Source organism: Pedobacter jamesrossensis (assembly GCF_042650905.1).
GTDB lineage: Bacteria > Bacteroidota > Bacteroidia > Sphingobacteriales > Sphingobacteriaceae > Pedobacter > Pedobacter jamesrossensis.
This window is the reverse complement of record NZ_JBHSBY010000144.1, coordinates 57,672-115,342: the sequence shown is the minus strand read 5'-3', so window position 1 is coordinate 115,342 and position 57,671 is coordinate 57,672. Positions and strand designations below refer to the sequence as shown.

Below are 57,671 nucleotides of genomic sequence, written 5' to 3'. Positions count from 1 at the left end.
ATACCTAGATATCTTTTAGGAAACCAGTTGTTTGTTTCAGAGAAAGCATCATAAAAACCATATTTTCCCCAAACTTTATCTCCTAAATCTTCATAGAGATGTCTGATAACTTTAATCGATTCTTTTGGCGTATATGGAATTGAGGAAATGGCGGCTGTTGGAGAAATTACGCCAAAATCTTCCTGAGGATTATGCGCTGCATAACCCTTAACAGAGTAACTTGCTGTTAAGCCCCAACTATTTTCGCCATAACCCTTAAAGTTTTTTGGGTTAGCTACACAATAATCATGAATGGCTAAAGTTTGATTTACGTTATTCTCCCAATAATTTGCATAACGATCGGTTAATCCTTTGGGATTTAAGCCTAAATAAGAATAATGCGCCCAAAATAATGGGCCAACAGAATTTTTTTGACCTTGATAGTCTAATGTGAATGGATGACCAAATAATTCGAATTTTGTATTTATCTCTCCATTTCTAGCCCAACCTTCGTGATAAACGGCTGCGGGAACTGTATGAGTAGGAGAGGAGGCTGCCATAACGTACATAATTAGGCATTCGTTATACCCTTTTACAGGAAAATTCATTTCCCAGGCATATTCTGGTGACCAATGCCAGTAAAGTACATTTTGATCACCATTTCTATACCAGTTGAAATCTATCCCTCGCCAAAGAGAATCGGCTTTTTTTGAAAGTAATTTCTCTTCCGAACTTCCGTTTTTGTAATATTCATTAATACAAATTAGCGCTTGAGCCACAAAAGAGGTTTCAACTAAATCTCCACCATTATCTTTTTTGCCAAAGGGGCGAACTTTTCCTGTTTCCCCATTTATCCAGTGTGACCATGCACCATGAAAACGGTCGGCTTTTTCAAGAAAGGTTAGGATTTTATTAAGCCTGTTCAGTCCTTCTTTTTTGGTTACGTAGCCTCTATCTATTCCACTTAAAATGGCCATTAAACCAAAACCGGTTGCTCCTGTAGCAACAGTGCTTTTATCATTATCAGGGTATATATTATCTGCGTGATATCGCTCTCTTCCAGCTCCAGAATTTGGTTCGGCACCATCCCAAAAATATTGAAAAGTTTGTTTTTGCACAACATCAAGTAGTTCATCGTCTGATAAACCTTTTTTTATAGGGGGAGCTGATTTTATAGACTCAAAAGTTTGCGCATCACTTGTGCATTGAATGCAAGAGGTTATTAAAATGACGAAAAGAATTCGGGATGTAAATTTCATTGTATCAGGATATGGTTTTTTAAAGATTGGGGCTACTAAAACCCAGGCTGCGCATTCCGGTTTTAACTTCGGGAGCGCTCATAAATAAGTTCCAAATTAAATTTGAACGGTAATTTTCTATCATAACGATAATCGGTCCTTGATCTATTGCTAAAGTTGAAGAAGCAAACCATTGATCTTGTAGCGAAAACGCATCGTAAAAGCCATATTCTCCCCAGGTTTTATTTCCTAATTTGTAATAGAAATATTTTAGCGCCTGCATAGATTCGGTTGGGGTGTAAGCAAAAGATGAAAGGGCAGCCGTTGGTACAATTACCCCAACATCGTTTCCTGGAGCACTTGCAGTGTATCCATTTTTAATATCACTGGCAGTTAGTCCCCAACAGTTTTCTCCATAACCATAATAACTCATTGGATTAGCCTTACAATAGTTATAATTAATTAGCGTATGTGCTTTTGTTTGCGTTTCGTAGTTAGCGTAGGCATCTGTTAAGCCCTTCGGGTTAATACCCATAAATGAATAATGAGCAAAAAATAATGGACCACCATTGGCAACACCTAATGGAAGTTGAACGCCGTAATAAGAATTCCCGTTTTTCATAGCACCGTTTTGTGCCCAACCATTATCGTAAACTGTTTTTGGAATAGAGTAGGTTGGCGATGCTGCAGCCATAACGTAAGTTACCAAACATTCGTTCCAGCCTTTAATTGGCAAGTTCATATCCCAGTTATAATTCGGACTCCAATGCCAATAAAGTGTATTACTATTATCTTTTCGATACCAGCTCCACTCTACGCCATTATAAATGGTGTTAATGTCTGCTCGTAAAGCCGTTTCAGAAGCATCGGCGGAATTAAAATATTGACGGGCCGTAATTAAGCCAGCCATTAAATAAGATGTTTCTACTAAATCGCCACCATTATCTTTTGTGCTAAAAGGAATCACTTTTCCAGTATTTCCATCTAACCAGTGTGGATAAGCACCATGAAAACGCTCCGCAGTTTTAAGGAAGGCAACTATTTTCTGTATCCTAGCCAGGCCATCTGCTCTGCTTATAAAATTACGACTGATACCTGTAACCAAAGCCATAATGCCAAATCCAGAACCACCAGAGGTAACGGTGTTGCCTGATGTATTTCTTTCTCTTGCTAAACCGCTAGTTGGGTGACCAAAATCCCAGAAATATTTGAAGGTTTGTTTTTGCACTAATGTTAAAAGTTCTTCTTCGCTAATGCGGGCGAATTTATCGATATCATCTACAGCAGTAATTAGATTGACCACTACGCTGCTCTGTAATTTGCTGCCAGTTTTTGAAAGCAAACCTGTGTTTGCTATTAAAATATATTTTGTAATTGGCTGTAATGATGCTGAAGGCGTTATTACAAGCGTATTATCGTTGTTCTCTAAAGTTGGGGTAAATGCAGTACTGTTTCCAGTTGCATCGGTAAGGGTAACATTTCCGCTAACGGAAGTTAAATTAACTGGTGATGAAAAAGTGATTTTAATAACTGGGGTATTGTTTAGCCCATAATAGGTGAAACCAGCAAAACTGCCGTTAACTTTTAAATCAGAAAATTGAAATGAAGTAGGGGTAATAACAGGGGGATCTGTTGGTGTTGGTGAATTACCTTTTTTGCAGGAAAACACAAAAAGAAAGATGATAATTATGATTGGGAATTTTTTAATCATTGCAGAAGATTAAAAAAGGGTTGCCATTTACAGCAACCCTTTAATTGTTTATTGCTTATAAGATTTGAAAACAGAAAAATTACTTTCCTCTTCCTTCTAGTTTTGTCAGATAACCAACTTCATCATCTGATAATGCTTTGTTGAAAATTTTCACTTCATCTAGTTGTCCTGTTAAGTAGCTAGCCCATGGTTCTTTCGAATGACTTGTAGTCTGACTTGGAGTGGTCATGAATTGGGTTGTGCCGAAAACTAAATTGCCAGAATCAATAAAATTTAGTGGACCTGTTATTCCATCTAATTTACCTGAACTTACTCTAGAACCATTAACATATACTTTCACAGTCGATGTGGTTTCATCATAAGAAACAGAAAATGCATTCCATTTACCAAAAAAGTTAACAACATTACTAGCCGTATAGGTTTTATCACCAACTCCATTATTTATAAACACAATTTTTATTGTGGCATTATCGTTGGTGCTGCCATTTTCTATAAAAACTTCTAAATTTCCCCAAAACTGAGATTTGTTAGAAAGACTAAATAGACCAATAATTCCGTTGGATGGAGGTGGAGTATTAACCCACTCAGTTAATGTAAAGCTCTTTAGACCCGTTATTTTGGATGAAGGTGCACTTAGGAAATAACTGTTATTTGCACCTTGTAAAGATTTCCCTTTGATACCAGTACCAAAACTTGTTCCACTGTTTATTCCAGCAGTATTCGATACACTATCGACTAAACTACCATCAAATGACCAATGGGCAACTAAGTTTGAACTAGCGATTTGTTTCGAATTAGTAAAGCCACCAATGTTTAATGCTGGGGCATAGCTAGTTGGGTCAAATTCTTTTTGACATGATGACAACCCTAAGCTCGTAACTGCCATCAATAATAAATATTTTGTTTTCATTCCTATTAATTTAAGCGGTTAATAACCTGGATTTTGAGTTAGGGTGCCTGCACTTTTGTCGATTTCGTTTGATGGAACTGGCCAAACTTCATTTTTACCAGCTTTCCATCCTTTTGGACCAAAAACTGTAGCTCCGCGACCTTGGCGAATTACATCGAAATAACGGTCATATTCCATAGCCAATTCAACAAATCTTTCTTTCCAGATGGCCTGGCGTAAAGCATCTTTATCAGATGTTGTAACATCAGGTAAAACGCCTGCAACACCACCTCTAGCACGAGCACGTACAAGATTCAGTGAAGTTTTCGCTAAGGTTGAATTTCCAAGCTCATTTGCAGCTTCAGCATTCATTAGCAAAACATCAGCATAGCGAATAACTCTTACATTTTGTTGAGCACCTTGATTAAAACTGGTGTTGATTAGATTAAAAGGAACGTATGGTTTTTGACTGTACATTGGATTTGGTACGGTAACTGGAATTGGATCACCTTGTGGTGTAGTTTCTCCTCTGAAAATAATTGTAGCGTCTCTTCTAACGTCTCCAACTTCGTAAGCTGCTGCCAAAGCTGCCGTAGGAACATTTAAGCCATAGCCGGCTACTGTTCCTCTAACACCTTGAATTTGGCTATATTGTGAAGTTGCTGAACCTTCAATAGTTGGAATAATTTCGCATTGAATTTCGAATATTGACTCTACATTGTTTTCATTATTTAAACGGAAACTTTGCTCGTAATTTGGGAATAGGCTGTAGCCCATTGTCATCACTGTGTTGGTTAATGATAGAACATCTGCCCATTTTTGTTGATACATTGCAACTTTTGCGTGTAAAGCTAATGCAGCACCTTTTGTTGCCCGACCTAAATCTATCGCAGGATAGGTTTGAGGTAATACAGCAGCTGCATCATCTAAATCTTTTTCTATAGCAGCCCAAACTTGCGCCTTAGGTGTACGAGGGATATTGAATTCTGACGCATCTTTAGGTACATTTAGGCGTAGTGGAACATCACCATATGCACGAACTAATCTGAAATAAGAATAAGCACGAACAAATTTTGCTTCAGCTATATATCGGGCTTTAAGAGTAGCATCCATGCTTATAGCTGGGATATTATCTAAAACCTGATTGCAAAGATTAATGTTTTTATATTGACCATTCCAAAATGCTTGTAGTTGACCTTCTGTTGAAGAAACACTAAAGTCATCATAATTGTTATAGTAACTTGCATCATTTGGATCGCTACCTTTTTCTGCGTCGTCTCCACCAACGCTTTCAACAGCTATTGCTGGAAAACCTGTGTTATCATTGCTTCGTAATATTCCATAAATGGAATTAACCGCTTTTGTAGCATCGTCCTGAGTTTTCCAAAAAGTAACTGCAGGTTGCTGTGCTTGTGGATCTACATCTAAAAAACTTTTTTTACATGCAGGTAATACCAATAGACCAGAACACAAAGCAATAAGTCCTATCTTTTGTATATAATTATTTTTATAATTTAATTTCATTGCTTTATTTATTAGAAAGTAACTTGAAGACCTAATCTATAAGTAGCTGATAATGGATAAACGCTTGCATCTATACCAGCATTTGTTGGTGTACCACCAATCTCTGGAGTAAAGCCTTTATAACCGAAAAGGTTAATTGCATTCTGTGCATCAACAAAAACCCTAACTCTTTGCATTTTCCATTTGCTCATTAACATTGAAGGCAAAGCATAACCTAACTGAATGTTTCTTAAACGGATGTAAGAACCATCTTCAACATAGAATGAATTGGGTGCTGCATTGGCTGTTGAGCCAACTGCTGCAGAAGGATAAGTTGTTGATGTACCAGCACCATGCCATCTGTTATCATAAAAATCCTTACTAAAGTTTTCATTGCCAAAACGATAAGCGATGTTAGCATTATATACATCTACGCCAGCAACACCTTGAATATCAACTGATAAATCGAAGTTTTTGTAATTGAAAGAAGTATTTAATCCATAGCTGAATTTAGGATTTGGATTACCTAAAACAATACGATCTTTACCATCAATAATACCATCTCCGTTTTGATCAACATATTTAAAATCTCCTGGCTTAGCAGTTTTTTGAGCCGAACTAGAAACTTCTGCCGGTGTTTGGAAAATACCAGCTACATCGTAACCGTAAAACTCTCCAATAGCACCACCTTGTATTGTACGGGTAGATAGTGCTCCATTAGCAATACCTGCACCGCCCGCATAAATCGGGTTTAAACCAGTAACTACCGATAGTACTTTGTTGTTATTGATACCAATATTACCACTAATTGAATAACCGAAGCCATTTTTTGATTTGTCAGCATAAGTTGCCAAGAATTCAAAACCACGATTTTGGAAATCTGCCTGGTTGCCAATTTGTGAACCAGAAGCAGTACCAATAGAGCTTAAAATTGGAATTTCGAAAATTGCCTGTTCAGTTCGCTTATTATAAACTCCAGTTTCAATACTTAATCGATTATCTAAGAACCTAGCCTCAATACCAATATCGGTACCTGTAGTGCGCTCCCAATTTAAGAAAGATGGCACTAGAGAATTAATATTTGCACCTGTATAACCTATACCGTTAAAGAATGCTACTAAATCCCCACCTTGCGATACAGTTAAAGTCGTTGGATTGATTGGAACACCTGCATTACCTACTTTACCCCAAGATCCTTTTAGTTTTAAATAGTTCACTACTTTTTGGTCTTTCATAAAGTTTTCATTGGTAATTACCCAACCTGCACCAACTGCAGGGAAATTACCCCATAAATCACCCCCTCCAAAAAATTGAGAAGCAGCATCTCTACGTATTGTAGCGTTTAATAAGTATTTATCTTTGTAAGAATAGTTTACACGACCAAAGTAAGAAGCCGAGGTAGATAAACTTCCACCATCAACAACAGTACGTGTAGCAGCAGTACCTAAAGAAAGGTACAAATCTCCATCACTTGAGTAAGGAACATCGAATGCCTTAGAGTTTATAAAGTAAGATTTTCTTCTTTGTGCTGTAGTACCAACTAATGCAGTTATGCTATGGTCTCCGAAAGTGTTTTTGTAAGTTAAAGTATTTTCTAAAATCCAATTTCTGGTTTCCGATCTCTTTACTTCTAAAGTGCTCTGTGTTGTTCTTTGCCCTTGAGTAGCTGAAAAAAGTGGTGTATATGCTCTAACTTCGTTTTGTCCAAAATCACCACCAGCACTAGTTTTAAAAGTAAAGTTTTTAGCTACGGTTAATTCTGCATAAACGTTACCATTAATACGATAGTTTTTAGATTGCTGATTAAAGAAATCTAAAGTAACTTGTGGGTTAAAGTTGTTACCACCTCCTAAACTGAAATCATTAGCATCTCCATAAGTTCCATCTGCATAATAAACTGGTACAACTGGACCCGCTGTATATAACTGACGAAAAATACCATCATTTATATCATTTGAATTGATTGATGTACCTGAAACAGTATAACCGATTTTCAATGGTTTAAGAACCTGAAAATCATTCGAAAGTTTAGCCGTATATCTTTTGTAATTCTGGGTTTTAACGATACCATCTTCATTTGTGTAACCTAATGAAAAATTGTATGTAGTTTTTTCAGTACCACCATTAACCGAAATTTGGTGATTGGTTTGCAATGCGTTTCTAAATGCCTGGTTATACCAATTAGTACCTGTTCCAAAAGATGATGGATTAGCAAATAACGGGTTTGCTCCGTTCGATGCAGATAATTCATTGATGATCGTTGCATATTCAGTTGCATTTGCCATTTCAACCTGATTAGTCACTGCTTTAAAACCTACCGAACCATTGTAACTTATTACTGGTTCACCAGTTTTACCTTTTTTTGTAGTGACTAAAACAACACCATTTGCTGCACGAATACCATAAATAGATTGAGAAGATGCATCTTTCAAAATACTTAAACTTTCGATGTCAGCAGGATTTAAGAAACTAATCTCGTCATACCAAACACCATCAACTACGTATAGCACTCCAGTATTACCATAAACAGTACCTGTACCACGAATGGTGATTTGAGGTGACGAACCTGGTGCGCCATTATTGGTAATCGAAACACCAGCAACTTTACCTTGTAAAGCACTTACTGGGTTAACTGATGCTTGTTTAGAAATATCTTCTCCTTTTACAGTTGCTACAGAACCTGTAACATCAATTTTTCTTTGTGTACCATAACCCACAACCACAACTTGCTCTAATTGTTGGTCTTCTGATGCTAATGATACATTAATTGTAGTTCGGTTAGATACTGCCTGCTCTTGTGCAGTATAACCGATAAAGTTGAATACTAAAGTTGCGTTTGATGGCGCACTTATGGAGTAGTTGCCGTTTGCATCTGTTTGCGTACCGTTTTGTGTACCTTTAACTAATACAGTTACGCCAGGTAAAGATGTTTTATCACCTCCATCAATTACCTTACCTTTTATGGTAATGTTTTGCGCAAATGCTACATTAATTGTTAGTAGACAAAAAGCAGCTAGAACAGAAAGTCTTGTAAAGATTCTTTTCATGCTTTATTATAAATTTAGTTTAATTGTTAATCTAAATGTGAGGTTGTTTTTGTTCTTGTGCAAGTGATATTACCTCTACATTAATACATCATTAATAAAAGTGTACTATCTCATGGATGCATACCAAATAGGAAATTGGCCTGAAAATGCAGTTTTTTGAATTGTAACTTGATGATTACACGTACACAAAGTGTATAAAATACACCAAGCTTTTTGAAACTCTTAATAATTGCTTATGAGAGGTAATGATGTAGTAGCTAAAAGTTAGTGAGTAGTAATAAACCATTAAAAGCTAGTTTTATGCAAACGTTCCCGATAATCTTAAAGAGTTATAATTTATAGTTCCATTAAAAATTCTGTAAGATTTTTGTCGTGTGGAATATTCAGTTTTTTGCGTAAACGGTAGCGACGAATTTCTACTCCTCTCAAGGTAATGTTAAGTAATGAAGACATTTCCTTACTGCTCATATTCATTCTTAAATAAGCACACAGCTTTAAATCATTTGGTACCAAATCCGGATGACCGGCTTTAAGTTTTTTAAAGAAACTCTCGTGTGCCTCATTAAAACTATTTTCAAATAAATGCCAGTCGCGTTCGTCATTCATTCCGTCGTTTATTACTTTTTGGATTTTTCGAATCTGATCATCAGCAAGTTTTTTTCCATTCTCGTCTTTAAGTTTTAAAATATCGTCGCTTAATTTTTGAAGTAATTCATTTTTGTAAACTAAAGTCATAGCAGAGTTTGCAAGCTCACGATTTTTTGACGCTAGTTCTGCTTGTAGCTTTTCGGTTTGTAGCTTATGGATTTGCTTTTCGTTAGCTTCTGATTCTTGCTTTAAAATCTCATCTTGTTCCGCCTGCAAGCGGTCGGTTATTTTCTGACTATCTTTTTGAAGTTTACCCTCATATATTTTTTTACCTATTATCAAAATAATCACAAAAATTATAGAGTATAATATTATCGCCCAATTACTCAAATACCATGGTCTAAGCACAACAAATTCGAAGGTTGTAATTTCGCTGATTTTTGAATCGTCTATTCTCGCTCTAACTTTAAAATGATATTTACCACTGCTTAAGTTGGTGAAATCTTTTTGGGTAGCATAACTCCAATCTGACCAGTCTTTCGAGTAACCTTCCAGATAGTATTGGAACTTAATTTTAGCTTGCCTGTAATAAGGTAAGGAGAAAGATATCCGAATATTGTTTCGGCTATTTCTAACTTCTATTTCTGAGCCATCATTTCCATTTTCGCTAATAATGGAGTACTTATCTGTTATATCCTCAATTCTGCGAATTAAAACTCTTTGTTGAATTTTGTTTGCTGCAGATTGTATTATCTGGCTTGAATTGTAAAAAACGAAACCATCATCAACACTAATTAAATAAATAGAATCGCTAATTCTACTGATATTTTCATAGTATTGAACCATCTTACCATCCAAAATACTGAAACGATTTGAATCTATAGATATTTTTCCAGCTTCGCTGAAGTTAGCCAAAGCTGTTTTACCATGATTGATAAACCAATACTTTTTAGAACCAGCATTAATAATTTTATTCGATGAGGCAAAGGAACCAAGTGCTTTGTTTAATATATTATATTTCGAAAATCTATCGCTAATATTATCGTAAGTAAAGAAACCCGACGAGCTTGCGAAAACAATTTTATCTTCTAAATTAAATAGGTTGAGGTTATAGTTATTGGACAGCCCACTTTTTTCATCGTAATATTTATTCGAAATGACTGTACTGTAATCACTGCTTAGTTTTAATTTATAAAGTCCTTTATAAGCATGGCTAACCCATATTTCACCCTTGTTATCTTGCTCAACACATCGTGATGGCTCGTTAAAATTTGCAATCTTTTTAAAAAATTGCCATTTGCCTTGACTGTTTTTGTTAAAGAGCAATAAACCTGTGTAGGTACCTTGAATTAACAAGTTAGGGTTGCTGTTTAATTTTTTAATCGTCCAGCCGCCACTATAACCTGTTAATTTTTCGATTTTATCGCCTGTTACGTTAAATGTTCCGTTATTGTGCCCGCATAAAAGTTGCCCGTCAATTATGGTTAATTCCCAAACCTGTCCCTGAGAATTTGGTATAAGTCGAAAATTTAGGTTAGAAAACTGATCATTTTCTTTCCATTCGCTGTAAAAAAGACCTTGATTTGTTCCTAAATAGATTTTATTCTGAAAAATTACACTAGAATATACTGTTCCAAAAACACCCATTTTATCCAGGTAGAAATATAACGGCGAATTAAGTTCAATCCTGTCGATTCCATTGTCTAAACCAGCCCACAGGTTTTGTTCATCATCGCTATACAAGCTTAGAACAGTGTTATTCTGCAATCCGCTTGATTTATTAACTCTTTGAATAATTTTGCCACTCTCATCAATAATAATAACGCCATTTAGTATTGTTCCGTAAGCATAATACTTATCTAGAATTTTGGCGCCATTGTTTAATTGAAATGCAGATAAAAAAGAATTTGCTGGCGTGTTGAAGGCTGTAAATGTCTTACCATCGAATAAAAATAATCCATTTTTACCAGTTCCAATTAGCAAAACATCACCTTTAAAGGGTAGAATAGATAGTACCCCAGTTTTGCAAATAACATCGCTACCAGGAATGAACATTAACTTATTACCTTTAAGTTCGTATAGTCCCTTATCTTCTACAATAAATCTATTCCCTATTTTGTAAGAAAACAAGAAATTACTGGCATTTTTTAAAATTGTAATTTTACCATTAATGTAGATATATATGGTGCTAAAAGATTGAAAGATAACCTTGTTGCCATAAATATGAATCTTCCAGATTTCATCTTTGAGTTTATCCGATTTTGGAATTAAATTAGTTAAGGAAGTGTATTTTAATTTGTTTTGTTTGAACGACCAATAACCAAAATCTCCAAATCCGCCAGTGTAAATTTTGCCATTGTTATCTGTTGCCACAGAGCGAACAATTTGATTATTTGGCATTTTGTATTGCTGCCAATATTTTCCATCGTAGGTAAGTAAGCCTTCGGTATTGCCAAAGTACATTACGCCATCCTTATCTTTTGCTATGCTCCAGTTTTGATTGCCAGAAGCATAAATAGCTTTAGAATAATTTTCAATATATGGTACGCCAATACTTTTAATATCAGCAGCATATAAATTTAATGAGGTGCAGATTAAAATTAAGAAAATGCAGCGTAAGAATTTTTGCATGTGTAAAATTGGTAATCGGATTATTACACAAAGTAAATAAAAATAAAGAGAAGATGTAAAACTGAATTATTTCTTGATAAAAGCAAAGAACACTGCAAGTAAAATTAAGCAGAAAGCAATAATATGATTCCAGGCAATTTTTTCCGTTTTAAAGAAAAGGATTGGGAAAATTGAAAATACGGTTATGGCTTCGTGTGTAACTTTTAGTTGCATTAAACTAAAAGCTCCGCCATTTTCCTTAAGGCCAAATTTATTAGCAGGTACCTGAAAAATATATCCATTCCATATCCTTAAACTTTAAATGGCCATACCAAGCCAATGTCATAAAGGCATTATGATATAAATAGAAAGGCAATAGGGAAGAATACGCGCATAGAATGTTGTTGTTTATTTGTCTAAACAACAGCATTAGTTACTTGTTTTTTATTACTAACCGGCTGCGGAACTTTAACATAATAACCTGTGCCATCATAAGGACGTTTTCGAGGGTTTGTTGTGCAATCCACAGAGCAACAGCCTTGTAATTCTTCTCCGCAATTATCACACTGTGTAATGTGCTCATTACACTCAGGGTTTGCGCAGTTAATCATTTTTGGGGTTGTTGTGCCACAATTATAACAAACTGAAACTATGGTTGGGTTTACCTCATTTACATCTACAGCAATACGATTATCAAAAACATAGCATTTTCCTTCAAAATCTTTGCCTCCTGCTTCTTTTCCGTATTTTATAATGCCACCGTGTAATTGGTAAACATCGTTAAAACCATGATGTAAAAGTAGGGCAGATGCTTTTTCGCATTTAATACCACCTGTGCAATAGGTTAAAATTTTCTTGTCTTTGTATTTAGCCAGTTCATTGATTTGCTCTGGAAAATCGCGGAAATTTTCGATATCTAAAGTTAATGCATTTTTAAATTTCCCTAAATTGTGCTCGTAGTTAGAGCGAACATCCAGAATAATAACATCTTCATCATCCTTCATTTTCATAAAATCAACAGGCTCTAAATGTTTACCTGTTTTTTCATTTGGATTGATGATTGAAGTATCTCTTAAACCTGAATGAACAATTTCTGATTTATATCTGCAATGCATTTTAATAAAAGAAGGCTCTTCTACATCGTCGATCTTAAATTCGGTTTTTGTAAATCTTTCATCGGCATGGATAGCTTCCATGTAGGCTTTACAAGATTCTATTGAGCCTGAAACAGTACCATTTAAACCTTCATCAGCTACGATTATTCTGCCTACTAAATCTAACGATTTACAAAATTTTAGGTGATCGGCAGCAAACTGTTCTGCCTCTGCTATGTAACTATAGCAATAGTAAAGTAGTGTTTGATATTTTTTCATAACGCTGTTGATACCGTTGCAAACGGCGTTTAAAGCGAGGCAAAGATAAGAAAAAAGGTGGAAGGTTAAAAGGTTTAAGGTAGAAGGTCACCCTCAACCTTTAAGCCCTCAACCTTCAGCCTAACTAAAACCCATAGCTAATTCTAAAGCCTTGTGTTAGTTTTTTACCACCATCATAAGCAAAACCATAACTTACTCTTAAAACTAAGCGCTGTAAACCGAAGTAAAACTCTTTATAGTTTCTTTTTTCTGGAGATGATAAATAGCCACCACCAATAAACTCTTCAAGCTTTGCTTTACGTAATAACGGGACTTTATTTAAGAAGAAGCCTGCAAAATTATGTTCTGCATGAGCCTCGAAATATTGTTGATTTGTGCTGAACTGATAAAAATCCAGAAATTGGAATTTTCTTAAGTTAGGTGGAAAAATTGTAGAGATGTTACCCGCAAAATGTTTGAAATCAGGGTAATACAAGCTGTTATTATTGATGAATTTTCCGGCGCCAACCAAAAATGAAGAGTAACCCCACAAACCAAGGCTAATTCTATCCTGAGATATTTCGGCTTTTACAAAATCGTAGTCTACATCGCTACCCAAAGCATTTTTTATTCCTTTTTTATAAAGAACGGTTATTTTAGGATACTTAGATTCTGTATAAAATTTACCATCGGGGCGGGTAATGTATTTCTGACCTATTGTATAAGTTAAACTTGCTGTTGCACTAACTGATGTATAAGTTGGAAAAAGAGGTGTTTCAGTTGTTGGGTTAAAAGGGTTATTTGAGGTAAATTCCCTGTCTTTATTATCAAAAAACTTAAAATCAGTTGAGTTTGTTAAAGTATGGTTTCTTGCATAATCTAAGCTGACTGAACCCTGTAATCCACTTGCTAATTCGCGTGTGGTATTTAAATTAACGAAAGTTTTTGAATAAAATTTAGGGAAATTCTTTTCGTAAAGTAGAGAATTGATTGTGTTTCCCAGGTCTGTCATTGAGCCTAAATTATTTAAATCGAAAATTCCGTTTCCAAATGATGCACCAATACTTGCCCGTTTAAGTGGGTTGTAATAATAGCTTCCTGTTAAACTTCCTGTAAGTTTTTGATTGGCAAAACCATATCTTAATTCGGGGCGAATGCTGTAGCTTCTTCGATTTTCGAATACTTTTCTGTAAGTAACCCCATATTTTATTGCAAAACCCTCTACTGTATTATAAAATACCGACCGTAAAATTGGATCGAAAGAAATGTATTCTTTGTCAAATCTATCGTTAATACTATAGCCCCTCAATAATAGTTTTCCAATACCAAATTTATTATTATCCTTTTCTAGAGAGTCTAGATAAGTTTTAGATTCTTTTCGTTTGGCAATGCTATCTTTTACTACATAATTAATTTTTTCATCTGGTGTTAAAGGAATTGGACGATTATTAGTCCAGTATATCGAATCCTTTTTGTTAACCATTTCTGTAACCTTTAAAATCTCTCCGCTGAAAAAGTTTTTAGGGAAAATAGGAGAAATATCGTAATTACTATACACACCAACAAAGTAGCCTGCAAACTTAAAACCTAGTACATTACCATTAAATTGAAAATTTATACTTGTTGGCATGTAAACTTCTTTAACTTTTGTGAATTGTTGATTTATACTCAACGTATCTATAAAATTAATTCCGGCACTTTTTGTTAAGAATAAATCGGTGTTATATATCCTCCAGCTATCTTCCAATATATAAATTATCCCCCTAAATACAGGGTCGTTTGGACGACGTGGAATTACCTCTATTTTATTTACAACTTCGCCATTTTCACGTGTTTCGCCCAAATATTTATATTTATAGTAAAAAAGTGCGTTATCTGCAATTGGAGAAATAAAGCCTCTTGAACTTAGTTTATTTTCAAGCAGGTAGTTATCGTAAAAGTTTATAACCAAATCAGAAGCTTTGTTAAAACTAAAGGCATTATTTCTGCCTGCAACTTTCGATGAAATCATTTCTTCATGTACATCGTTTGGTCTTCTAAAACTGAACTTACTTTGCGATTCTGAAAGATAAATAATGCCTTGTCGGTTTGTATCGAGCTCCATTACTTTTCTAATGTCTTGTCCCATAAATTTTTTAGGAGCACTTCTTAAACGTTGCACACCTTTTATATAAACATCACAGGTAAATGAATTTACTTCTTCCAGATGTATTTTTCTTTGCTTTATGGCTTTGCGAATAATCGCATATGCCGGATCTTCCGCATTACCTTTTATGGTAACGTTATTTAGCGTATAACTTTCTGATGTTAAAGAAATATTTAATGATGTTGAGGCAACCAAGTTTAAAATATGCTCTTGTGGTTTATAGCCAATGGCCCTAAAACTTAAAGTTGTTTCACCTCGGTTTAGCTTAATCTCATACTTGCCATCTACATTTGCCGATGTACCTTTAGTTGTACCTTTTATAGAAACTGAAGCAAAAGGAACAGCTTGTCCGCTAATATCTTTTATAATTCCTGTTACGGTAAATTGTTGTGCAAAAGCAAAATTGTAAAAAAATAAACAAAAGATTACGAGTGCGCAGTTTCTTATCATGTGTAAAGACTAGTTAAGGTATAAATATCGAATAAGTTTTAACACTATACGTATAGCTATGTGTTAAAGTTTGTTAAGTTGATTAAAAAATATTTTTTTGGGAGCCACTTTTAAAAAAAATGTCTGAATATAATTGGGTTCAACAGAAATATCAAACGTTTGTTATTTTAAATAATAGTATTGTAGAGCGTATTTTATATCTGAGAGCCGTTTTTTTTATAACTTTGAAAGCAAAATCAACCAATAAATGCCATGTATAAAACTTTACAACCTGTTCTTCAAAAAGAATTAGAAGAAATTGAAAACGCAGGATTATTTAAACGCGAACGCATAATTATTACCCCTCAAGGTGCAGATATTAAAGTGAGCGGTGGTGCTGAAGTCATTAACTTTTGTGCAAATAATTATTTAGGCCTTTCATCTCATCCAAAGGTGATTGAGGCAGCTAAAAAAGCAATAGACGATCATGGTTATGGAATGTCTTCTGTTCGTTTTATTTGTGGTACCCAAGATGTGCACAAAGAACTGGAAGCTAAAATTTCTACTTTTTTAGGTACCGAAGATACAATTTTATATGCTGCAGCTTTTGATGCAAATGGTGGCGTTTTCGAGCCGTTGTTTAATGCAGAAGATGCAATTATTTCTGATGAGTTAAACCATGCATCGATTATTGATGGCGTTCGTTTGTGTAAAGCACAGCGTTTCCGTTATAAAAATGCTGATATGGAAGATTTGGAAAAGCAATTAATCGCAGCTAAAGATTGTCGCCATAGAATTATCGTTACTGATGGTGCTTTTTCAATGGATGGTTCTGTAGCACCTTTGGATAAAATTGCCGATTTGGCCGATAAATATGAAGCATTAATTATGATTGATGAGTCGCACTGTTCTGGTTTTATTGGTAAAACAGGTCGTGGTACACATGAGCATTTTAATGTTATGGATCGCATTGATATCATTACTGGAACCTTGGGTAAAGCATTAGGTGGTGCCTCGGGCGGTTTTACATCAGGTAAAAAAGAAATCATCGATATGTTGCGTCAACGTTCTCGCCCATATTTATTCTCGAACACTTTAGCTCCGGCAATTGCTGGCGCATCTATAGCTGTTTTAGATATGTTAAGCGAAACCACATCTTTAAGAGATAAATTGGAAAATAATACCAAATATTTCCGTGAGAAGATGACGGAAGCTGGTTTCGATATTAAACCTGGTTTTCATCCAATAGTGCCTGTAATGCTTTATGATGCAAAAATTGCGCAAAATTTTGCTGCAAAAATGTTAGAGGAAGGCATTTACGTTATCGGATTTTTCTATCCGGTTGTTCCTCAGGGAAAAGCAAGAATTAGAGTACAACTTTCTGCCGGACATGAGCAACATCATTTAGATAAAGCCATTGCGGCTTTTACTAAAGTTGGAAAAGAACTTGGCGTAATTTAATTCCTAATAACTCTATAATATTTTCAAAGCCGCATGAAGTTGCGGCTTTTTTGTTTCGGGTTCATTTTCTTTTATAATGATATTGTAAACAGATTTTTTGAACCGATGCACATTTAAATTTTAAGATAATTTCCTGTATATTTGAAGCCATGTTACAGGACAAAATAACACAATATACTGAGAAAATTAATGCTTTCGTAACAGAGAAAGCAGATGAGTTAGAGCAGTTTCGCATAAAATATTTAGGAAGTAAAGGTATTATCAAAGAAATTTTTGAAGAATTTAAAACCGTTTCTGTTGAAGAGAAAAAATCTTTAGGTAAAGTTCTTAACGAATTTAAGCAACTCGCAGAGGCTAAGTATTTAGCATTAAAAGAGGTTACTGAATCAACACAGTCTCAATCTGGAGTAAATGAGGAAGATTTAACATTACCTGGAGAAGGTTTTGAAATTGGTTCACGCCATCCACTAGCTTTGGTTCGAAGAGAGATTGTAGAGATTTTCGCAAAACTTGGTTTTACAGTAGCCGAAGGCCCTGAAATTGAAGATGACTGGCATAACTTCTCTGCTTTAAACTTCCCTGAAGAACACCCTGCGAGAGATATGCAGGATACTTTCTTCATTAAGAAAGGTGGCGAAAAAGGCGATATTGCTTTGCGTACACATACTTCATCGGTGCAAGTACGCATGATGGAGCAAGGCCAACCACCTTTCAGAGCAATTATGCCAGGTCGTGTTTACCGTAACGAAGCTATTTCTGCAAGAGCACATTGTTTTTTTCACCAAATCGAAGGTTTGTATGTTGATGAAAATGTGTCGTTTGCAGATTTGAAACAAACATTATTTTATTTCGTTCAAGAGTTATATGGCGAAGGAACCCAAGTTCGTTTCCGCCCCTCTTATTTCCCTTTTACAGAACCTTCTGCAGAGATGGATATTTCTTGTACCATCTGTAAGGGTGCCGGTTGTAATATGTGTAAATATAGCGGTTGGGTAGAAATTTTGGGTTGTGGCATGGTTGACCCGAATGTTTTAGAGAATTGCGGTATAGATTCAAAGAAATACAGCGGTTTTGCCTTTGGTATGGGGATAGAAAGAATTACAAATCTTAAATATGTGATTAAAGATTTAAGGCTATTCTCCGAAAACGATGTTCGTTTTTTAAAGCAGTATAAATCTGCTTTAATATAATGATGAAGCTTTTATACAGCATATTATTCATCCTCGTATTGTTTACAACAGGCTGTGGAAAAGATGAAGGTTACATACCTGAAGTTGGAGTAAATTTCAGCATGCCTGTAACAGATCCTCGGTTAAGCAGATTGAGTAGTCCGGGAGGGGCAGTTGTTATTAATGGGTATGGTATTGCAGGTTTGGTGCTTTATCGTAGAACAGATAATAGTTATGTAGCATTTGACCGTTGTAGCAGTGTAAATCCTGAACAAAAATGTGCTGTAAATCTTGATGATCCAACAATTACAGTTACCGACCCTTGTTCTGGTGCAAAGTTTTTGCTCGAAGATGGAAGTCCGGTTAAAGCACCTGCAGTTAGAGGTTTAAAACAATACACAGTGGCTATATCTGGCCAAAATTTACAAGTAACCAATTAAAATGGAAGCCGAAAAAATTAAGGAAACTGTAAAAAAGGCAGCTAAAGAACTTTTTAGAAAGTACGGGTATCACAAAACAAGTGTAAACGAGATAGCCAAAAAAGCACGTATTGCGAAGGCAACTATCTATAAATATTTCGAAAGTAAAGAGCAGGTTCTAGATAGTATTTTAATGGACTATTTAGATCAGAATTTATATGAGATATTAAATAATAAAGTTAGTTACGCTTCAGAAGAAGAACATTTAAAGGCCTTGGTAATGAAAACCAGTCGACTTTCCTTTACCGCTTGTAATGAGTTTATTGGTTGGGATTTTGTTCGAGAGAATGCGAATTCTCAAGAGTTTTTAAAGCACCTGTCTGATCAGCTCGAGGCGCTGTTGCTTGCAGCTTATCTTCAATTGGATAATTTTAAAAATAATCCAGCAAGAAGAGAAGGTCTGGCTTTTTTACTTAAAGCAAGCAAGAGTATTGTTTTCTCTTTTGCATTTACTTCGGTTAGTGATTCTGATGTGCGTAAGAACTTTGTAAGTTTCCAAAAAGAGATTCTTCCATTTTTGGTAAAAGCAGCGTTGTAATTAAAGAAATTATAATTTAATAGAAATGGGATATTGTTATTGGCAATATCCCATTTTTTGTTGCATCTATTTTTCAAACTATTCCCACTTAAATACTTTCACGGCTACGGCATAAATCCCAATACCCCAGATTACCAAAATCATAATCTGAAATTTCACATCCCACAAACCCAGACCTTCAAAAGCTACTTTGCGCATCGCATCATTTAAATAGGTAAGGGGCAAAGCCCGGCTTATTGGTTGTAACCATGTTGGAAAAGCTTCTATTGAAAAGAAAGTTCCTGATAATAAAAACTGTGGTAAGGTTACAATATTTGATATTGGCGGAACCATACTTTCGTTTTTTGCAATTCCTGATATAATAAAGCCAAAACCCATAAATACAATTACTCCGAGCGTGGCTAAAACAAGCATGTTGAGAACGGTGAGCGCCCCATGAACGAGTGTAAAGCCAAAGAAAAAATGACCGATTAAAATGATGAATAATGCCCCGATTAAAGCAAAACCTATTCTGGCAATACCTTCGCCAATTACAATGCTGGAGCGTTTTACAGGCGTTGCAAAAAAACGTTTTATAACCAAGGTTTGGCGTAAGCTTAAAAAAACAAACGCCGTTCCAAAAACACCTGTACTCAATAATGAAAAACCTAATTGACCTGGTAAAATAAAATCTATTGTTTTATATTCTCGACCATGAACGGTACTTTCTTTAATTTCGGCAACCGATGGTTTTAATTCTTTATCATAAAAAAGATTATTTAAAACCGATTTTAATATATTCCCTTTATCCATTGACGCTGAAGTATAAACTACGTTAACAGAATAAGCTACGGAATTAACTTCTTTGCGAATATCAATCATTGCATCAACATTGCCTTTTTCCAGTAACTTATCGAAATCGGCTTTTGATTTGTCTTTGACTAAACGAATCATTCTTGTTTTTTCCAGCATCACAATTACAGGGTTGTTAATATCCGAACCTGGCGTAATTCCAACATCGATATGCGTACCGCCGCCTCCTAAAAAGCCAAAAACCAATATGAAAATTAAAGGGAAAGCAAGTGTGAAAACCACGGCTGAAGGGCTTCGCATTATAGATCGAAAGCTTGCCTTGGCTAATGCCAGTGTTGCTTTTGTATTGCTGTAACCCCCATTCCCTAAAGGGGAAGTTGAATTTCTATCGTTAATATCTTTTTGCATATATAATTTGCTATAATTCTATACAGTATTTTGATTTTTTTACTCCCATATCGCTTGTTCTCTCTTCAAGATGGTAGGATGCACTATTCTCGCCACTCTTTACCTGTAAGATTGATAAAAACATCTTCCAAGTTGGCTTTTTTAACTTCTTTTTTGCGTTCAAAGCCACTGCTAACTAATTTGTCAATCAAATTATCAGGCGTATCTAAAGCGATAATTTGCCCTCGTTCTACAAAGGCTACACGGTCGCAAAGTTGCTCTGCTTCGTCCATATAATGTGTGGTAATTACAACTGTAGTTCCGTTACTGCGAATTCCTTTAATCAAATCCCATAAATTTCTTCTGGCTTGAGGATCTAAGCCTGTGGTTGGCTCGTCTAAGAAGATAATTTTAGGTTGATTAATTAAGGTAGTTGCAATGGAGAAGCGTTGCTTTTGCCCACCAGAAAGTGCTTTGTATTTTGCTTTGGCTTTATCTTGAAGATTAACTTTCTCCAGCATTTCCATTGGTTTAATATTTGCACCATAAAGACCGGAAAAAAGCTCCAAAAGCTCAACTAAATTTAAATTAGGATAATAACCTGCAGCCTGTAACTGTACACCAATAATTTGTTTGATTTCGTGTGCCTGCTTATCAACCGAAAATCCATCTACAATTATTTCTCCAGATGTTTTTTCTCTTAACGTTTCGATAATTTCTAACGTTGTGGTTTTGCCAGCTCCGTTGGGTCCAAGTAAGCCAAAAATTTCATTTTCGTAAACTTCAAAACTTAAATCTTGAACGGCGATAAAATCATCGTACTTTTTTACCAGATTTTTAACGCTGATAATGGCTTTGTTTGTTTCCATATTACGAATGTAAGGAGCTTTAAATGAATAGAAAATGAATTTAATCAGTTGTAGCCAAAAATGTCGGTAAAATGATGTTTTTAGTAGGTGTATTAAATTAAAAATGCGAATCGACCAGATTCGCATTTTTATTATTAGTTGACAGTTATCTGTTGCGAGGCATGATGAATAGACTGTCAACCATAACAGATAACCTTTCTACTACCAAGTCAATTTACCAGTCATCACATCAACGAAATCGTCGAATAAGTAACGAGAATCGTGTGGCCCTGGAGAAGATTCTGGGTGATATTGCACTGAAAATGCTTTTTTGCCTTTAACACGAATCCCTTCGATAGATTTATCGTTTAAGTTTATGTGAGTAATTTCAACCTTGTCTGAGTTTTTAACCTCTTCAGGAACAACACCGAAACCATGATTTTGAGAAGTAACCTCACAATGGTTTTTAATGATGTTTTTAACTGGATGGTTTAATCCGCGGTGACCATTAAACATTTTCATGGTACCTATATTATTTGCTTCCGCCAACAATTGGTGCCCTAAACAAATTCCAAATAATGGTTTATCCTCCGCTAAAATTTCTTTAATAGTTTCTACGGCATAAGGCATTACCGATGGGTCGCCAGGGCCATTAGAAATAAAGTAACCGTCTGGATTGAATTTCTCCATTTCGGCAAATTTAGTTTTTGCGGGGAAAACCTGAACGTAAATGTCGCGGTTTTCGAAACTGCGTAAAATATTTTTCTTGATGCCTAAATCTAAAGCCGCAACTTTTAAAGTAGCTTCTGGGTTTCCATAAAAATAAGGCTCTTTTGTACTTACTTTAGATGAAAGCTCTAAACCTTCCATTGATGGAACTTCTGCTAACTTTTGTTTTAATTCATCTAAATCAGTAATTTCTGAAGAAATAATTGCGTTCATTGCGCCTTTATCTCTAATGTGACGTACTAAAGCACGTGTATCAATATCAGAAATCGCAACCAAGTTATCGTTCTGGAAATAATCCTGAATAGATTCTGTTGCTTGTTTACGGCTGTAAACAATGTTATAGTTTTTACAAACTAAGCCAGCAATTTTTATCGAATCAGATTCAATTTCTTCCTTTTGGATACCATAATTCCCGATATGAGAATTAGTTGTAACCATTATCTGTCCGAAGTAACTCGGGTCGGTAAAAATTTCCTGGTAACCTGTCATCCCGGTATTAAAACAAATTTCGCCAGTAGTGGTGCCAATTTTTCCGGCAGCTTTGCCGTAAAAAACCGTGCCATCGGCAAGTAATAAAATCGCAGGTAACTTGGTGTAGTTAGTCATGGTAATTACAATATGGATTTTGATTTAAAAAAGAGTCGAAAAAAGAATGGCTTTCGGCATTAAAGCCGTTTTTGCGGGGTGCAAAAAAAGATGAATATATCCCTTCCATTTCGGGGTACAAAGATAGGGTTTATGATTGGGAATGTAAAGAAAAATATAAAATAAAGATGCGATTATAAAGAGGAAAGAGTAAAGCTCAATTCGAAAACGTAAGTATGGCTTTAGTCTTTAAGCTTTCTTCTTTCAGCCTTAATTTAAAGAAAAAACAATACTTTTGGGCTACAAAACAAAAACCATGTCGGTACATAAAGAAATAAAAAGAATAACCACACACATTTTGCAAGAAATGAAACAACGTGGTGAAAAAATATCAATGCTCACAGCCTATGATTATTCTATGGCTACCATTTTGGATGATGCAGGTTTAGATGTTTTACTAGTTGGAGATTCTGCATCGAATGTTATGGCTGGTCATGAAACTACTCTTCCTATTACATTAGACCAAATGATTTATCATGCTGCTTCGGTAATTAGGGCTGTTAAACGTGCTTTTGTTGTGGTAGATTTACCTTTCGGTTCGTACCAAGGCAATTCTAAAGAAGCTTTAAATTCTGCAATCAGAATAATGAAAGAATCTGGTGCTCACGGTGTAAAACTAGAGGGTGGTGAAGAGATTATTGAGTCAGTTCAGCGTATTATTACTGCAGGTATTCCGGTAATGGGGCATTTAGGCTTAACACCCCAGTCGATTTATAAATTTGGTACTTATACCGTTCGTGCTAAAGAAGAAGAAGAAGCTAATAAATTAAAAAGCGATGTTTTAGCTTTACAGGCTGCAGGTTGTTTTGCAATTGTTTTAGAAAAAATACCCGCAACTTTAGGTAGAGAAGTTTCAGAAAGCCTACAAATTCCTACCATTGGTATTGGCGCTGGTAACGGATGTGATGGACAGGTTTTAGTAGTTAACGATATGATTGGCTTAACAAAAGGCTTTAAACCTCGTTTTTTACGTCAGTACATTAACTTATACGATGATATTTTAGGTGCTGCGCAATCTTACATTCGTGATGTAAAAGCTAACGATTTCCCTAACGAGAAAGAGCAATACTAAGATTGGGGTTACTGAAATAATTAAACAATTAATCATTTAAAACAATTGACCATTCTGTGCCAATTACCGATAAAGACATACTTTTTGAAGATAACCACCTTATTGCGATAAGTAAAAGGGCGGGGGATATTGTACAAGTTGATGAAACAGGTGATGAACCTTTGGATGAGCAGGTAAAAAAGTACATTGCCAAAAAATATAATAAGCCTAATGGTGCTTTTTTAGGTGTTGTACATCGTTTAGACAGGCCTGTTAGTGGTGTAATTCTATTTGCTAAGACAAGTAAGGCACTGGAGCGGATGAATGCGGTTTTTAAAAATCGTGAAGTAAAAAAAACATATTGGGCGGTTGTAAAAAACAAACCTGAAAAGGAATCGGGAACTTTAATTCATTGGTTGGTTAAAAACCCTCAAAAAAACGTAGTTACGTATTATAATACAGAAGTTCAGGGTTCGCAAAGGGCTGAGCTTTCTTATCGTTTAATTGCCCAAGTAGGCGATTATTTTTTAATTGAAGTAGATCCGCTTACTGGTCGTTCTCATCAAATCAGGGTTCAACTCTCTTCAATGGGTTGCCCAATTGTTGGCGATAATAAATACGGTTATCCCCGTGGAAGTAGAAAAGGAAGCATCTGTTTGCATGCCAGAAGGTTACAGTTTTTACATCCTGTTAAAAAGGAGCCTGTTAATATTTTCGCGAAACTACCAGTAGATGGGTTTTGGGAAAGATTTGAAAATTTATAACTAAAAAGCTCGCCTAATATTTTGAAGCGAGCTTTTTAATTTATTTACAATCTGTTTTCTCTAAAATTATTGATTTTCCAAATGTTAGCTTGCTAATATCTTTAAATTTAACATCACCATTAACCTGATAAATATCGCCTATACCTTCCAGAAGTTTATCCCCTTGTTTTAGCCAAACAATTTGTCTTTTAGAATAAACACCTTCCGATTCAAATTTATAATCTACAATAATAGTATCGCCTTTTTCTACTCCATAAATGGGACCAGAATTCTTATCCTTTTCAAATAAATTATAATTCAATTGTCCCAATAAAATATTGTTTCCGGTACCCCACATTCTTAGTTTAACCGAATCTTTATTTTTACTATAAACAAAACATTCATCGGGATTTGGTTTTGAAATTTGCTGCTCACTCATTATACTAGAATCAACAGTCGTATACTTTTTACTATCGCTTTCACAAGATGCTAGAAATATTGATGAGGCGGCAAAAATCAGGAATAATTTTTTCATTGAGATGGAATTGATTTTAATATGAGACTTTATAAATCTAAAACTAGCAAATCAAATTAATATGAGCAATATTTTACCAAACATAAGTTGCAACCGCACCTTTTTCTAGTGTACTATTTACCGTTTTTCCATTATACTTAATGTTAAATGAAGTATCGGAGTTGTTATTATTACAAACAATTAATACTGTTTTACCATCAGGGGTTTTGAAGGCTACGTTTTGCAGATTACTAATGATGTTAGATGCAATACGAGTTGAACCAGGTTTAACAAATTTAGATGCATGTGCAATAACGTAATATGCCACATTTCTACTAACAGCGGGAGCAATTGTTATTGCACCTAAGCAACTTGTACAGCCACCTTTATCTGTATGAGGTTGGTAATTAGAATCTGCAGCTAAATTCCATTCTAAAACATTGCGGCTCCAGTTTCTGGTAGCGCCAATAATTAAGGTAGATACATGCCATTTTAAATCTTCGCCAAAGTTTGATGGTCCACCAACCCATTGTTCAGTGAAATACACATTTTTATCTGGATGAGCGTTATGTACTTGAGTTAATGCAGAAATATTACCTGCATAAAGGTGAAAGGCAGAGCCATCAACATATTTTTTTGCTTCAGCATCATTTAAAATTGTAATTGGATATTCTGGTTTATCTGCATTGTGATCATAAACGATGATTTTTGTGCTTAAACCTGCAGCTTGAAAAATCGGCCCTAAAACTTTCACAAACTTAGCCTGATCTAAAGCTTCCATATACATGCTTGGGTTGTTACCCGGATGTAAAGGCTCATTTTGTGGCGTAATAGCATCGATTATTATACCAAGCGATTTCATTTCCTGGATATATTTGACCAGGTATTTAGCATAAGTGGAATAATATTCCGGTTTTAAACTTCCACCAATAAAACTTTTATTTGTTTTCATCCAGGCTGGTGCAGTCCATGGAGAACCTAGTATTTTAATAGAAGGGTTTACGGCTACAATTTTTTTAAGTATTGGAATTAAATCAGCTTGTTCCTTTGATAAGGAGAACTTAACTAAATTCTCATCAGTTTCCCCATCTGGTAAATCATTATAAGTAAATGGTGTGGCACTTAAATCGGATGCACCAATACTAATTCTTAAATAACTTATTCCAATCGCATCTTCGGTTGTTCCAAACAATTCGTTTATTAATTTATCCTTTTCAGCAATAGGAAGGGCATTTATTAAACTTGCACTTCCACCTGTTAAAGTATAACCAAAACCATCAATACTTTGAAAGGTTGTTGCGGGATCAACTTCTATGGTAGGATTTGTATTCGTTGCTTCAGCAAAATTTAAAGCTATATTTTGCTTTTGTAATAATTGAGATTGATCGCCTTTGGTTAACCAAAATCCAACTTCAGTTTTTACAGGCTCGGTAGAATCCGTTTTACTTGAGGTGTCAGCCGTTGTTGCTTTTCTGCAGGCGCAGGCAGAAAAAAGAAGACTACTGGCTAAGCATATATTATAAATTAATTTCATGAAGAATTCGGTTTAATAAATTGAGGATTTATTATTTAAAAGAATAAAACAAAGAGGCTGTCTCAAAATTAATTTAGAAGGTTTTTTAGCAGTTCGTCATTCCCGTGAAAACGGGAATCGTAATGCGATGGAAGGGTCAAAAATAGGTCCCTACTAAAGCATTATGATGCTCAGTTAAGCTGAGCATGACGACAGCGCCAAATTCAATTCTTTTACTATTTCTGAATGAGTTATTCTGAGATAGCCTCTTGTTTTAAAATATTATCTTACGTTAGGATTTTTGTCTAACTCATCCTGCGGAATAGGAAAATATAATTTTGCCGGTGTAAGGTTATAATTAAGATTTGCTCCAGCGCCATCAACCTGCGCATTCATTACAGGAATAATTCTGTTGGTTCTTAATAAATCGAACCAGCGATGACCTTCGAAAGCTAACTCTAAACGACGCTCGTTTTCGATTGCTAAACGCATTGAAGCTTGATCTGAAGCTGTTGTTGCAGCTAAACCAACACGATTGCGAACTTGGTTAATTAATGGTGCTGCTGCCGACCAACCTGAAGAACTTAATTCATTCAAAGCCTCAGCTTTTAATAAAATAATATCTGCTAGTCTTAAAATATAGTTATCAGATTTATCATCAGCACGATATTTATTAATGTATGGATAACTTGTTTTAGCCCAATAAGAATCGCTCCAGCCTTCTGAAACTACGTTATTAAACTTAATGCTTGATGCCTTGCGTACAGCATCGCCAGCATCATCAAATGCTTTAGATAAACTATTTGTTGGGGTATTAAAACGTTTCCAACCCGTTCCTACTAAAACGCTTGGCATCCAGTTACCATGTAAGCCACCGTAACCATCGTATTGCATTTCCCAAATGGCTTCAGTATTGTTTTTGTGGTTAGAATCCCAAAGGAAATCATAGTTGGTAACCATTGAATAGCCACCATTTATAACTGCGTCAGCGTAAGTACTTACTTTAGTCCAGTCGGGTGTCGCTTTTGAAGCATAAACTTTCGCTAATAGCGCATTAGCAACACCTTTGGTCATAATACCTTTATTTGGTGCGGTTGTACGGGCATTTGCTGCACCATATTCTAAATCGGTAATTATCTGCGCATAAATAGCCTCAACAGTTGCTTTGGCTGGATAAAATTCAGCATCTGTTATAGGTACTTTTACAACAAGAGGAACCGAACCCCAGGTTCTAACCAAATTGAAGTACATGTACGCACGAAGAATGCTCGCCTCTGCTAATATTTGTTTTCTTCTATCGCCAGCATCAAGCTTTGTATCTTTAATGTTTGGAACGTTAGTTAAAATTAAATTGCAGTTTTTAATATCGCTATACAGCGCATTCCAATCTCTGCCTACGTTTCCATTTGTAGAAATAACCGTAAATAAATCTAACTGAATGTTGGCAGGGTTATCGCCACCTGCATAAGCGTTATCTGATCTTACATCGCCGTTTGTCATATAATCCCAAATATGAAAATCGTTATACATGCCGTCATACGCACCTTGAATTAGTTTTTCTGCTGCAGCAGCATCCGCAAAGGCAACATCAGGCCCAACCTGTGTAATTGGGGTTTGCTCTAAGAAATCTTTTTTACAGCTGCTTAATGCCATTGTTATGGTGCTTGCTGCGATTAATGAATATATTTTAAGTTTCATTGTATTTTAAATTAAAAGCCTACGTTAACACCAATTAAGAAAGTTCTCGACTGAGGATAAGTACCGTAGTCGATACCCATCGATGGTCCGTTTGCATTGTTTACATTAACTTCTGGATCAAATCCTGTATATTTTGTAAAAGTTAATAAGTTGTAAGCAGAAGCATAAACCATTACTTTACTCATTTTTAGTTTACCTAACGTAGCCGCACCAAAGTTGTATGAGAAAGTAGTTGTTTTTAAGCGTAAGTAAGAGCCATCTTCAACAAAACGGCTGGAGGTTAGGGTATTGTTGGTATTGTCTTTAATTGCTCTTGGAACGTCAGTAACCTGCCCTGGCGTAGTCCATCTATTTAACACAACTGCAGATTGGTTTTTAGAATCGTTCATTCCTTCTAATTCCATTCTCGATGCATTGAACATTTGGTTACCCTGAACACCCTGAAATAAGAAGTTTAGACCAAAATTGCCATATGTAAATGTATTGTTAACGCCATAGGTGAATTTTGGTTGAGCAGAACCAATAAAAGTTCTATCATCAGCCGTTATTGTACCATCGCCATTTAAGTCTTGATAATCGATATTTCCGGTTTGTGGATTAACACCCTTTGAAACATAACCGTAAAAACTACCTAACGGACGACCAGGTACTACTCTAATAGCTGCGTCACGTTCATAAATTCCACCAAACGTAATAGAACCTACTTTCTCACCTAAACTGGTCACTTTATTACGGTTTAAAGAAAAGTTAAGGTCTGTTGTCCATGTAAATTTATCTTTAACAAAGTTTTTAGTGGTTAAAACAAACTCTAATCCTTTGTTTTCCATATCACCAACGTTAGAAGCAATACTTCCGAAGCCAATTGAATTTGGTAGGGGCTGGTTAATTAACAAATCTTTTGTTTTCTTTAAATAAGCATCGGCTGTAAAAATTATACGACTGTTAAACATGCTTAAATCTAAACCAATGTTAGTTTGCGTAGTTTCTTCCCATTTCAAACCTGAATTAGGTAATTGAGAGAATACATACGAACCTTGAGTAGTTGGTGTATATAATTCTAAGTACGAATAATCTCCAATACCTTCATCGTTACCAACTTTACCCCAACTTGCTCTTAATTTTAAATCATTTACAGATTTAACATCTTTCATGAAATTTTCACCAGAAATTCTCCATCCAACTGATGCTGAAGGGAAATAACCATATTGGTTTTGAGGACCAAATCGGGATGAACCATCTGCTCTAAAGTTAGTGCTGAATAAATATTTACTATCCCAGGCATAAGTAACACGAGCTAAATAGGAACGTTTGCTCCATTGTGATGCCGTTGGTAATTGTGCTGGAATTGAAGTTCCTCTATCTAATAATTTACCACTTGCATCAAGGAAATTTTGTTCATTGTAATTTAATTGATAGTATTTAGACTCTTGCAAAGTCATACCGCCAGTTGCTGTAAAAGCATTTTTACCCCAGTTTTTGGTGTAATTTAAAATGTTTTCATTTAACCAAACGCGGTCTGTGCTGAAATTTGCATTTCTAATTCCTTTTTGTGCTCTACCATAATCTGTAGAATAAGGATCTAAAAAGTACGAATACTTACTGTCGTTATTATTGGTACTGATGCTCGATTTAAATGATAAATCTTGTGTGAATTTAACTTCTGCAGCAAAAGCACCTAAAAAGCGTAAGTTTTTAGTTTGATTTTTTGCGGCCATTGCATTGGCAACAGGATTTTCAGAACCACCTTTATAAGGGTTAAAAGCATAAGTTCCGTTAGCTGCATAAATGCCAATTGTTGGAGGCGTAGTTAAAGCTGATAAAATTGTTCCGCCCCTTGCTACGTTAGCATTGTCGCTTACATCAACCGAGTTGTTTTGCGTAAGCGCAACATTACCCGTTAATTTTAACCATTTAGTTATGTTTTGCGAACCATTAAAATGAAGTGTGTATTTATCTAATTTTGCTGGAGCTACAACACCTTTGTCTTGTTGGTAACCAGTAGACAAAGAGTACTGTCCGCCTTTAATTCCACCAGAAATAGATGCCTGGTAGCTGTTTTGAACACCTGTGCCGAAAGTTAGATCTTGCCAATTTGTATTCTCGTTACCAAGGCCATTTGTATCATAACCTAATTCTTTCATTAAAGCAATGTATTGATCTCTGTTTAATACATCTTGTTTTTGCCATAAATTAGAAAAACCTGTGAAAGCATTAAATGTAGCACGAATTTTATCTGACGATCCTTTCTTTGTTGTGATTAAAATAACGCCATTTGCACCACTTGAACCATAAATAGCTGCTGCGGATGCATCTTTTAATATGGTTAAACTTTCAATGTCAGTTGGGTTTAAAAAACTTGCGTCGCGAGAAGTAACTCCATCAATAACATACAATGGACTATTCGACGCGTTAATTGAAGTGTTACCACGAATGGTTACCGAAACGCCAGCACCAGGCTTACCAGATTGTGATGAAATTTGAACACCCGCTGCTCTACCTTGAATAGCTTGCAGTGGATTAGTTACTGGTTGATTTTCGATATCTTTAGAAGATAAAGCAACTACTGCAGTTGTTAAGTCTTTCTTAGTAGTTGTACCGTATCCAATTACTACAATATCGTTTAATTGTTGGTTGTCATCAGACATTGTAATGGTAAGCGAAGAACGATTACCAATTGATTCTTCTATTGATTTATAGCCAATAAAAGAAAATTCTAAGGTAGAATTTTGTGGAGCTGAAATGGAAAATGTACCATTATCTGCTGTGGAAGCGCCTAAGTTAGTTCCTTTCACTTTTACCGAAACTCCAGGTAGGGGCAAACCTTTTTGATCTTTTACCGAACCCTTTACGGTAATATTCTGAGCCATACTTAAAGAGACAGCACAAAGAAAAAATACCATAAGCAACGTAAATTTTTTTCTCATAATTTTTTGGTTGTTAAATATTATTATGAGGTAAAGTTACTAATGATTGAATGTTAAAAGCAAGTTTTTGTAATGTTAATTTATCTGTAAGCTGCTGATTTTTAGTGTTTTATGTATTTTTTGATACGCTTAAATACCGTACATTTTTTTAAGTTCTTCTGCTTGATTATCAGGTGATAAGCATCTGTAATAAGTTGTGTGGCGGTTGGTATTTAATACGCTTTAATACCTATACATTTATTTTTAAAAGGAATAAAATTGTGACATTAAATAGCCTTTGTTTACTCAATAACAAGTTGACTCCAGCCATCTTTACCAGACTTTTTAAGTGTTTTCTTTCTGTCTTCCATCACTTTTTTAATTCTAGATCCAAATGTCCAGCAGGTACTTTGTCTAATAGTTAATAGCTCAGAAAGCTTATGCGAAGAGATTTTTCCTTTAGAAGAGTAGATAAGAAAAATCATGTAGAAAGCTTTATTAATCGGTATTCTGGTGCCATGGAAAATGGTGTATGTTGTTACTGATTCTTCGTAACCACATTTGCTGCAACGCCGACTATGTAAAATATGTCCGCTAAAATAATTATTGTTACTACACCTTCTACAATGATAACCATTACTCCATTTTAGCTCAGCTAAAAATTTATAGCAGGTTTCTTTATCAGGGTAAATTTTACTGAACTCTTCAAAATCAACATCCGTATTCATTACCCTATCTCGGGTAACTTTCTCAACATTGATTTGTAATTCTTCATTATCCTGCTCGAGCAGTGTATTCATTCTCGAAATTTCTTCAGCCTGTTGTTGTAGTAGAGAATTTACTTCTTCTAATGCCTGGTTTTTACTTTCAATAATTAACGATTTGTGGTAAACCTCTCTAGTCCGTTCTTCAACTTTGGCTTCTAATTCTCGGTTAATGCTATCTTTTAGTTTTGCATTAACGGCCATTTGCCTAATCATTTTTTGTTGTGCTTTATCTCTTGTCTTCTTTAGTATCCGAACTTTATCGCCAATTGCAAACGAAAGGAAAATCATCTCAAGTACAAAACAAAAACTTAAGCTATAATAGGTAATTGCTCCAAAATTTAACGAGCTAATGCCAAGCATAATTAAAAATTTAAGCAAAAAACCTGTAAATAGGAAACTGTAACCCAACACAAAAAAACGAGCAGGTTTGTAACCTTGTTTGTAGATGTATATGCCTGTAAAAAAAGCAACAGATAATGGTATTGCTTCTAAAAATTTATAGCTAAATAGATGCTGATTAAATAAATAACAGTAAATAAAAAACAACAATCTTAAAATAATTAGCGCCAAAACAAGCTTGTTAATTTTAGGTGCCTTGATTTTGACCAGTAAAAGTTCTCTTGTAAAAAGCAATGCAAAAATGCTTACAGCACATAAGGCAAACGCATACGCAACCTGGTTCCATGCTGGTGCATTTGGCCATAGATATTGGTAGGCAATGCCATCGGTACTCATTTCGAAAAAACCTACACTAAGGTTATATAGAACGTAATATAGATATTGCTTCTGTCTGATTGCGACATACATAATCAGATTATAGAAGCTGAAAATCAGAATCATTCCATAAAAAATACCGAAATAGAAGTACTCATCCAAAGCATAAGATATAAACCATTCGGTGGTTCTAAGTACAATTATGATGTCGGATATTTGAGAAGATTTTATTTTGAAATAATAGGTTTGAACGTCGTTTCCATTGTTTTTAATTGGTATTTCGAAGTTTTTATGATTTATTAAACGCTCTTTAAAATTCCTTGCATCACCTAAAGTATCTATGCTGTAAGAGTTATCAATTTGAGGGAAGTAAACGATTATATTATCAATTGTCTGGTCAAAAAATTCTAGAAGAAAAGACTTTTCTGCTTTTGAGTTTGACTTTATTTTTATCCTAAACCAATAGGTTTTATTAAGTTCTTTTGTTTGTGGCGTACTGCTTAAATTACTTTTGAAAACAGATTCAAATTGTTTGCTTTTAATCTGTTCGAATGAAAATTTATCACCTTGGTCTTCAAAAACATCAATTTCTTTGAAAGTAAAAATATGCTGAGGAATAGAATCTTGTATTTCTACGGTTTGTTGCGCTTTTAATTCGGTAGTAAATAGAACTAAAACGAATGTTATAAAGAGAAATATACTTTTCGAAAACAATTGGATTGACATGAATAGCAAAGGTACAAATTTGCGGCAATCTGATAAGTACTAAGAAATTAGATTGCTTTCATTTGGGAATACTAAAATTACACTAGTTCCTTTACTCAATTCTGATTGAATTTTAATATCGATTTTATGAAATTTTGCTATACTTTGTACAATAGCTAAGCCTAAACCAAAGCCATTTTCTTGTGTATTGCCTCGTTGAAAGCGATCGAAAGCACTTTCCAAAAGTTCTTGACTCATTCCTGGTCCATTATCACTAATCGTTAGGTTATATTGGTGATTTTTAAATGTCCCTTCAACTCTAATTTCACCGCTTTCGTTATTATATTTTATGGCATTATTTATAATATTAATCAACAAAGTATGTATAAGCGCTTTGTTGCCAGTGAAATGATAGTTCGATTTTAAGTTGAGATGATAAACAAGTGCTTTATCGGCCATACGGTCTTCTAAATCTTCGTATATATCTTGTAGCTCTTCAGTTAAACTGATTTCTTCAGTTTTTAAGTATTGATTGTTTTCTACTTTGGAGATTAGCAATAAGCTATTGATAATAAACTTTAAACGATTTAGTGTTTTTAGCGATGCGAAAATTTTGTTTTCATGTTCAACAGGTATATGCGGAGTATTAAGCATGTTCTCAAATCTTGTGCTTAAAATCGATATCGGTGTAAGCAACTCATGAGAAACATTTGCAATAAACTGCTTTTCTAAAGCGAAAAGGGTGTTTATTTTTCGCATCAGCGAATTTATGCTATTGTCTAAAATTTTGAAATCATCGGTATTGGTTGGAATGTTTTCATAATTATAATGTGAAGGGTCATTTACTTTATTAATCTTTTTATCAATAATTAAGTAGAATGGTTTTAGCAAAAAGTTGGTGAAGGCAAAATCGGTAAGTAAGGTAACAACCAAAGCACCAACCAATACAACAAGCATATAAAACCGTATTGAATTTTTAATGCCCTTTAAAGCAGTCATACTTTCGCCAAGCTCGAGCTTATACCAGTTTTTGTGATAAGTAAATTTGTAATTAAGAATCCGGTAAAACTCAATATCACCTTCAATCTCCCTTTTCTCCGTAATAATTGTGGCTGCCGAATCTATCTGGTTATCTGGTATATCTGTAAGGATGATGAATTCTTCTTTTAAAATATTATAATCGGTAAAGGTTTGTTCGTTACTTAAAAGGCTATCTATTTCTGCATCGCTTAAATGTTCAATAATTTTTCCTTTTTTTTTGAGCAGGCGATTATCAAGTTGGTTAAAAGCAAGTCTATCAAGTGAAAACAATATAATTGCGCCTAAAACTAAAATAATGGCAATTTTAGTAATGGCATTATAAAGTGAGAACTTAACCTGTAGCTTCATTTTTATGGATGATATTAAATCTATTTTGTATTGGGAATAAATAGTTTTACAACTTTATTAGGTAATCAAGGTTTTTAAGTTTTGCTTTTATCTTGCGGCTTTGAGCTTTTATCTCCCTTAACAATTTATTCTGTAACCAATACTTCTAACTGTTTCAAACCAATCGGTAGGGTTTACCGAAGAAAGTTTTTTGCGCAGGTTTTTTACATGTACGTCAACAAAATTAGAATCTGAATTTACTTCCAAAATATCGCCCCAAACGTGTTCAGTTAAACTCATTCTCGAAACTACCCGGTTTTTGTTTAAAACCAGGTAATTAAAAATTTCAAATTCTTTTTTGGTGAGGTTTAATCTTTCATCAGCAAAAGAAACCGTTCTATTTTGAATATTTAATAGAAAACCATGAATATCAACCTCGTTTTTCTCTAATTTATGTTTCCTGCGGATAATAGCGTGCATACGGGCCAATAACTCGTTTAAAGAAAAAGGCTTAGGTAGGTAATCATCAGCACCTTCGTCTAAGCCTTTTATTCGGTCGTCTACCGCACTTCTCGCCGTTAGAATAATAACCGCATCGTCTCTGTCTTTCAAAGATTTTAACTGTTTTAAAACCTCAAAACCATCTCCGTCAGGTAATCCTAAATCAAGCAGAATGAAATCGTAACTGTTTACAAAGATTTTTTCTTCGGCCGATGCTTTTTTCCAGGCATGCTCTATAATAAAGCCTTCATTGCTTAAAAATTCATCCATTTCAAGCGCAAGGCTTTTTTCATCTTCAACAATTAGTACGTTCATTTAAGTTTTCAGTATTTAGTATCAGGTATTTTAGTATCAAGTATTTAGTATCAAGTATCAAGATTGGGTGCAAAACTCTTGGTGCAGTTATGGTCTCTAGTCTTTCAGCTTTGTTCTTTGTTCTTTCAGCTTTGGTCTCTCAGCAACAACTAAGTTAATATTTTTTAAAATGATACTGCAAGCTTCTTCAATTTCTTCTTTTGTAATAATTAGGGGAGGAGCAATGCGCATAGAATTGCTGCAATGTAAAAACCAATCTGATAAAATACCATCTAAAATGCAGGTGTCAATAATTTTTTTATTGATTTCGAAATTTTCAAATTCTACGGCGAGCATTAATCCTTTTCCTCTTATTTCTTTTATAGCAGGATGTTTTAATAATTGCTTAAAAAGCAATCCTTTTTCTTCTACTCCATCAACAATGTTATTATCAACCAAAGTTCTTAAAGTAGCTAAACCAGCTGCACAGCAAACGGGATGACCACCAAAGGTTGTCATGTGGCCTAAAATAGGCGTGTGCGAAAGAACTGACATGATTTCTAAAGAACTTATAAAAGCGCCTATAGGCATGCCGCCACCAATACCTTTAGCTAAAAGTAAAACATCGGGAACTACGTTATAGTGCTCGAAGGCAAACATTTTACCACTTCTTCCGAAACCAGATTGTATTTCGTCGAAAATAAGAAGTGTTCCTGTTTCCATACACCGGGCTTTTAAAGCTTGCATATAAGCTAAATCAGCAACTCTTATTCCGGCTTCACCTTGGATTGGCTCAATAAAAACTGATGCAATTTCTGATGTAATTTTTACTAAATCATCAATATTATTATGCTCTATAAAACTAACATTTGGTAAAAACGGACCATAGCCAGATGAATAGAACTCGCTTTCCATTAAACTTTCTGCACCTTGTGTACTACCGTGATAAGCATTTTTACAAGCAATAAAACCTTTTCTGCCTGTGTAACGTTTTGCAAGTTTCATAGCGCCTTCAACGGCTTCCGTTCCCGAGTTTAAAAAGTAGGTGCAGCTTAAACTTTCGGGTAAAATATCTGCTAATGCTTTAGCAAAATTTACTTGCGGAGTTTGAACATATTCGCCATAAACCATCAAATGCATGTAGGTTTCGGCTTGGTCTTGTATCGCTTTAACCACTACAGGATGGCAATGACCAACATTACTAACGCCAATGCCAGCAATTAAATCGAGGTGTTTTTTACCAGAGGCATCATAAATATAGATTCCTTTGGCTTTTACAAATTCGAGCATTAATGGTTCTGGTGATGTTTGTGCATTATGCTGCAGAAACAACTGGCGTTGTGTTAACATGATGCAAAAGTACGGAAATGATAACTGCTTTAAAGCAAAAAAGGTTTTGCATCACTGCAAAACCTTTCTCCTATTGTTTATCTTTAAATCTGTTAAGCAGCTCTCGCTTAAATGCTTCCTGAGCTCTATAATATTTTCCAATAATTTTAATTGGTAGTACTGCTTTAAACTTGTTGTAATATTTCTTCTCGATGTTTAAATCCCGTTGTCTGAAATCAAATTCACTTGTAATCAAAGTTTGAATTTGTGCATCACTTAAATTATCAATCTCTGTTACCTTCCTAAACGAAATCATTTTTTGAAAGCGTTCTTTACGAAGTGCATTTTGTTCTCCCTGCATATCGTTGTAGATAGGCCAGAAAACTTTTGCTTCATCAGGAGATAAATCTAATTTTTTAGTGAAAAATGCAATTTTTAAGGCTTCTATTTCTTCTCCTTTTGGTCTTTGTGCCCAAATTACCGAAGGTAACATTAACATTAAAACGGCAAAAAATAATTTTTTCATCTGTTTTACTTTTTTCAATGGTGATGAAGCTATCTTGATTTAATCTCTAAAATATGATTTGATAAATCAAAGATGGTTTCATTTTATTAATTTTTATAATTCCTGAGCCAAATCACTCGATGAGTAATTGTTCAGGATGTAGTTTTCCACCTCTGTATCTGAAGCAGAAGTTGTGTTGGTATTTGAAATGTTTTGTGCTTCTAAATGTTCGATGATTGTACTTTCATCAATATCGTAAAGCATTTGTTCATTAGCAAAATCTGCTGATTGAATTTGAACAGCTGGGATGCTGGTACTTTCATTATTCTGATAAAAATAAACACCAAAAGAAGAGATTAGTAAAAAACATGCTGCACTTGCATATTTAACAAAACTCCGTTTCCAAAGTGGAATAACTTTGGCTTCTTTTTTCGGCTCTTCAGCCGCAATTTTACTCGTAATTCTACTTTGTAAATTATCAAAATAATTTTCTGGTACTGCAAAGCCCTTTTCTTTTTGGATAATTTGAGCTAAAACAATTTTAGTTTCAATTCTTTCGGTTAATTCTTCGAAATAATTTTGAGGAACTTCAAAAGCATTTTCATTTGTTTTTTGCTTTAAGCTATCTAAAAAGATTTTGTTAAAAATTTCTTCCTCACAATTGTCGAAATATCCTTCAGGAATGGCAAATGGATTACGTCTGCCCATTGCTGCAAGGGTAGGCGCTTCGTTAATCCAATCGTTATTTTCTAAATTTTCGTTCATCACAGATATATGATACAATTAATGGGAAAAGGTTTAATAGTCAATCTCATCATTTGTAATAAAAGCTTCAATTTTTTTTGCTGCGATGTGAAATGATGCTTTTAAAGCGCCAACTGATGTTCCTAAAACAGCAGAAATTTCTTCGTATTTCATATCATCAAAATATTTCATATTGAAAATAATTCGTTGCTTTTCGGGCAAAGTAAGTATGGCTTTTTGAAGTTTTAACTCCAATTTATCGCCATTAAAATAAGATGAGGCAACAAGGTTATCGGCAAGTTCAGCCGAAACTTCATCTAAAGGTGTGTTGTTTTTTTGCTTTTGTTTATTTAAGAAGGTTATGGATTCGTTTGTTGCAATGCGATATATCCATGTGTAAAGCTGCGAGTCGCTTCTAAACTTATCAAGATTTTTCCAAACCTTAACAAAAACCTCTTGAATTAGATCGTCGCAATCATCGTGGTTTAAAACCAAGCGGCGAATGTGCCAGTAAATTTTTTGCTGATATTTTTTTAAAAGCAGGTTAAAGGCCTCATTTCGAGTTTTCTCGACAGCAAACATTGCAAGAATTTCCGAATCTTCAACTTGTTTCATTAAGAGTGATTTTTATTTACCACAAAGGCACCAAGACCACTAAGATATACTTTGTGTTCTCTGTGCCTTTGTGGTTATTTTATTCTAAGCTTTTTTTCTGCCGATAACTTTTTGTACTGCCTCAACAATGTTTACCGCATCTAATCCGTATTTAGACATTAATTGGTCTGGAGTTCCGCTTTCGCCGAAAGTATCATTGGTTGCAACAAATTCTTGTGGAGTTGGAAGCGTTGTTGTTAATAAACGGGCAACACTTTCGCCTAAACCACCAAATTTGTTATGCTCCTCGCAGGTTACAACGCAACCTGTTTTCTTAACCGATTTTAAGATGGCTTCATCATCCAAAGGTTTAATGGTGTGGATATTGATAATCTCTGCATCGATGCCCAATTCAGCTAACTTCTCGCCAGCTTCAATTGCTTTCCAAACCATGTGGCCGGTTGCAATAATAGTTACATCAGTTCCTTCGTTAACCATCCAGGCTTTACCAATCTCGAATTTCTGATCAGGATCTGTAAATACAGGGATTACCGGGCGACCGAAACGTAAATAAACCGGTCCTTCGTATTCGGCAATTGCCATTGTTGCCGCTTTGGTTTGGTTATAATCGCAAGGATTTATAACCACCATGCCTGGCAACATTTTCATTAAACCTATATCTTCTAAAATTTGGTGAGTTGCACCATCTTCGCCTAAAGTTAAACCAGCGTGAGATGCACAAATTTTAACGTTTTTGTTTGAATAAGCTACAGACTGACGAATCTGATCGTAAACACGACCAGTAGAAAAGTTAGCAAAAGTACCTGTAAAAGGAATTTTGCCACCAATTGTCATACCTGCTGCAATACCAATCATGTTGGCTTCTGCAATACCAACCTGAGTAAAACGCTCAGGAAAGTCTTTAATAAAAGCTTCCATTTTTAATGAACCAACTAAATCGGCACATAAAGCAACCACATTCGGGTTTTTCTTACCTGCTTCATGTAAGCCGGCACCAAATCCTGAACGTGTGTCTTTTTTTTCTGTATATGTGTATTTTTTCACGAGCTTATATTTTTATTTAAAGGTGTTCAAGCTTGCTTCGCAGGTTTTCATACCCCAAACCCCTAAAGGGCTTTATTTATATTTAAATTATATTGTTAATTCCCCCTTCAGGGGGCTAGGGGGTTAATAGTCCCCTAAAGTTTCTGGTAATTGAGCTAAAGCTACTTCCAGCTGTGCATCGCTTGGAGCTGTACCATGCCATTTGTGCGAACCCATCATAAAATCTACGCCTGCACCCATTTGAGTACTCATTAAATTTAAGATTGGTTTACCTTTTCCAGCTAATGTTTTAGCGTAATGTAATCCTTCAACAATTGCTTGCATATCATTACCATCAGTATTGATTACGTGCCAGCCGAAAGCTTCGAATTTAGCTTGTAAACTATCTAAAGAAAGTACCTTACTTGTTGGGCCATCAATTTGCTGTCCGTTATAATCTACTGAAGCAATTAAATGATCGACTTCGTTAAATGGCGCAAACATAGCCGCTTCCCAGTTCTGGCCTTCCTGTAATTCACCATCACCAAGTAATGCAAAAATGTACGATTTATCGCCGTTTAACTTTTTAACTAAAGCTGCACCGATTGCAACTGATAAACCCTGACCCAAAGAACCCGAAGCAATACGGATGCCTGGTAAGCCTTCGTGCGTAGTTGGGTGACCCTGTAATCTTGAATCTAGTTTACGGAAAGTTGCCAATTCACTTTTATCAAAATAACCAGCGTGTGCTAATGTGCTATACCAAACTGGCGAAATATGGCCGTTAGATAAGAAAAATAAATCTTCTCCAGCACCTTCCATTGTGAAATCCGTTTTGTGGTTCAAAACTTCAAAATATAAGGCCGTAAAAAAATCTGCACAACCAAGCGAAGCGCCTGGGTGACCAGATTGACATCCGTGAACCATTCTTACAATATCTCTTCTGATTTGTGAGGCGATATCTTCTAGCTCTTTAATTGTATGTTTCATTAAATATGAGGTTGTTGTTATATAGCAAAGTTAATATTTTACTTGCTATATCATAATTAGTTATTGATTAAATCGAGTACTTGTTGTGTTGAATTTTTAGTGTCGACTTTTTTGATGATGTGCGAAATTTTACCTTCTCCATCAATAATAAAAGTAGTGCGAACAGTACCCATATATTTTTTTCCGTACATGTTTTTTTCTGCCCAAACGCCATAATCATTCACAATTTTCTGGTCTGTATCGGCAAGTAATGTGAAAGGTAAATTGTGCTTGGTTACAAATTTTTGATGCGATTTTTCATCATCAACACTTACACCTAAAACCACTATTCCTTTTGCTTGTAAACCTTGATAGTTATCTCTGAAATCGCAAGCTTCTGCTGTACATCCTGGTGTATCATCTTTCGGATAGAAATAAAGAACAACCGTTTTTCCTTTGTAATCGTTTAAAGATACAGTTGCTCCATTTTGGTCTTTTGATGTAATTTCAGGTGCTAAATCACCTTCTTTTAGCTCTGTCATATAAATTATTGCATTTAATATTTAATGATTGATTGGCAATTCAACAATATAACCATTGATACAGTTTAATAATTGCATCAATTTATTTGAAAAATGACACAGAATTGCGTTTAACGTTATCCTTCATGTCTGCAACAACTAATTCTAAATTATGCTTTCCAGGAGTTGTGCGTTCATCAAAGCTATGCCAAAGCGTTGCGGTTTTGGTGTCAAATTCCATCAAAATCCATTTCCCGTCTAAATAACCATTAAAGCTTTTTATACCAGAAAGGTTATCGCTAATCTTAAAGAATATCTTTGACAAACCAGCCATATTCTTTCCTTCAGAAATGTTGACAGGTACAATTCGAGGAGCAATAGTATCTACAGCCACATAAAAACTACCGAAATTTTTTGGTGTTGCCTTTATGTAGCCGTCTTCGAAACTACCACCTTGCGAAGAGCCATTAGCGTTAACAATTAAGGCTTTAGGTCTCAACGCTTCGGGAAGCATGTCAGCCTTAATCCATAAATTGAAGCCAGTATGAAGTGGTGTATAGCGATTGTGAATCTGGTGCATTGCAGACCACGAATTACCAATGGGCTTTGGGAGCTTTTTGTAAGCAAAATTTAAATCGCTATATAAAGTACCCAAAGGGAAAATAACTTTTATTTCATCAGTGTTAAATTCATTAACCTTATTATATTGATAAATTGTGCCAGAAGGAACTATTGTTGTTGTAATAGGGGCGTTGCCTGCATTAATAGTAAAGGGTAAGACTGAGGAATTACCTTTTGAATCTGTAATAATGTATTTTAGTTGATGGCTTTGTCCGTCGTTAAAATTTATCCGCCCGCTATTAACCAAATTGCTGTAAATTTTCAGTGGATTTCCTGGCTCTACGAAGCTTTTTTGAATACTTCTTTTGGTATTCAGAAAAGTTGGATAGTCGATGTGCGAGTTAATGCCTTTGCTATCTTCGAAAGCAAATCTTTCTAACGCTGAGGTGTAAATCATTTTACCATCTAACTCCAATTGGATGGAATAAACACCATTTGTGCCTGATAAGCCATTGTGCCTGTCTGTAGTTACCACGCCAAAGCCAAATTCGCCGGTTAAACTTAATGGCGCTGTTGCTTTATAATTTCCGTTTGAACCAGAAATTGGAATAGCTTGCTTTGGTGTATTTTCATTAAATACTTTTCCATTTAATTTGTAGGCATACAAACTGTAAATTACTGGGGGAATATTATCAGGAATATCAATGCCGAAAAATTGAGGGTTAATAGTTTCTTCGGTTTTAGTATCTCTGATTTCGAAATGTAAATGCGGACCACCAGAACTGCCACGGTTTCCAGACCAGGCAATTACCTCTCCCTTGCGAACTGGAATTAAAGTTTCGTTCGGGAATTCATCAATTTCAAAAGATTTTTTCTCATATTCAAGATTTTTAACAATCGCTGCAATTTTTGGAGCGAATCGTTGCAAGTGTCCATAAACTGAAGTAAATCCGTTAGGATGATTAATGTAAAGTGCTTGTCCGAAGCCACTGTTTTGTACCCTTAATCTCGAAACATAACCATCAGCCACTGCATAAACCGGGTAGCCTTCACGCTGATTTGTTCTGAAATCGATGCCAGAATGAAAGTGATTTCCTCTTATCTCACCAAACGAACCTGCAAGTGCAGGTGGTGTAATATCTAAAGGCTGGCGGAAATAAGTTAGTGGATATTTATTATTGCTGAATATTTGTTGTGCAGAAGCTTGATTAACTGAAAGTAAGAAAAAAAGGAGAGTAGCGAGATATTTTAAAGTGGAAACTGAATTTAATTGCATTCGTTTTATTTTACATCAAAATTTAAAAGTTGTTTACCTTCTAACCAGGCTTCGAGCTTATCGCCTTTATTTACTTTACCAACACCGGCCGGTGTACCAGTAAAAATCAGATCACCTTTTTTTAAGGTAATATATTGCGAAACAAAGCTTATTATCTTCTCGAACGAAAACAACAAATCTTTAGTATAACCATTTTGGCGTTGTTCGCCGTTAACTTTTAATTCGAAATTTAGGTTATACAAATCTTCGAAATCTGTTTTTGGTTGAAATAAACTTACAGGTGCAGAACTGTCAAATGCTTTAGCTAGCTCCCATGGTAAGCCTTTTTCTTTGTGTTTACTTTGAATATCGCGAGCAGTAAAATCAATTCCTAATCCAATTTCATCATAATAATTAGAAGCAAATTTTTCGGCAATATGTTTTCCTTCTTTGCCGATTTTTAAAACCACTTCGAGTTCATAATGTATATCACTAGAAAAATCTGGATGGTAGAAAGGTTTATTGTCTTTTAAAAGAGCAGTATCTGGTTTTAAGAAAATTACCGGAGTTGTAGGAACCGGATTATTTAGCTCTTTTGCGTGTTCAGCATAATTACGGCCAATGGCTATTATCTTCATATAAATAAAATTATAGTAACAGATGGGATTTCAAAATCTCAATCAATCAAAAATAGAAAAGAAAATGATGTTATAAAACTGAGATTCGTTTTACCTGAGTTTCTGCACCAGCAACAACTTTTAAAAAGTAGATGCCCGCATTTAAGCGGCTTGGAATTGCAAAGCTTTTAGTTTGTTCGCCGGCGTTTAACCGTTCATTAGATAAAGTGACAACCTCATTACCAAGCAGATCGATTATCTTTATGTTTACTGGAGTATCTCTGTTAAGCGATAGGATAATATTTAACTGGTCTTCAACTGGGTTAGGATAAATTTTAACGATTGTTAATAATTTATCTTTAGTAGCTAAAGTTGTACTTTTATTTGTCGCAGAATAAGGACTAAACATACTACCCCCGTTAACAGATGTATACAGTGGCTTATACGGTTGAATGTTGGCTTTAATTTCAGGAATTTTACTTGCTTTTTTTGCTCTTGTTTTAAGGCTAAGTCGAATACTATCAGTTTGTTGAGCCCAAGAATTTGCTGCACAAAACATTGCAATGCAAAATATGCAGGCAAGTTTTAAGAGAAGCGTTATTTTTGGGTAGAGTTTCATCAAATTGTATAGCAAATGTATTAATTTTAAACAAAGAAATTAAACATTTTGTTTAATTATGATAATTTAACACAATTTAACAATAAATAATAAATTTTTACGTATCGACTTTTAGAATAGTTTATAAAAACGTTTTAGTAGTTCGCAATGGCAGCTTTTACAATACCTTAGTGGTTAAGCTTGCGGTGTGTTGAAAATACACAATAAATTGGTTGTTAATTTGTTATAGTTAGTTTACTTTTGCCGCACTAAAAATATTAACGAAGTGTCAAATCATAAGAATGTAAATGCGTTAACCGCTGGTGGTGTTTTAATAAGTTTAGGTATCGTTTTTGGAGATATTGGTACTTCGCCTCTCTATACACTTAATGCAATTTTTACAACAATTTTAGGCGGTAAACAGGATATTAATCCAACAAATGTACTAGGTGTTTTATCTTGTATTATTTGGACGCTGACTTTACAAACTACAATTAAGTATGTTATTATAACGCTTAGGGCAGATAACAAAGGAGAGGGTGGAATTTTTTCATTATTTTCTCTGGTTCGTAAAAAGGCAAAATGGTTAGTTATACCTGCAGTTGTAGGTGGTTGTGCTTTGTTGGCCGATGGTATTATTACGCCAAGTATTACGGTAACTTCGGCAATTGAGGGTTTAACCAATAAATTTGAAGTGCCGGTTATCCCAATCGTGCTTACCATCTTAACCATTCTTTTTATAATTCAGCAATTTGGAACAAATCTGGTTGGTAAGCTATTTGGCCCGGTAATGTTTGTTTGGTTTGCTGTTTTAGGTGTTGTAGGGGTTTCATTTATTGTTAAAGATTTAAGTATCCTTAAGGCTTTTAATCCTTACTATGCCATACACTTATTAGTTACCAATAAGCTTGCTTTCTTAATACTTGGCGGTGTATTTTTATGTACAACTGGTGCTGAAGCTCTATACTCGGATTTAGGGCATTGTGGAAGGAACAACATTCGAATTAGCTGGATTTTTGTAAAATTAACCCTCATACTAAACTATTTAGGTCAGGGTGTATGGATTTTACAAAATAGTGGGAGTTATGTTCCGGGAGCTAAAATGAACCCATTTTTTCAGATAGTGCCAGAACAATTTCAGATACCCATGGTAATTTTGGCTACTATGGCAGCGGTAATTGCCAGTCAGGCGTTAATAAGTGGTTCATTTACACTAATTGCCGAAGCTGTTCGATTAAACTTATGGCCAAAAATACGCATCGTTTATCCTTCGGTTTCGAAAGGTCAATTATACGTTCCTTCTATAAATTGGATGCTTTGGATAGGTTGTTGCGGTATTGTTTTGCTTTTTCAAAAGGCCGAACGCATGGACGCGGCCTATGGTTTATCGATTACCATAGCCATGTTAATGACAACTATTTTGGTTAGCTTTTATCTGAGAAGTAAGCGCTTTCCAAGGTATTTAATAGCCACATTCTTTTTTACCTATGTAATTATTGAAGGTACATTCTTAATCAGTAATTTAACAAAATTCTTACATGGTGGTTGGGTAACTGTATTAATTGGTTCGCTGTTATTTACGATTATGTGGAGTTGGTTTGTTGCCAGAAAAATCAAGAATCGCTTTGTTAAGTATGTAGAGATAGAAGATTATTATGATATTTTAAGTGAGCTAAGTGCCGATGAATCAGTACCTAAATATTCATCTCAATTGGTTTATTTAACAAGTGCAAACTTTAAAACAGAGATAGAATCGAAGATTATATACTCTATTATTCAGAAAGAACCAAAACGTGCCGATGTTTACTGGTTGGTTCACGTTGATGTAATGGATGAGCCTTATACTTTAGATTATAAAGTTGAATTCTTAATTCCTGGTAAGTTAATTCGTATCGATTTTAAACTTGGTTTTAGGATTGAGCAAAGGGTAAATTTACTTTATCGTAAGGTTGTTGAGGAATTGGTTAGAAATGGCGAAGTAGATATTACAAGTCAATACACTTCTTTAAATAAACATAAAATTGCAGGTGATTTCCGTTTTGTACTTCTAGAGAAGCACTTATCTAAATTTACAAAACTAAGTTTTTACGAGCGCACCATTATGGATTACTATTTTATCCTTAAGAAACTGAGCTTATCTGAAGAGCGAAGTTTTGGCTTAGATAGCAGCTATGTTGATGTAGAGAAGGTTCCTTTGATTTTCGTTACGCCAGATGATATCGAATTACACAGATTACCAGTATAATGGGAAGAAGCATTCTGATTATACTAGCGGTATTATTGTTTATTGCTGGTCCTGCCGCGAAGGTAAATGGTTTAGCACATAGTGAATATTATCTTATTCTTTCGGGAGTTGGTTTGATTATTCTAACCTTCTTTGTATTTAAGAAAAAGAAATAGTAGGATATGATTAAACTAAAAAATCCTCAGTTTGTTAAGGCTGAGGATTTTTTAGTTTTAATGTTTTTCGATTGCAAAAAAAAAGCTTGTTATTTTTGATGATTTGTAATTGCCTTTCATTTTAAACCCGAAAGAGCTAGTTAAGGTACGAAACGATGACAATAAGCGATAGCGGGACTGGAAAGCCTCATAAGAACTTAACCACTCGTTTTCAAAAAAAGGTCTATTGTAACTTTTTAATTAAACGGCTTCTTTCGCCAATTTACTATGCCTAAAGCCATAAGCAAAATAAACAACCAGCCCAATTACCAGCCATATTCCGAAACCAATCCAGTTAGAAATACCAAGCTCGCACATCATATACAAGCAGCTAATTAAGCCTAAAACAGGTATTAAAGATAGGTTTTTGGTAATGCAGTAATAGGAGATAACTACGCAGATAATTAGGAAAATCCACATAGGTATTTTATGCTTGAATAAGCTCCAACCGCTTTCGTATTTCTTTTCTATTGAAACTTTTGAAGCCGAAATAAACTGTTCATACCTATCAGCAGGCAAGCCACTTAAATAAGATTCAGCATCAATTTTATCACTTAAAATTATTTGTGGTTTTGCGTTATTTATGATTTCTTCTTTTACTATCCTAAGCTCATCACCTGTTAATGAGGTAACAAAATTTACTGTTTGAACTGTTTTTGGAGAATTAAAAAAGAATGCTTTTGTTTCTGTACCGTATTGTGTAAAAGCAAAAATTAAACCTGCAATAAAACCTATCGGAACAATGAATTTACTGTTTGCATAAGGAATTCTGAACTTGCCGCGTTGCACATCTGGGCGATTTTGCAGCACCAAAACTCCTGCGCAAACCAATACAAAGGCAAATAAAGTGCCTATTGAGCAAAGATCGGTAACGATGGTTAAATTCATGAAAAGCGATGGTACAGCCACCACGAAACCTACAACAATGGTTGCAAATGATGGTGTTTTATATTTCGGGTGAATTTTAGAAAATGATTTCGGTAATAAACCATCGCGGCTCATGCTCATCCAGATACGTGGTTGTCCCATTTGAAAAACCAAAAGTACACTTGCCATGGCAAAAACGGCACTTACAGCAATTATTCCGCTCATTAATTTTAAATCTATCTGGTCGAAAACAAAAGCTAATGGGTCGCCAACGGCTAAAGTATCTGATTTTACTATTCCGGTTAAAACCAGCGCAATCGCAACGTAGAGAATGGTGCAAATGATAATCGCCCACATCATACCACGAGGCAAATCGCGTTGTGGATTTTTGCACTCTTCGGCGGTTGTAGAAATTGCATCGAAACCGATGTAGGCAAAGAATACCGCAGAAACTCCTTTTAAAACGCCAGAAACGCCATTTGGTGCAAATGGATCCCAATTTTTAGTATCTACATAAAAAATACCAACAGCTAACACAAGTAAGATAACAGCAAGTTTAACCACAACCATTGCATTACTTGCGTTTCTACTTTCTTTCATACCTCGGTAAATTAACCAGGTAATCAGGATAATGATTCCAAGTGCGGGAATATCAGCAACGATATGGAAACTCCCAATTTTTGGAGCTGTTAGCCATGCATTGTTTGCTAGCATTGTTGCAGAGTCTAAATCTGCAAGATTTTTACCTGCAGCCAGAAGCGCTTCGGCATGTTTGTGGCCATTATAAGCACTTAAATAATCCATTGTCATCCAATCTGGAACGTGGATACCTTCTATGCCTAGCGCAGGTATTTTTATGGTGGAGAGTAGGCCTGTAAAGTAATCAGACCAGGAAATTGCAACCGTTATATTTCCGATTGAGTATTCCATTATGAGCGACCAGCCAATTATCCAGGCTACTAATTCGCCAAATGCAACATAAGAATACGTGTATGCGCTACCAGAAACCGGAACCATCGACGCAAATTCTGCGTATGCAAATGCAGCGAAACTGCAAGCAACAGCCGTGAAAATAAATAAGAATATTACCGCCGGACCGCCATCTGCACTGGCTTTACCAATGGTGCTAAAAATACCGGCTCCAATAATCGCTGCAATACCGAAAGCTGTTAAATCCCGAACGCCAAGCGTTTTATGTAAGGTGTTTTCATGGTCGCCGTAGCCGTTTGCTGCATCTTGTAATATCTTTGAAATAGATTTCTTTCTGAATAGCTTTTCGAACATCTGTTTTGGTTGTTGTATTCTTCAAACTTAAATAAATATCAGTTAAAAACGTTTAAAGCACGATGTAAATTTCTTCACACAAATAAAACATAAGAAAAATCTCAGAGGAGATTACCTCAATTATACATTGAAAGTCAAATTAGTTTAATATTTGTTATCCAAAACTAATTCTTTGATTTCCATAATTTCAGTTTAAAGCAAAACACTAATTTTGCATTCGAATTAGATAAATAAGCTTTAGCCGATGTTTGATTTCAAATAAATATAACAATGCGTGCAATAGAAATTAATAACATAAAATACATCAAAGAGAAGAATCAAGGGATTTCTACAATACTTGCTTTTGCGTTGATTCCGTTATCTGGTTTTGCTACAGATATTTACATTCCTTCGTTACCAACAATGGCTGGCGAAATGCAGGTCAGCGATATTCAGGTTCAGCTTACACTTAGTATATTTTTAATTAGCTATGGTGTTGCCCAACTGTTTATCGGGAGTATTTTAGATAGCTTCGGCCGATATAAAATAGGTTTGTACGCTTTGTTAATCTTTGCTGCAGCCAGCATAGTAATTGCCATAACCCATAATATTTACCTGATTTATTTAATGAGGATTATTCATGGACTTTCGGTTGGCGCAATTGTAGTTGCTAAAAGAGCCTATTTTGTAGATTTATTTTCTGGCGATAAATTGAAACATTATCTAAGCTTGTTCTCCATTATCTGGTCTACCGGGCCAATTATTGCGCCTTTTGTGGGCGGTTATTTACAAACTGCTTTTGGCTGGGAATCTAATTTCTATTTTTTAGCTGGTTTTGCATTGGTGTTTGCTTTGTTGGAATTCTTATTCAGCGGAGAAACATTAAAAAACTTTACTGATTTTCAGCTAAAAAAAATTACAGGTATTTATTTAGATATGATTAAAACCACCAGCTTTACATTAGGTATTGTTATGCTGGGTTTGGCTTATTGTATGGTTATGGTTTACAACATGACCGGGCCTTTTATAATTGAACATGAGCTTCACTTTTCTCCAGTTGTAGCAGGCTACAGTTCGTTGGTTTTAGGCTTCGCCTGGATGGTGGGCGGCTTTATTGGTAAGGCCACAATTAACAAGCCATTTTTCGGGCGATTGATGATTAACTCCTTACTGCAAGTTGTGTTCGTTATTTTAATGATGATTAGTATAAACTTTGTTGCCAATCTTTGGTCGCTAATCTTTTTTGCCTTTATTATACATATTGGGGCAGGGTTTACATTTAATAACTATTTCACATTCTGTTTAAGTAAATTTCCTAAAAATGCAGGTATTGCCGGCGGTTTAACTGGTGGGATAACTTATGTAATTGTTTCTTTTTTGAGCTATTCAATAGTAAATTTAATCCCGGCAAAGGATGAATTAAATCTAAGTCATAGTTATTTGGTTATGATTTTGCTTTCCGTATTAGTGATGTTTCTGATTATGAAAACTAGGAAGAAAGACACCGTATTAGATTAATTTAACTGTTATTTGAAAAGCCATTTTCTGTTTTCATCGGTTACTTCAGTCCCGCTAACCGCTTTAGCCCCAATAGAAGAAATTGGGGGCTGTCGCTATTATCGGGTTTAGATTACGCAGTTCAATCGTGAAATTAATGGCAGTATGCCTAAGTTTCAATTTTCGGTGTACTATTTAAAAGATGATATTACTTAATTCTGCCTTCTTCATCCGTAACACTTGTTTTTCTATCCCGATTAGCTTTGATTGTACTACTACCGAAATTATAATTTAAGCTCAGTCTGAAAATTCTGCTTTCTTGCTTTTGAGTAAGGTTATAATTCAAATTAGAAAGTGCACTGCTAATTCTGGCTTTACGGCTATTCATTATATCGTTCAAGGCAATTTTTAAATTCAGTTTTTTCTCAGAGAATGATTTTTTTAATCCAAAATCGATTCCATAATAAGGTTTGATGGCGTAAGTTCCATAAATCTGTGCAGAAACAAACTCACCAGAAAGTTCGGCTGAAATTGAAGGACCAATCGTGAAGTTATGATTGCTGTTTAAACTAAAATTCACTTTTTTTCTATTGTAATTATTTCCACCCAAATCCGACGATTTAATTTGATTGTATGTGCTCGTAACCGTATTATCCATATTCCAAAATTTAGAAATCACTGTCGGGTAACCAATCGTTAAATCGTAAGAATATTGTTTGTCAAGATTTTTAACTGTTTGAAAAAGCGTTTTATTTGTATCATCAGGAAGCAAAACATCCAAAATTAAATTATTTGTTATGCTATATCCCAACGAAATATTTAACTGTTTTTTGTAATTGTAAGAAAGCTCAAAAGCATTTGTGTACTGCGGATTTAAGAATGGATTTCCCTGGCTAAAAGTATATAAATCGACAAAATAAACGAATGGATTAAGCGATTTGTAATCTGGTCTTTCGATTCTTCTACTGTAAGAAAGACTTAGCTCATTGCTTTCTGATAACTTTTGATTAACAGAAAAACTTGGAAAAAAATCAAAATAATGGCGTTTAATAATTTTTTGTTCGTTAACAGAGTTTCCTTTAGAATTGGTTTGCTCTGTTCTTAAACCTACTTGAATACTGGTCAATTCAAAATCACGTTTGAAATTTACATAAGCTGCATTTATGTTCTCTTCATAAATAAACCTGTTGCTCCTGCCTAAATCATTTTGCCATTGGGTGGCAATGAGATTTTCGAATCTAAAATCATTATCTGTACTTACCCAACTGCTCTTTAACCCGAAATCGAATTTGGCTTTTGTACCTAAAGGTAAAACGTAATCAATTTTGGCTGCTTTAATTTTTATTAATGATGGCGTTAAATTTTTAAAAGTTAATGGCTCTTTATATATGCTGCGGTTTGCATCATAGAAATAGTTGTTGTAAATCGTATTTTCTTCGCTGTTGTATTTTGCATAATCTAAATCTATAGACAATTCTTGTGCGAGGGTATCAATTACATATTTGTAATTTAAATTATAAGCTTGGTTGGTGTATTTACTTGTTGATGGATTGTCTGCAATTATTGAAGAATCAATCTTTGTAAAACTCGTTCCAATATCAGTAAGCCCATTCGAGCTATCGTGTCCACGGTTAAAATATCCTGAAGTTAAAAAGCCTAAGGTGTTTTTCTTATTTAAAAAATAATCAATGCCAGCTTTATAGCTATTATTGTGAAAGGAACGAATCTGTTTGTTATTTTGATGAAAAAATGTGTTAGTTATTCCGTCATCGGTAATTCTGTTGATGTTTAAATCTTCCTGATATTTATTATTATCATTATTATAATCGCCAAAAATATTAAAGCTTTTGTTTCGATGATTTAACGAAATTCCGGCGTTGCTTTTGGGGTTTTTGCCGTAACCGAAACCCAAATTTAAATTACCGTTTGTGCCAAAGCCTGTATTCTTTTTAAGTTTTATATTTATTACGCCAGCATTTCCTTCTGCATCATATTTTGCCGATGGATTGGTTATCAATTCAATCGACTTTAATTCGCTGCTGTTTAAAGAACGTAATCTTGTTGCCAGCTGCTCATTAGATAAATAGGTTGATTTTCCATCAATTAAAACGTTAACGCCAGATTTTCCTTTAACGCTGATAATCCCATCCTGATTAACGGAAACCCCTGGTACTTTTGTCAATACTTCTAACGCTGTATTCCCTGTTGAAATGATACTATTTTCAACATTAATTATGGTCTTATCGCTAAATCGTTCAATTAAAGGTTTTTTAACAGAGATATTTACAATTCCTAAATCTTTATGCTCTTCAATTAAAACAAATGTTTTATCCGATGATAATTGTGTACTGCTGATTTCTATGTTTTCGTTTATAGTTTTGAAGCCAATTGTATTTATCGAAATTAAGTATGTTCCTAAAGGAAGATCTTCGAATTTGAATTTTCCATTATCATCCGATGATGCAATTTTACTAAATGTAGAATCCTGCAAGCTTTTTATTACAATTGATGCAGAGATAGGTTTTTTCTTTTCGTTTAGTATTAAGCCAGAAATTTTGCTACTCCTATTTTGAGCTTTTGCATTTGCAGATAAAAAAATAGAAATAAAAATGAAAAACGTTGAGAATAGTTTCATAGTTAATTTAGAAGCTCGATGATTATTTTCCCTTATTTGAGAAAATGAGTACACGAAACTAAATTATTAGATATTCGAAAATTAAGTTTTAACAATGTTTAACTTAATTAACAAAATTTTACAAATGAGAATGATTTTCAAAAAACCGCAACATTATGCTACGGCTTAGATAATTTCAATAAATCTTATGAAAAGTGGAGACACTTTCCGTGGCAATAGCCAAGATAGTTCGACTTATAATGTTGTGTTTAACAATGGAAAGTGACATCTTTTTTTGGAGCAATAGCCAAGGTGCGTGTCTCCACGCACCTTATAAAAATAATTTATCCCAATTTCTCTAACTCTTCTTTAACAAATTGAGCTAACTCTTTTACGTATTCTGCACTAAAATCAAACTTAATACCAGCCGTTTCGTAAATTTCGTTCATCGGTTTTGTATAACCTAAAGCAAGTGCAGCTAAGTATTGCTCCAATGCCTTTTCAGGATTTTCTTTATAGTTTTTCCAAACTGCAATTGCACCTAATTGAGCAATTGCATATTCGATATAATAGAAAGGAACTTCAAATAGATGTAATTGCTTTTGCCAAACGTTACCAAACTCGGCTTGTAAATCATCCCAGTTTGCAAAGCCAGCACCAAAACGATTATAAATTTGTTTAAAAGTTTCTTCTCTGTCTGCTGCGGTATGATCTGGGTTTGTATAAATCCAATGTTGAAACTGATCGATAACGGCAACCCAAGGCAAAGTTTTTAACACATCTGCCAATTGTTCTTTTTTAGCACGATTCAAGTCTTCTGCATTATTGAAATAAACATTCCAATTATCCATTGAAATTAATTCCATGCTCATCGATGCAAGTTCGGCAACTTCCGAAGGGCAATGCTTAAAATCGTTAAGCTCTAAATTTGCAGTTAAGAAAGTATGAATCGCATGGCCACCTTCGTGTACCATTGTAGTTAAATCGCGAAGCGAATTTGCAGAATTCATGAAGATGAACGGAGCACCTGTTTCTGCCAATGGATAATTGTAGCCACCAGGTGCTTTACCTTTTCTGCTTTCTACATCGAAAAGATTATTGGCTTTCATTATGGCTAATTTATTACCCAGTTTTTCGTCGATAGCATTAAAGCAGGCAATGCTTTTATCAATTAATTCAGTTCCATTATTAAAAGGTTTTAAAGCCGGTTTTCCACTCACGCTTACTTCTAAATCCCAAGGCTTTAAAGTTTCTAAAGCCAAAGCTTCGCGACGTTTTTCTGCTTGTTCTTTTAAAATCGGAACAATTTCTTTTTCAATAGCACTTGCAAAATCATAACAATCTTGGGGTGTATAATCAAAACGACCTAATGCCTGAAACATATAATCGCGGTAGTTTTCAAAACCTGCGTTTAAGGCAGCCTGATTACGTAATTTAATCAGTTCATCAAACAAGATGTTTAAATCATCCTTGTCAATTAAGCGGCGTTGCTGAATAGTTTTCCAGGCATTTTCACGAACTTCACGATTTAAATCTTTTACAAAAATTGAGGCTTGTTCTAATGTATATTCCTGACCATTAATTTCGACACTCATTGCCCCTGTAATGCCTTGATATTTTTGTTGCTTAACTTGTAATTCGGTAAACAATTCGATGTTTTCTTCACGGTAAAGCTCTAAAGCTTTTTTTATCGCTCTGCTGTAAACGAAATATTTTTCCTTGTCCAAGTCATCCATAAATGGGCTATCGCTGAATTTTTTATTCAATTCATTTGATAAGGGCGAAATTTTAGGTTCAATCTCCGTAGCGAAATATTGGAAGTTTTTAACCAATTCTTCGTTTGCTGTATCGCAACTCATTTTTATGTATCGCCAAGCGAAATCTTCTTCTAAAGCTGCTTCTAACTCGGAACGGTCTTTTAACCATTGCTCAAGTTCATCGGCACTATTAATTTCGCGGTTTTGTAGCTCTGTAAAGAGTGGCTCTAAACTTTCCCAACTAATTGTTAAATCCTGTGGAATATATGTTCTTGGTTTTTTAGTAATAATCATAATATTTAATTAGAGAATTATTTAATGAGTCAATCAGAGAATGATTTTGGCCTTTCGCTTCATTCAAAAATCATTCATTCAAAATTCTATTATTTAATCCTTAAGTATGTATCAATTAAAAAGCAAACAGCAAATACTACTGATGCCATACCGTTTGTAGTTGCAAATGCTTTATTTACTTTGCTAATGTCAGTTGGTTTTACCAGCAAATGCTGATACGTCAACGCAAAACAAAAGAAAGCAACGCCAATGTAATAGGCCCAGCTAAATGAATTCGGCATTAAAAATATAGGAGCAATAACACAAGCAGCAGAAAAAATATGCAATACAATAGAAACGTTTAATGCATTTTTTATGCCAAGTGCCGATGGTATAGAATGTAAGTTTTCTTCACGGTCAAAATCTTCATCCTGCAAAGCATAAATAATATCGAAACCGCTAACCCAAAATAGTACAGCGAAAGAATATAAAACGGGTACCAAAGCAAATTGGCCAGTAACGGCAATATATGCGCCAATAGGAGCGAGTGATAAACCCAGGCCTAAAACCAAATGGCAAAGTGAAGTAAATCTTTTTGTATAACTATAAAACAGCACTACAAATAGTGCAATTGGCGATAAGTAAAAGCAAAGGCTATTGATGAAAAATGTAGATATAATAAAGAAAACACAGTTTGCAATTACAAAAATCAAGGCTTCATTTGCCGAAACCTTTCCTGCCGGAATATCACGCATTTTCGTGCGTGGATTTTTTGCATCAATATTCCTATCCAAATAGCGGTTAAATGCCATTGCCGAATTTCGGGCGAAAACCATACAAAGCAAAACTAATATCAGTTTTTGAAATTGAAATGGATTTTCTGTTGTTGTAACGCCTAAAAAGAAGCCAATCATGGCAAAGGGCAGAGCGAAAATAGAGTGTGCGAATAATACGAGTGAAAAGTATTTTTTCATTTTAATATATACGATGTTTTATAAAATCCGGCTTCGGTAAAGCGATGGTTTCTAAAACTGCTTAGTAATAATTGGTTTAACGAAATCTTTATTAACCTCGTAAATAAAGTTTAAAACATCCTCTTTACCCGTCTGTTTTTCGGCAGAAGTGATAATACTTGTAGGTATCTCTTCGAAAAATTCTCCAAGCTTTTTCTTAAATGCGTTAGCATTTTTTATCGATTCATTCATACCTTGTTTATCGGCTTTTGTAAAAAGAAGCGCGAAAGGAATTTGTTTTTCTCCTAACCAATAGCAAAACTCTATGTCGATTTGTTGTGGTTCTAATCTACTGTCAATCAATACAAAAATGCATTGTAAGCTTTCTCTTTTGGTGATGTAAGCACGAATAAATTTCTCCCATTTTTCTCTGCTGGTTTTAGAAACCTTTGCATAGCCATAACCTGGCAAATCGACAATGTACCATTCCTGATTAATTAAAAAATGGTTGATTAATTGGGTTTTACCGGGACGTTGCGATGTTTTAGCTAAACCATGATGGTTAACCAGCATATTAATTAAAGAAGATTTACCCACGTTAGAACGACCGATAAATGCATATTCGGGCATAGTTGGTGCCGGCAAAGCCGAAATCTGGGTGTTGCTGCAAACAAATGTTGCCGTTTTGATAATCATAATGCAAAGGTAGGAATTAAAGGTTGTAATGTTAAAAGGATTAGATGTTGTAAAGTTTTAAGCTGGCATTACCTTAATGTTTTACGTTTAGCAAACATTTCAGCCTTTCAACTTCTAAAACATTTCAACAATAAACTTATCTTTGCCCTATATCATGAATCAGAATATCACTCCATATCAACTAGAAGATGCAACCAAAAAAGAGCAGGTTGCAACCATGTTTAATAACATTTCGGGCACTTATGATTTTTTAAATCATTTCCTTTCTTTAGGGATTGATGTTTTGTGGCGTAAGAAGGCGATTAAAGAATTGGTTTCTTTGCATCCACGAAATATGCTTGATGTTGCTACAGGAACAGGTGATTTTGCTTTCGAAGCCATTAAAAAACTGGACCCTGAAAAAGTTATTGGTGTAGATATTTCTGAAGGAATGCTTGATGTGGCGAAAAAGAAAATTAACGAGCGCAGTTTAAACGAGGTGTTTTCTGTTCAGGTTGGCGATTCGGAAGGTTTACATTTTAGCGATGATACTTTCGATGCCATTACTTGTGCCTATGGTGTTCGTAATTTCGAAAATCTTGAGAAAGGATTACAAGATATGTTCAGGGTTTTAAAACCCGGTGGTAAAATGGTTATTCTCGAATTCTCGAAACCAAAAGTTTTTCCTGTTAAGCAATTATATAGTTTCTATTTTAAGCAGGTTACACCATTCTTTGGAAAACTATTTTCGAAAGATGCAAGAGCATATACCTATCTTCCAGAATCTGTAGCTGCTTTTCCTGATGGCAAAGATTTTACAACGTTAATGGAAAAAGTAGGTTTCAAAAGTACCAAACAAAGAATTTTGACGTTTGGTATAAGTTCGATATACACTGGTATTAAATGATAAAAAAATTAAGCCTCATCATCTCCTTTCTTACGATTAGTAATATTGCATTTGCCCAAAACTGGGGCGGTGGAGTAGATGATGAAGACTTACATTTTGGTTTCAGCTTTCAGTATATTTCTGCCGAATACAAAATTTTAAAGGCCGCTAATTGGAGAAATGTTTTCTATGAAACTGCCGATGGTAATGGGGTAACTTATAATTCTGCAGATGGCAGGCAAGTTACACAGTATATGCGGGCAATATCAAGTCCGCCATCAGCAGGCTTTGGTTTAGGCTTTGTTGTTAATAGAAGAATTTCAGAAAACTTTGATTTAAGAGCAACACCATCATTAATTTTTAGCGATAGGATAATGCGTTATGAATACGAGCCAGGCC

The 57,671-nt window shown here is 34.9% G+C and carries 44 protein-coding genes and 1 pseudogene (2 of these 45 cut by a window edge); 11 read left to right on the top strand and 34 right to left on the bottom strand.

The genetic code is table 11. From position 1 onward, the window contains the following. The 9 genes and pseudogenes from ACFOUY_RS19695 to ACFOUY_RS19655 all read right to left on the bottom strand — a co-directional run. On the bottom strand, nucleotides 1-1,238 hold the 5' portion of the coding sequence (locus tag ACFOUY_RS19695) for a glucoamylase family protein (protein ID WP_378962988.1). 133 nt of this gene lie to the left of the window's left edge; only the first 1,238 of its 1,371 coding nucleotides appear in the window; it begins with the start codon at nucleotides 1,236-1,238; its stop codon lies beyond the left edge, outside the window. Between the two features lie 19 nt (nucleotides 1,239-1,257). Further along, nucleotides 1,258-2,928: a glucoamylase family protein gene (locus tag ACFOUY_RS19690; RefSeq protein ID WP_378962987.1), complete on the bottom strand. Its 1,671-nt coding sequence runs from the start codon at nucleotides 2,926-2,928 to the stop codon at nucleotides 1,258-1,260. A gap of 79 nt (nucleotides 2,929-3,007) precedes the next feature. Next, on the bottom strand, nucleotides 3,008-3,838 hold the full coding sequence (locus ACFOUY_RS19685; RefSeq protein ID WP_378962986.1) for a LamG-like jellyroll fold domain-containing protein: 831 nt from the start codon (nucleotides 3,836-3,838) through the stop codon (nucleotides 3,008-3,010). Nucleotides 3,839-3,856: 18 nt separating this feature from the next. Next, the gene (locus tag ACFOUY_RS19680) at nucleotides 3,857-5,341 is read right to left on the bottom strand and encodes a RagB/SusD family nutrient uptake outer membrane protein (protein ID WP_378962985.1); all 1,485 of its coding nucleotides are present in this window, start codon (nucleotides 5,339-5,341) and stop codon (nucleotides 3,857-3,859) included. 11 nt (nucleotides 5,342-5,352) lie between these two features. Continuing rightward, the gene (locus ACFOUY_RS19675) at nucleotides 5,353-8,367 is read right to left on the bottom strand and encodes a SusC/RagA family TonB-linked outer membrane protein (protein ID WP_378962984.1); all 3,015 of its coding nucleotides are present in this window, start codon (nucleotides 8,365-8,367) and stop codon (nucleotides 5,353-5,355) included. Nucleotides 8,368-8,703: 336 nt separating this feature from the next. Beyond that, a complete protein-coding gene (locus tag ACFOUY_RS19670; protein ID WP_378962983.1) occupies nucleotides 8,704-11,586 on the bottom strand; it encodes a triple tyrosine motif-containing protein in 2,883 nt (960 codons plus the stop codon). A 66-nt stretch (nucleotides 11,587-11,652) separates the two neighbouring features. Beyond that, nucleotides 11,653-11,995: pseudogene (locus ACFOUY_RS19665) on the bottom strand (DMT family protein). After that, complete coding sequence (gene trhO / locus ACFOUY_RS19660; protein ID WP_378962981.1) at nucleotides 11,982-12,938, bottom strand: oxygen-dependent tRNA uridine(34) hydroxylase TrhO; 957 nt, start codon at nucleotides 12,936-12,938, stop codon at nucleotides 11,982-11,984. Before trhO ends, ACFOUY_RS19665 begins: the two are co-directional and overlap by 14 nt. 124 nt (nucleotides 12,939-13,062) lie before the next feature. Beyond that, nucleotides 13,063-15,513, bottom strand: a complete 2,451-nt coding sequence (locus tag ACFOUY_RS19655; protein WP_378962980.1) for a DUF5686 and carboxypeptidase regulatory-like domain-containing protein — start codon at nucleotides 15,511-15,513, stop codon at nucleotides 13,063-13,065. A gap of 252 nt (nucleotides 15,514-15,765) precedes the next feature. Here ACFOUY_RS19655 and kbl point away from each other — a divergent pair, with 252 nt between their 5' ends. The 4 genes from kbl to ACFOUY_RS19635 all read left to right on the top strand — a co-directional run bounded on the left by kbl (nucleotide 15,766) and on the right by ACFOUY_RS19635 (nucleotide 19,139). Continuing rightward, a complete protein-coding gene (gene kbl / locus ACFOUY_RS19650; protein ID WP_378962979.1) occupies nucleotides 15,766-16,953 on the top strand; it encodes a glycine C-acetyltransferase in 1,188 nt (395 codons plus the stop codon). Nucleotides 16,954-17,102: 149 nt separating this feature from the next. After that, on the top strand, nucleotides 17,103-18,143 hold the full coding sequence (pheS, locus tag ACFOUY_RS19645) for a phenylalanine--tRNA ligase subunit alpha (RefSeq protein ID WP_378962978.1): 1,041 nt from the start codon (nucleotides 17,103-17,105) through the stop codon (nucleotides 18,141-18,143). Next, nucleotides 18,143-18,562, top strand: a complete 420-nt coding sequence (locus tag ACFOUY_RS19640) for a Rieske (2Fe-2S) protein (RefSeq protein WP_378962977.1) — start codon at nucleotides 18,143-18,145, stop codon at nucleotides 18,560-18,562. The genes pheS and ACFOUY_RS19640 overlap by 1 nt, the downstream gene beginning before the upstream one ends. Before the next feature lies 1 nt (nucleotide 18,563). Then, nucleotides 18,564-19,139 (top strand): TetR/AcrR family transcriptional regulator, encoded by a 576-nt coding sequence (locus tag ACFOUY_RS19635; protein WP_090501759.1) that lies wholly within the window; start codon nucleotides 18,564-18,566, stop codon nucleotides 19,137-19,139. A 78-nt stretch (nucleotides 19,140-19,217) separates the two neighbouring features. Here the strand turns inward: ACFOUY_RS19635 and ACFOUY_RS19630 are convergent, their stop codons facing one another. From ACFOUY_RS19630 to carA, 3 genes are all read right to left on the bottom strand, one after another. Then, nucleotides 19,218-20,339 (bottom strand): ABC transporter permease, encoded by a 1,122-nt coding sequence (locus ACFOUY_RS19630; RefSeq protein ID WP_378962975.1) that lies wholly within the window; start codon nucleotides 20,337-20,339, stop codon nucleotides 19,218-19,220. An 83-nt stretch (nucleotides 20,340-20,422) separates the two neighbouring features. Continuing rightward, a complete protein-coding gene (locus ACFOUY_RS19625; RefSeq protein ID WP_378962974.1) occupies nucleotides 20,423-21,187 on the bottom strand; it encodes an ABC transporter ATP-binding protein in 765 nt (254 codons plus the stop codon). A 201-nt stretch (nucleotides 21,188-21,388) separates the two neighbouring features. Next, the gene (gene carA / locus ACFOUY_RS19620) at nucleotides 21,389-22,501 is read right to left on the bottom strand and encodes a glutamine-hydrolyzing carbamoyl-phosphate synthase small subunit (protein WP_378962973.1); all 1,113 of its coding nucleotides are present in this window, start codon (nucleotides 22,499-22,501) and stop codon (nucleotides 21,389-21,391) included. A 295-nt stretch (nucleotides 22,502-22,796) separates the two neighbouring features. On the opposite strand from carA, the gene panB reads away from it, so the two are divergent. Both panB and ACFOUY_RS19610 read left to right on the top strand, forming a co-directional pair. Beyond that, the gene (panB, locus tag ACFOUY_RS19615) at nucleotides 22,797-23,612 is read left to right on the top strand and encodes a 3-methyl-2-oxobutanoate hydroxymethyltransferase (protein WP_378962972.1); all 816 of its coding nucleotides are present in this window, start codon (nucleotides 22,797-22,799) and stop codon (nucleotides 23,610-23,612) included. 56 nt (nucleotides 23,613-23,668) lie between these two features. Then, nucleotides 23,669-24,355: an RluA family pseudouridine synthase gene (locus ACFOUY_RS19610; protein WP_378962971.1), complete on the top strand. Its 687-nt coding sequence runs from the start codon at nucleotides 23,669-23,671 to the stop codon at nucleotides 24,353-24,355. 40 nt (nucleotides 24,356-24,395) lie between these two features. On the opposite strand, the gene ACFOUY_RS19605 is transcribed toward ACFOUY_RS19610, so the two are convergent. The 17 genes from ACFOUY_RS19605 to ACFOUY_RS19525 form a co-directional block, all read right to left on the bottom strand. Next, on the bottom strand, nucleotides 24,396-24,869 hold the full coding sequence (locus ACFOUY_RS19605) for a hypothetical protein (protein ID WP_378962970.1): 474 nt from the start codon (nucleotides 24,867-24,869) through the stop codon (nucleotides 24,396-24,398). Nucleotides 24,870-24,942: 73 nt separating this feature from the next. Then, the gene (locus tag ACFOUY_RS19600) at nucleotides 24,943-26,382 is read right to left on the bottom strand and encodes a glycoside hydrolase family 30 protein (RefSeq protein ID WP_378962969.1); all 1,440 of its coding nucleotides are present in this window, start codon (nucleotides 26,380-26,382) and stop codon (nucleotides 24,943-24,945) included. Between the two features lie 261 nt (nucleotides 26,383-26,643). Beyond that, a complete protein-coding gene (locus tag ACFOUY_RS19595; protein WP_378962968.1) occupies nucleotides 26,644-28,059 on the bottom strand; it encodes a RagB/SusD family nutrient uptake outer membrane protein in 1,416 nt (471 codons plus the stop codon). Nucleotides 28,060-28,070: 11 nt separating this feature from the next. Next, nucleotides 28,071-30,983, bottom strand: a complete 2,913-nt coding sequence (locus tag ACFOUY_RS19590; protein ID WP_378962967.1) for a SusC/RagA family TonB-linked outer membrane protein — start codon at nucleotides 30,981-30,983, stop codon at nucleotides 28,071-28,073. Between the two features lie 281 nt (nucleotides 30,984-31,264). Beyond that, nucleotides 31,265-33,169 carry a 7TM diverse intracellular signaling domain-containing protein gene (locus tag ACFOUY_RS19585; protein WP_378962966.1) on the bottom strand — a complete coding sequence of 635 codons (1,905 nt, stop codon included), beginning with the start codon at nucleotides 33,167-33,169 and terminating at the stop codon, nucleotides 31,265-31,267. 39 nt (nucleotides 33,170-33,208) lie between these two features. Continuing rightward, on the bottom strand, nucleotides 33,209-34,537 hold the full coding sequence (locus ACFOUY_RS19580; RefSeq protein WP_378962965.1) for a sensor histidine kinase: 1,329 nt from the start codon (nucleotides 34,535-34,537) through the stop codon (nucleotides 33,209-33,211). A 117-nt stretch (nucleotides 34,538-34,654) separates the two neighbouring features. Beyond that, complete coding sequence (locus tag ACFOUY_RS19575; protein WP_378962964.1) at nucleotides 34,655-35,332, bottom strand: response regulator transcription factor; 678 nt, start codon at nucleotides 35,330-35,332, stop codon at nucleotides 34,655-34,657. A gap of 96 nt (nucleotides 35,333-35,428) precedes the next feature. After that, complete coding sequence (locus ACFOUY_RS19570; protein ID WP_378962963.1) at nucleotides 35,429-36,661, bottom strand: aspartate aminotransferase family protein; 1,233 nt, start codon at nucleotides 36,659-36,661, stop codon at nucleotides 35,429-35,431. A gap of 70 nt (nucleotides 36,662-36,731) precedes the next feature. After that, on the bottom strand, nucleotides 36,732-37,166 hold the full coding sequence (locus ACFOUY_RS19565; RefSeq protein WP_378962962.1) for a hypothetical protein: 435 nt from the start codon (nucleotides 37,164-37,166) through the stop codon (nucleotides 36,732-36,734). 93 nt (nucleotides 37,167-37,259) lie between these two features. Beyond that, the gene (locus ACFOUY_RS19560) at nucleotides 37,260-37,910 is read right to left on the bottom strand and encodes a hypothetical protein (protein ID WP_378962961.1); all 651 of its coding nucleotides are present in this window, start codon (nucleotides 37,908-37,910) and stop codon (nucleotides 37,260-37,262) included. 33 nt (nucleotides 37,911-37,943) lie between these two features. Beyond that, the gene (locus ACFOUY_RS19555) at nucleotides 37,944-38,504 is read right to left on the bottom strand and encodes an RNA polymerase sigma factor (RefSeq protein ID WP_378962960.1); all 561 of its coding nucleotides are present in this window, start codon (nucleotides 38,502-38,504) and stop codon (nucleotides 37,944-37,946) included. 84 nt (nucleotides 38,505-38,588) lie between these two features. After that, nucleotides 38,589-39,548, bottom strand: coding sequence for a transketolase family protein (locus ACFOUY_RS19550; RefSeq protein WP_378962959.1), 960 nt, complete (start codon nucleotides 39,546-39,548; stop codon nucleotides 38,589-38,591). A gap of 123 nt (nucleotides 39,549-39,671) precedes the next feature. Continuing rightward, the gene (locus ACFOUY_RS19545) at nucleotides 39,672-40,517 is read right to left on the bottom strand and encodes a transketolase (RefSeq protein ID WP_378962958.1); all 846 of its coding nucleotides are present in this window, start codon (nucleotides 40,515-40,517) and stop codon (nucleotides 39,672-39,674) included. 56 nt (nucleotides 40,518-40,573) lie between these two features. Beyond that, the gene (gene bcp, locus ACFOUY_RS19540; RefSeq protein WP_378962957.1) at nucleotides 40,574-41,038 is read right to left on the bottom strand and encodes a thioredoxin-dependent thiol peroxidase; all 465 of its coding nucleotides are present in this window, start codon (nucleotides 41,036-41,038) and stop codon (nucleotides 40,574-40,576) included. Between the two features lie 82 nt (nucleotides 41,039-41,120). Beyond that, nucleotides 41,121-42,854, bottom strand: a complete 1,734-nt coding sequence (locus ACFOUY_RS19535; protein WP_378962956.1) for a M23 family metallopeptidase — start codon at nucleotides 42,852-42,854, stop codon at nucleotides 41,121-41,123. A gap of 5 nt (nucleotides 42,855-42,859) precedes the next feature. Further along, nucleotides 42,860-43,471 carry a fumarylacetoacetate hydrolase family protein gene (locus ACFOUY_RS19530; protein ID WP_378962955.1) on the bottom strand — a complete coding sequence of 204 codons (612 nt, stop codon included), beginning with the start codon at nucleotides 43,469-43,471 and terminating at the stop codon, nucleotides 42,860-42,862. 70 nt (nucleotides 43,472-43,541) lie between these two features. Further along, nucleotides 43,542-44,069 carry a T9SS type A sorting domain-containing protein gene (locus ACFOUY_RS19525; protein ID WP_378962954.1) on the bottom strand — a complete coding sequence of 176 codons (528 nt, stop codon included), beginning with the start codon at nucleotides 44,067-44,069 and terminating at the stop codon, nucleotides 43,542-43,544. A 265-nt stretch (nucleotides 44,070-44,334) separates the two neighbouring features. On the opposite strand from ACFOUY_RS19525, the gene ACFOUY_RS19520 reads away from it, so the two are divergent. Both ACFOUY_RS19520 and ACFOUY_RS19515 read left to right on the top strand, forming a co-directional pair. Further along, nucleotides 44,335-46,293, top strand: a complete 1,959-nt coding sequence (locus ACFOUY_RS19520) for a KUP/HAK/KT family potassium transporter (RefSeq protein WP_378962953.1) — start codon at nucleotides 44,335-44,337, stop codon at nucleotides 46,291-46,293. Continuing rightward, on the top strand, nucleotides 46,293-46,448 hold the full coding sequence (locus ACFOUY_RS19515; RefSeq protein WP_378962952.1) for an LPXTG cell wall anchor domain-containing protein: 156 nt from the start codon (nucleotides 46,293-46,295) through the stop codon (nucleotides 46,446-46,448). The genes ACFOUY_RS19520 and ACFOUY_RS19515 overlap by 1 nt, the downstream gene beginning before the upstream one ends. Nucleotides 46,449-46,688: 240 nt before the next feature. Here ACFOUY_RS19515 and ACFOUY_RS19510 read toward each other — a convergent pair whose 3' ends face one another. Further along, entirely contained in the window at nucleotides 46,689-48,638 is a 1,950-nt protein-coding gene (locus tag ACFOUY_RS19510) for an amino acid permease (protein WP_378962951.1), read from the bottom strand. A 270-nt stretch (nucleotides 48,639-48,908) separates the two neighbouring features. On the opposite strand from ACFOUY_RS19510, the gene ACFOUY_RS19505 reads away from it, so the two are divergent. Continuing rightward, nucleotides 48,909-50,135, top strand: a complete 1,227-nt coding sequence (locus ACFOUY_RS19505; RefSeq protein ID WP_378962950.1) for an MFS transporter — start codon at nucleotides 48,909-48,911, stop codon at nucleotides 50,133-50,135. Nucleotides 50,136-50,322: 187 nt separating this feature from the next. Here ACFOUY_RS19505 and ACFOUY_RS19500 read toward each other — a convergent pair whose 3' ends face one another. From ACFOUY_RS19500 to yihA, 4 genes are all read right to left on the bottom strand, one after another. Further along, nucleotides 50,323-52,749: a TonB-dependent receptor domain-containing protein gene (locus ACFOUY_RS19500; RefSeq protein WP_378962949.1), complete on the bottom strand. Its 2,427-nt coding sequence runs from the start codon at nucleotides 52,747-52,749 to the stop codon at nucleotides 50,323-50,325. Nucleotides 52,750-53,072: 323 nt separating this feature from the next. Continuing rightward, nucleotides 53,073-54,779 (bottom strand): M3 family oligoendopeptidase, encoded by a 1,707-nt coding sequence (locus ACFOUY_RS19495; protein WP_378962948.1) that lies wholly within the window; start codon nucleotides 54,777-54,779, stop codon nucleotides 53,073-53,075. A gap of 89 nt (nucleotides 54,780-54,868) precedes the next feature. Further along, entirely contained in the window at nucleotides 54,869-55,732 is an 864-nt protein-coding gene (locus tag ACFOUY_RS19490) for a UbiA-like polyprenyltransferase (RefSeq protein WP_378962947.1), read from the bottom strand. Between the two features lie 51 nt (nucleotides 55,733-55,783). Next, nucleotides 55,784-56,407 (bottom strand): ribosome biogenesis GTP-binding protein YihA/YsxC, encoded by a 624-nt coding sequence (gene yihA / locus ACFOUY_RS19485; RefSeq protein ID WP_378962946.1) that lies wholly within the window; start codon nucleotides 56,405-56,407, stop codon nucleotides 55,784-55,786. Nucleotides 56,408-56,561: 154 nt separating this feature from the next. On the opposite strand from yihA, the gene ubiE reads away from it, so the two are divergent. Both ubiE and porT read left to right on the top strand, forming a co-directional pair. Beyond that, the gene (ubiE, locus tag ACFOUY_RS19480; RefSeq protein WP_378962945.1) at nucleotides 56,562-57,293 is read left to right on the top strand and encodes a bifunctional demethylmenaquinone methyltransferase/2-methoxy-6-polyprenyl-1,4-benzoquinol methylase UbiE; all 732 of its coding nucleotides are present in this window, start codon (nucleotides 56,562-56,564) and stop codon (nucleotides 57,291-57,293) included. Then, nucleotides 57,290-57,671, top strand: partial view of a type IX secretion/gliding motility protein PorT/SprT gene (gene porT, locus ACFOUY_RS19475; RefSeq protein ID WP_378962944.1) — the start only. Its footprint extends 422 nt past the window's final position; 382 of the gene's 804 nt are visible here — the first part of the coding sequence; the start codon lies at nucleotides 57,290-57,292; its stop codon lies off the right edge, out of view. Before ubiE ends, porT begins: the two co-directional genes overlap by 4 nt.

Coding starts and splice junctions, on each gene's coding strand:
- ACFOUY_RS19690 (WP_378962987.1), bottom strand. CDS start 2,928: ATGATTAAAAAATTCCCAATCATAATTATCATCTTTCTTTTTGTGTTT.
- ACFOUY_RS19685 (WP_378962986.1), bottom strand. CDS start 3,838: ATGAAAACAAAATATTTATTATTGATGGCAGTTACGAGCTTAGGGTTG.
- ACFOUY_RS19680 (WP_378962985.1), bottom strand. CDS start 5,341: ATGAAATTAAATTATAAAAATAATTATATACAAAAGATAGGACTTATT.
- ACFOUY_RS19675 (WP_378962984.1), bottom strand. CDS start 8,367: ATGAAAAGAATCTTTACAAGACTTTCTGTTCTAGCTGCTTTTTGTCTA.
- ACFOUY_RS19670 (WP_378962983.1), bottom strand. CDS start 11,586: ATGCAAAAATTCTTACGCTGCATTTTCTTAATTTTAATCTGCACCTCA.
- trhO (WP_378962981.1), bottom strand. CDS start 12,938: ATGAAAAAATATCAAACACTACTTTACTATTGCTATAGTTACATAGCA.
- ACFOUY_RS19655 (WP_378962980.1), bottom strand. CDS start 15,513: ATGATAAGAAACTGCGCACTCGTAATCTTTTGTTTATTTTTTTACAAT.
- kbl (WP_378962979.1), top strand. CDS start 15,766: ATGTATAAAACTTTACAACCTGTTCTTCAAAAAGAATTAGAAGAAATT.
- pheS (WP_378962978.1), top strand. CDS start 17,103: ATGTTACAGGACAAAATAACACAATATACTGAGAAAATTAATGCTTTC.
- ACFOUY_RS19640 (WP_378962977.1), top strand. CDS start 18,143: ATGATGAAGCTTTTATACAGCATATTATTCATCCTCGTATTGTTTACA.
- ACFOUY_RS19635 (WP_090501759.1), top strand. CDS start 18,564: ATGGAAGCCGAAAAAATTAAGGAAACTGTAAAAAAGGCAGCTAAAGAA.
- ACFOUY_RS19630 (WP_378962975.1), bottom strand. CDS start 20,339: ATGCAAAAAGATATTAACGATAGAAATTCAACTTCCCCTTTAGGGAAT.
- ACFOUY_RS19625 (WP_378962974.1), bottom strand. CDS start 21,187: ATGGAAACAAACAAAGCCATTATCAGCGTTAAAAATCTGGTAAAAAAG.
- carA (WP_378962973.1), bottom strand. CDS start 22,501: ATGACTAACTACACCAAGTTACCTGCGATTTTATTACTTGCCGATGGC.
- panB (WP_378962972.1), top strand. CDS start 22,797: ATGTCGGTACATAAAGAAATAAAAAGAATAACCACACACATTTTGCAA.
- ACFOUY_RS19605 (WP_378962970.1), bottom strand. CDS start 24,869: ATGAAAAAATTATTCCTGATTTTTGCCGCCTCATCAATATTTCTAGCA.
- ACFOUY_RS19600 (WP_378962969.1), bottom strand. CDS start 26,382: ATGAAATTAATTTATAATATATGCTTAGCCAGTAGTCTTCTTTTTTCT.
- ACFOUY_RS19595 (WP_378962968.1), bottom strand. CDS start 28,059: ATGAAACTTAAAATATATTCATTAATCGCAGCAAGCACCATAACAATG.
- ACFOUY_RS19590 (WP_378962967.1), bottom strand. CDS start 30,983: ATGAGAAAAAAATTTACGTTGCTTATGGTATTTTTTCTTTGTGCTGTC.
- ACFOUY_RS19585 (WP_378962966.1), bottom strand. CDS start 33,169: ATGTCAATCCAATTGTTTTCGAAAAGTATATTTCTCTTTATAACATTC.
- ACFOUY_RS19580 (WP_378962965.1), bottom strand. CDS start 34,537: ATGAAGCTACAGGTTAAGTTCTCACTTTATAATGCCATTACTAAAATT.
- ACFOUY_RS19575 (WP_378962964.1), bottom strand. CDS start 35,332: ATGAACGTACTAATTGTTGAAGATGAAAAAAGCCTTGCGCTTGAAATG.
- ACFOUY_RS19570 (WP_378962963.1), bottom strand. CDS start 36,661: ATGTTAACACAACGCCAGTTGTTTCTGCAGCATAATGCACAAACATCA.
- ACFOUY_RS19565 (WP_378962962.1), bottom strand. CDS start 37,166: ATGAAAAAATTATTTTTTGCCGTTTTAATGTTAATGTTACCTTCGGTA.
- ACFOUY_RS19560 (WP_378962961.1), bottom strand. CDS start 37,910: ATGAACGAAAATTTAGAAAATAACGATTGGATTAACGAAGCGCCTACC.
- ACFOUY_RS19555 (WP_378962960.1), bottom strand. CDS start 38,504: ATGAAACAAGTTGAAGATTCGGAAATTCTTGCAATGTTTGCTGTCGAG.
- ACFOUY_RS19545 (WP_378962958.1), bottom strand. CDS start 40,517: ATGAAACATACAATTAAAGAGCTAGAAGATATCGCCTCACAAATCAGA.
- bcp (WP_378962957.1), bottom strand. CDS start 41,038: ATGACAGAGCTAAAAGAAGGTGATTTAGCACCTGAAATTACATCAAAA.
- ACFOUY_RS19535 (WP_378962956.1), bottom strand. CDS start 42,854: ATGCAATTAAATTCAGTTTCCACTTTAAAATATCTCGCTACTCTCCTT.
- ACFOUY_RS19530 (WP_378962955.1), bottom strand. CDS start 43,471: ATGAAGATAATAGCCATTGGCCGTAATTATGCTGAACACGCAAAAGAG.
- ACFOUY_RS19525 (WP_378962954.1), bottom strand. CDS start 44,069: ATGAAACTCTACCCAAAAATAACGCTTCTCTTAAAACTTGCCTGCATA.
- ACFOUY_RS19515 (WP_378962952.1), top strand. CDS start 46,293: ATGGGAAGAAGCATTCTGATTATACTAGCGGTATTATTGTTTATTGCT.
- ACFOUY_RS19510 (WP_378962951.1), bottom strand. CDS start 48,638: ATGTTCGAAAAGCTATTCAGAAAGAAATCTATTTCAAAGATATTACAA.
- ACFOUY_RS19505 (WP_378962950.1), top strand. CDS start 48,909: ATGCGTGCAATAGAAATTAATAACATAAAATACATCAAAGAGAAGAAT.
- ACFOUY_RS19500 (WP_378962949.1), bottom strand. CDS start 52,749: ATGAAACTATTCTCAACGTTTTTCATTTTTATTTCTATTTTTTTATCT.
- ACFOUY_RS19495 (WP_378962948.1), bottom strand. CDS start 54,779: ATGATTATTACTAAAAAACCAAGAACATATATTCCACAGGATTTAACA.
- ACFOUY_RS19490 (WP_378962947.1), bottom strand. CDS start 55,732: ATGAAAAAATACTTTTCACTCGTATTATTCGCACACTCTATTTTCGCT.
- yihA (WP_378962946.1), bottom strand. CDS start 56,407: ATGATTATCAAAACGGCAACATTTGTTTGCAGCAACACCCAGATTTCG.
- ubiE (WP_378962945.1), top strand. CDS start 56,562: ATGAATCAGAATATCACTCCATATCAACTAGAAGATGCAACCAAAAAA.